Below are 57,533 nucleotides of genomic sequence, written 5' to 3' on the forward strand. Positions count from 1 at the left end.
CGCGGGCGACTCGCTTATAATCGTCGTTTAGTAAAAAATCTAACGCGCGCGAGTTTTGGCTCCCGCCGCAGTTCATCAGGAGTTATTCATGGCATCAGTCAACAAAGTCATCATCGTCGGCAATCTGGGCCGTGACCCGGAAATCCGCTACATGCCTAGCGGCGACGCGATCGCCAACATCGCCGTGGCCACTTCGTACAAATCGAAGGACCGCAACACGGGCGAACAAAAAGAATTGACAGAGTGGCACCGTATCTCGTTCTTCGGCCGCCTGGCGGAAATCGTCGGCCAATACCTGAAAAAAGGTTCGTCCGTCTACGTCGAAGGCCGTTTGCAAACCCGTAAATACACGGACAAGGACGGCGTCGAGAAGTACGCAACCGACATCATCGCGGAACAGATGCAAATGCTGGGCGGCCGTTCCGGCATGGGCGGCGACGCCGGCGGTGGCGATGACAGCTACGGCGGTGGCGGCGGCTACGAAGCCCCGGCCCCACGCCAGGCACCAGCCCCGCGTCCCGCCCCGGCACCGGCGCCACGCCCGGCACCGAAGCCAGCACCGAATTTCTCGGATATGGATGACGATATTCCGTTCTAAGTACGCCGTTCTGACGCTTGCCGTCAGGCACTGCCGATAAAAAGCCTGCTTCATCCGTGAAGCAGGCTTTTTCATCTGTACGGGTTGTAGAAGGCGATCCGGGGCGCACAGTTCCATGCCACAGCAAGAAACGGGTGGCAGCGCTGCCCCGATGCTGGTCTGATGGTGGTTTTGACGACACCGGAGAACAGCATGGATTTTCGCATCACGGGGCTGTCACCCGAGCCTTTTTTGCCCCTTTTTTCCTTGTCCGATGCCCAGTTAACGGCACTCGGCATACAACGCCATGTGGTCGACCAACATCCGGGATTTCCTGACCGTATAGGGTTGGTGGATGCCGACCTGGGCGAGACCGTGTTGTTGCTGAATCACGTCTGCCAGCCCGCCGCGACGCCTTACCGGGCTTCCCACGCCATTTTTGTCCGCGAGGGCGCCACGCACGCCTACGATGCCGTCAACCAGGTGCCGGCATCGATGCGGCGGCGTCTATTGTCGCTGCGTGCCTATTCGGCCGATGGCATGATGCTCGATGCCGAGGTGGTGGATGGCAACGCCGTGGAGGACGTCATTGCGCAGCTGTTTGATAATACGGACGTCAGTTATATTCACGCCCACAATGCCAAGCGGGGCTGTTATGCGGCCCGCATCGACCGGGTAGGCGGCTCCCTCGTCTAATCGCGCAAGCCGATATCGAGCGTGTACGCCGCCACCGCATTCCGGCGCGCCGCATTGCGCATCAGATATACCTGCACCGTGTACTCGCCATCGGCCGGCAGTTTGGCCTGGTAACTGTTGCCGCTGCTCGAGCCGGTGAACAGGGCGTCATCGTGGCCAGCCTGGCGGATGTTGAAGTAATTCGACGGCTGATTGGTTTTCAGCTTGACGCTGAGGGTCTGGCCCGCCTTGCCGGTCACCGTGTATTCGGCCGTGGCGTAGCCCTTGATCTTGCCTTTCACGCTGTGCGCGCTTGTGCCTGCGGTCAGTGCCACTGTTTCCTTGTGGACGGGGTCCGCGCTCCAGGCCGGCGTGGTGAAAATGAGTGCCGCCAGCAGCAGGCTGGCGCGCATGGGCAGGTGACGATACGGCATATGCTATTCCCCTTTATCTGTAGATCAAAACCAGTCGATGGTGCTGCCATCCATCTTACGCCAGCTGCTGCCATGGGCCTGTACGGCAGCGTGCGCAGGGCCAGTATTGCCCACGCTTCAACACGCAAAAAAACAGGCCGCGCACTCCTGGAATGCGCGGCCTGTTTGCGTTAACTCAAGGTTTAATTGATCGTGATTTCCTTGCGGTTATCGCGCGGGACGCGGTCGATCATCTTGTTGTAGGGGTCGACGCCCACTTCAAACGGTTTTTCCTTCACCGTCATCGTCACCACCGGGTCGTTGCCGGACAACACGCGCTTGTCCGTGAACAGGACTTTTTCGTCTTTCTCCTTGGCGCCCGGCGCGCGTGCGAAGATGGCGATCTCCACCGGCTCGTCATAGGCGCGCGGGCTTTCCTTGCCCTTGCCGTCGGATTCCAGCTTGGCCAGGTGCAGTTGCATGGTGACATCCCATTGCCCATCCTTGCGCTGCACGGCCGTCGCCTGCGTCACGCGGTTGTCGTAGAAAACGATCTTCTCGAACAGATCCGTGATCAGCGCCTGCTTGTCCTGCGGCGTTTCGGCGCGGATGTAGGCCAGCAGTTCCTGCGAGGTGGTAAACGGCGCCTGCTGGTAGCCCTTGTCCTGCAGATAGCGTTTCAGGGCACGGTTCAGCGCTTGCTCGCCGATCTCGTCGCGCAGGCGGTAGAACACCAGGCTGCCCTTGTTGTAGTGGATGTATTGCTGTCCTTCCACGCGCGCCAGCGGCAATTCCTCGATGGCTTCGCCGCCGCGCCCGCTCAGGTAGCGGTCCAGTTCATAGCGCAGGAAGCGGCGCATCTTGTCGCGGCCGTATTCCTTTTCCATCACCATCAAGGCCGAATATTGCGCCAGCGATTCCATCAGCATGGTGGCACCCTGCACATTGGCGCCGATGACCTGGTGGCCCCACCATTGGTGCGCCATTTCATGGGCCGTGACGTAAAACACATAGTCGATGTCATCCTTGTTGCGCAGGTCGGCGATGAAGCCGATGCCTTCCGAATACGGAATCGTATTCGCAAACGACTGCGCGAAGCTCTGGTAGGCGGGAAACTCCAGGATGCGCACCTGCTTGTGCTGGTAGGGCGTGAACTCGGTGCTGTAGTAGTCGAGCGACTTTTGCACGGAAGTGATCATGCGGTCCGTGTTGTAGCCATGCTTTTTGTCGAAATAAACTTCGATCGGCAAGCCATGCCACTCGCCCTTTTTGACTTCCCAGCGCGCCGACAGATACGCAAAAAACGGCAGCATCGGCTGGTCCATCTTGTAGCGGTAGTAGCGGCGGCCATCCTTTTCCCAGCTGCTCTGCAGATAGCCGGGCGCCAGGGCGATCTGCTCGCCGCTGGTGGACACGGTGGTGTCGAAATGGATCCAGTCCGCATCGCCGCCCAGCACCGTGTTGTCATACGCGGAGCGGTCTTCCAACTTGGCCATGCGCTGCGGCTCGCCCAGGCCCCGCTTGCGGCGCTCATTGCGATCCAGTAACTCCATTTCCTTTGCATAGCCGAAGTGGGGGAAAAAGGCCTGGTTGTTGAAGAAGCTGCCGTTCAGGTTGACCTGGTCCGGCGTGCCGCTGTTGGTAAAGCCCTGATGCGTGACGGCCACCGTGAAATCGAGCGGCAGGGTGGCACCGGGCGCCAGCGCTTGCGCCAGCTTGAGGATGCTGAAGCCCAGTTCCTTGTCGTCCAGCGTCACCTTGTGCTCGGGCAAGTTCAACCAGCGTGTTTCCAGGTCCGGGTTGCGCTGGATGCGCAGGGTATCGAGCGGCTGCTGCGTCTTGTTTTGCAGCACGTAGTGACCCTTGATCAACACTTTGCGTTGCTCAGGATAGATATCCACATCGGCCTGGACGTCCGTGATTTTTAATTGCGGCAAGTGCTGGTACTGCTTGTACAACTTTTCGTAGCGCGCCTGCTTGTCCATGCCGATGTTCGCCGTTTCGTACTGGTTCAGCACGTTCGTGTTGTAGAAGATCCAGCCGCCCGTGCCTGCCCAGCACAGCAGGACCAGGGCCAGCGCGGCGCCCGCACGGCCGCGCAGGCGTTGTCCTGCCAGGCGCAGGCGCGCACGCCAGTCGGCGGACAGGCCGCGCACCCAGAACGCCTGCGCCAGCATGACGAGGGCCACGGTGAACAGGCTCCAGTACAGCGCGAACCAGGCCCAGCCGGTCAGGAAGTGGCCATAGCCATTCATGTCCGAATACTTGATGGCCGGCGTGCCGCCGAAGGCGTACAGATTGTGCTCGAAGTGCAGCATGCCCAATACCATTTGCGCCACCATCAGCAGGATCACCAGCAGGTAGCCGATGAATTTGCTGTTGGACAGCACTTGCAGGGTGAGCGCGCACAAGGCCATCAGCACGAAGAAGAGGGAACCCAGCAGGGTGCCTTTCAGGTACAGGCCCAGTTCCACGGGCGCGCCGCCCTTGACGAGCTGGAAGCCGATGGCCGCGACGATGCCCACCAGCAGATAGCCGGCGATGACGCCGATCAGGGCCGTGCACTTGGCCAGCAGGGGAACCCAGTCGGGCACGGGCATGGCATCGCTGACGTCGGCGATCCTGGCCTGGCGTTCCTTGAAGATCAGTTCGCCCGCATAAAACGTGACGATGATGATGAGCATGAAACTGAAGCTGTTGTTGATCTGCTGCAACAGCAAATGCGTCATCGGATACACGGCCGTACCATACATGTTCTTGCCGACATTGGCGCTGGTGATCAGGTTGATCACGGCAAACAGCAGCATGACGAGGAAGGGCACGCTCTTGAAGACGCCGGCCGCATCGAAGCGCAGGATTTGCCACCACTGGCGCCAGGCTGTTGCCGGGGTAAAAGCGGGCATGCTGCGCGGCAGGTGCAGCGGCGCCGCCACGGCGGGCGCGATGGTCTCTGCCTTGTGCTTGCCGAACAGGCGTTTTCCCGTCCCCGTGCGCTGCGGCTTGAACAGGATCACGGTGGCGGCGAACAGCACCACCGTGATGCCTAGCCACAGCAAACGGTTGGCCAGCAGGAAGCCGGACAGGGACGGCAGGCCCGCATTCGCTTCGGCGGACGTGAAATAGCGCGTCATGCGGCCAAGGGAGCGCATGCCGAACGGGTCGAGCAGGACGGCGATCCATTCGTTATTGATGTCGCGCGTAAAGGCGCCAGCCATGCCCCACAGCACGAAAAAGCCCAGCACACCCACGTAGACGAGCAACATCGAGCGCGTGGTGGCCGCCAGCAGCATCAGCAGGGCGCCAATGAAGAGCAGGTTCGGGATCACCATCACGCCGAAGCTCCACGCATATGCATGCAGCGAGAATGCGCCCACGCGCTGCGGGTCGACCCAGGGCATGAGGGGGCCGAGCATGATGGCCAGGGCGATGGCGGCAAAGATCACCAGACAGGCGACGAAGCCGGCGGCGAAGCGCCCGAACAGGTAATCCCATTTGCGCATGGGCGTGGCGAACAGCATGTCGGCCATGCCCACTTCGCTGTCGCGCAGCACGGCGCCGGCGATGAAGATGGTGATGAGCAACATCGACAGCAGGCTGAACATTGTCAGCAGCTGCGCCACCACGGTGGGCGCGTTGCGGTTGATGTTGCCGATGGCGCCGCCCACCTGGATCGAATCGCTGCTGCTGGCGCCAAACGCCAGCAAGGCCAGGATGACGGCAAATATCCACAGCAGCGGCTGTTTCAGCTGGTAGCCGAGGTCAAACTTGAAAAATTCCTTCCACATGGCGGCCCCTTACGCTGCAACGGCGGCTGGCGCGGCGGCGGATGCGGCGGCGCCGCTGCGGGCAGCGTTGCGCACGTGCAGGAAGTACACGTCTTCCAGGTCCGGGGCAATCTGCACGAAGCCGCTGTCAGGCTGGCTGTCGGCATACACATTGATCTGCGGCTTGCCGCCCACCAGGCGCGTCGACAGCACATTGTGCGATTGCTGGTAGTGCGCCAGCTCGTCCATGCTGACGCTGCGGCGCCAGACTTTGTTGTGCAGGGTGTCGATGGCCGCTTGCGGTTCGCCCTGTACCAGCACCTGTCCCTTGACGATCATGGCCATGCGCGGGCACAGGTCCGTCACGTCGTCGACGATGTGCGTCGACAGGATCACCACCACCTGCTCGCCGATCTTCGCCAGCAGGTTGAGGAAACGGTTGCGCTCGTCGGGGTCCAGGCCGGCCGTCGGTTCATCGACGATCACCAGGCGCGGCGCGCCCAGCAGGGCCTGGGCGATGCCGAAGCGCTGGCGCATGCCGCCCGAATACGTGCCCAGGTTGCGTTTGCGCGCTTCCCACAGATTGGTTTGCTGCAGCAAGGCTTCCACGGCTTCCTTGCGCGGGCCCTTCTCCGTCAAGCCCTTCAGGACGGCAAAGTGGTTGAGCAGGGTTTCCGCGCTCACTTTCGGATACACGCCGAAATCCTGCGGCAAATAGCCGAGCTGGCGGCGCAGGCTGGCCTTGTCCTGCAGCACATCGAGACCATCGAAATGGATGCTGCCGCTATCGGGATCCTGCAAGGTGGCGATGGTGCGCATCAGCGAGGACTTGCCCGCACCATTCGGCCCCAGCAAGCCGAACATTCCGTTGGGAATTTCCAGGCTGACATTGTTGATGGCCTTGACGCCATTGGCATACGTTTTGTTCAGCTGTTTGATCGATAGCATGTGCAGCACTCTCCAGAGCTTGGGTATGAAAGCCGGCAGATACATGTCTGCCGGTCTGTGGAAGGGGATCACCCTTGTTTTTTTCAGCCGCGATGGCGGATGTTACTTAAAAACAATAATATATAGCCAATTGGAAGGAAATTAATATTTTTGCGACCAACAGTGGAATGACAGGGCTGAAATGCAGGAGGGAGGGATGAATGACGTGGTGCTACACTCGCCTTTTTCAGCGACGCCAGGTGGCGGAAGGACGGGACCATGCCGATAGCGCAGCACATGACATTACGCGCCGTTGCGTCCGGCGAAGCACGGGCGCTGGCGCAGCTGTTCCAGCTGTACTGTTACGACAATAGCGCCTGGAGCGGCGAAGACGTGCTGGCCGATGGCCGCTATGACGTGTGCGACGGGGGACTGGCCGAGTATGTGCATGCGCCGGGCCACACGGCGCACTGGATCGAGGTCGATGGCGCGCTGGCAGGTTTTTACCTCACGGAGCCGGCCATGGCGGGCACGCTTGCCGTGCAGGAGTTCAGCGACTTTTTTATTTTGCGCAAATACCGGCGCCGGGGGCTGGCGCTGGAAGTGGTGCGGCGCGTGCTGCTGGGCAGCGCGCAGGCGTGGCTGGTGGCGACATTCCGCGACGATGCCGCTGCCTGCGCGTTCTGGCAGCAGGCGTTTGCGCGCCTGCCGTTTGCCAGTGTCGAGGCGTACGACGATCCGGCCTTGCCGCAGTTTCAGCTGACGGTGCTGAAACCGGCGGCCTGAACTGCCTTAAAAGCGGACCTTGACGTAGGCGGAGGGGCCCGTCAGGCGGATGTTCAGGTCGGCATCGCGTTCGCTATCGCGGTGCAGCTTGATTTTCGAGATGCCATAGTCGGCCACGAAACCGATGTTCTTGAACGGAAACCATTCCACGCCGACATTGCCGCCGTAGATGTGGCCGTTGATGCGCCCGCCGTTTTTCTTGATGCCCGACGCTTCCGCATACATGCGCAAGTCCGGTGTGAACGCGTGGCGCCAGCCCACTTCCAGCAGCGGCGCAAACGCGTGCTCGCCGATGGAATCGCGCGCCGTGGCTGTCTCGCCATTGACGATGCCCGTGGCCGTGCCGTTCAGGTTGGCGTGATAGTAGGCGGCGCCCAGGCCGATGCCGAAGGTGTCGTTGCCGCTGCCCAACCACCATTTATAGGCGAGCTTGGCCAGGTCCAGCTTCAGGTCCGCATTTGCCGTGGCCGTGCCCGTGACGGGCTGGCCATTGATGATGGTTTCACCAGTCAGGCTTGGCGTGTAGGATTTGTCGTAGCGGTAGTAGTCGAATGCCAGGCCGTGGCGGTCGCCGATCAGCAAGTCCGCTTTGACGCGGGGAATGGTGGTGTGGCTCTGCTTGGATTCGGGCGCGTCGATGCGGCCAAACTGCGTGTCGGCACCGATATTGATGCGCGGATCGGCGGAAAATGCCCCCACCGAGATGCTGACGCGATCCAGCGTGGGCGACGGTTCCGCCCGCGCGGTGGCGGCGGCCGTGGCGACGCCCAGTACGCCCAGCATCATGGCGCTGCGCAAGGCAAGATGGCGCAAGCGTGGTGGGGACAGGCGGGCGGGGACGGGCGTGGCAAACATGGGGCTACTCCTCAAAATAAAGTGAACGGGCCGCGACGTCGGGGCGGCTGGCCTTATGCGGTAATGCAATGAGGAAATGGTAGCAATTGTTACTTTTGAATTACGTAGCCGCACGACGCAACTGGTCGTCGGACTTGTCCTACCCAATGTCACCGCCAGTCAAGAGAGGAAAAACATGCAACAGATCATCGAACTGACGACGCCGCGCTTGCTGCTGCGCCAATGGCGCGACAGCGACCTGCTGCCTTTTGCCGAGCTGAATGGGGATCACCGCGTGATGGCCTGCTTTCCCGCTACCCTGTCGCGCGAGGCCAGCGACGCCATGGCGCAGCGTTGCCGCAGCCTCATCGCCGAGCGGGGCTGGGGATTGTGGGCCGTGTCCTTGCGCGACAACGATGCCTTCATCGGCATGACGGGACTGCATATTCCCACCGTGCAACTGCCGTGCTCGCCGTGCGTGGAAATCGGCTGGCGCCTGGCCTTCGAGCACTGGGGCAAGGGTTACGCGCAGGAAGCGGCGCAGGCCGCCTTGCAGGCGGGGTTTGTACGCTGGCACCTGCCGGAAATCGTCTCGTTTACGGCCTTGCCCAACGTGCGCTCGAGTGCGCTGATGGCGCGCCTGGGCATGCATCGCGATGCGGCCACGTTCGAGCATCCGGCCCTGCCGCCGGGTCACCGTTTGCGCACGCATTGCCTGTATCGGTTGACGCGCGCAGAATGGTGCGCACGGGAGGGAATCACACCATGAAAATTGCCGCCATTTCCGATATCCACGGCAACCTCGATGCGCTCGATGCCGTGCTGGCCGACATCGCCCTGCGTGGCGTGGACGTGATCGTCAATCTCGGCGATATCGTCTCGGGCCATCTGCAGCCGCGCGCCACGGCGGCGCGCCTGATGGCGCTGGACTTGCCCACCATCCGCGGCAACCATGAGCGGCAATTGTTCGGCGACCCCGTCCGCATGGGTGTATCGGACGCCTTTGCGCGCGCGCAACTGTTACCTGAACAACTCGCGTGGATAGCGGCGCTGCCTGCCACCTTGCGTCTGAGCAAGGATGTGCTGCTCGTGCATGGCACGCCGCAAAGCGACCTCGTATATTTTCTCGACAGCGTCACGCCGCAAGGCAGCCGCGCCGCCACGCCGGATGAAGTGGCCGAACGCGCGGGCACGGCCGATGCGGCCCTGATACTGTGCGGCCACACGCACATGCCGCGCCAGGTGCGCCTGCCCGATGGACGGCTGATCGTCAACCCGGGCAGCGTGGGCTTGCAAGCGTACGACGACGACCATGGTTATCCGCACGTGATGGAAAACGGCACGCCCCACGCGCGTTATGCCATCGTGGAACGGGGCGCGGACGGCGCCTGGGCGGCGCAGTTGCATGCGGTGGCGTATGACTGGGAACAGGCGGCCCGGCTGGCGCTGGCGAACGGCCGGCCCGACTGGGTCGTGCCCTTGCGCACGGGCCGCGTGGGACCGCCTGAAGTTGCTTAGCAGCTCGAGGCGCGGGTGACGGGCACGGGTACCAGCGTTGTCTTGCCTTCCTTGGCGATCACCTGGTTGATACTGATGCTGCAGCGCTTGCCTTCCCACGAGAACGCCGCTTCGTAGTCCTCGCCGGCGCGCGGCGTGAAGGTGATGTCGCCATGGCAGCTGGGCGACACACTGTCAAAGCGCACGCCGTTGGCCACGTAAAACGGCGAAACGTCCTGGAAACCCAGGCGCAGGCTGCTGGGCTTGCCGGCGGGAATCTCATATTCGCGGAAATATGCTTTCGAGAAAAAGCCATCCTTGCGCGCCAGATTCTGCGACGTTTCCGTTTCCGGGATGCCCAGGCTGACATTGCTGACACTGCCGATCAGGGAGCCGAAGGCGGAACTCATGCCGCCGCTGGCTTTTTCCACGCCATCGCTGAACATGCCGCGGATGCAGCTGCTGTCGCGGTACAGGAAAGCCGTGGCGCCATTCTGGCCGAACAGGCGCAGGCGGCTGATGGTGGATGCCGGCGAGACGGCCGGCGTGCTGGCCGCGTCGGCGGCAACAGGCGCGGGCGCCTCGGTGGTGACGGCATCCTGGGCAAAACTGGCGGTACTGAGCAACAGGGAAAAGAGGAAGACAGGTTTTTTCATTGCGAATCAATAAATTATCAAAAAGAAACAATATATACCATAGGGAATATTTTGATATTCTTTTCATTATTCTTTTGGATATGTTTCTCTGTTCGCCTGCCTAGCGGAACTCTTCGGCCACCAGGTTGTATTTCTGCATTTTGTGATACAAGGTCTGTTTCGGCAAGCCGAGCACTGCGCTCACTTCGCTGACGTTGCCCGAATATGCACGCAGTTCCTGTTCGATCAGCGCGCGTTCGAAGCCATTGACCTGTTCCGCCAGCGACAGCGGACTGGCCTGGCCGCCGGCCAGCAGGCTCGACGCGCCACCGGCGATGCCGAGCACGAAGCGGTCGGCGATATTGCGCAGTTCGCGCACATTGCCGGGCCAGGAATGGGCCATCAGGTTGCGCATCTGCGCGCTGGAGACGACGGGCGCGGCGCGGTTGTAGCGGGCTGCGGCGGCCAGCACGAAGTGCTCGAACAGGATGGGGATATCCTCGCGCCGTTCGCGCAGGGGCGGCAAATGCAGCACGATCAGATTCAGGCGGTAGTACAGGTCGCTGCGGAATTTCTGCTGCTGCGACAAGTCTTCCAGGTCCAGTTTGGCCGCCGCGATCACGCGCACATCGACGGGCGTGGGCACGTTCGAGCCGAGCCGTTCGATGTAGCGTTCCTGCAGCACGCGCAGCAGTTTCACCTGCAGCGACAGGGGTAGCGATTCGATCTCGTCAAGGAAGAACGTGCCCTGGTCCGCATGCTCGATCTTGCCCACCTGGCGCTTGGCCGCGCCCGTAAACGCGCCCGGTTCATGACCGAAGACTTCGCTTTCGAAAATGCTTTCGGGAATCGCGCCGCAGTTGACGGCGACGAAGTTGTGCTTGCGGCGATGGCTGAAGTCGTGCAGGCAGCGGGCCACCATTTCCTTGCCCGTGCCCGTATCGCCATAGATGAGGACGTCGGCGGGTTCGTTGGCAACGTCGAGGATCAATCGCCGTATGTCGCGCATCGCCACGGAATTGCCCAGCAAACGCGCTTCGATGCCGCCGCCGTCCTCGAGCTGGCGGCGCAGGCTGTGCACTTCCAGGGTGAGGCGCCGCGTTTCCAGCGCGCGCAGGATGACGTCGACCAGCTGCTCGGACGAATAGGGCTTTTCGATGAAGTCGTAGGCACCCGTGCGCATGGCGTGCACGGCCATGGTGATGTCGCCGTGGCCCGTGACGAGGATCACGGGCAGGTTGGCATCGAGCGTCTTGACCGCCTGCAGCAATTCCAGGCCGCTCATGCCGGGCAGGCGCACGTCGCTGACCACGATGCCGGGAAAATCCGGCGTCAGCAGTTTATAGGCCAGTTCGGCCGAGTGGAAGGCCAGCACGTCCAGGCCGGCCAGCTGCAGTGCCTGCTCGCTGCCTTCGCGTACGGTGGGGTCGTCCTCGACCAGCAAGACCTTCAAGCCGTCAAACATGTTTTTCCTCCTGCGTTGCAATCTGTAGTTCGATGGTGAAGACGGCGCCGCCGCCGGGCGCGTTTTCGGCCCGCAGCACGCCGCCGAACTGGCGCGTGATCTGTTCGGAAATGGCCAGTCCCAAACCCAGTCCCAGGCCTTGCGGCTTGGTGGTGAAGAATGGTTCGAACAGGTGTTCGTACACTTCCGTCGACAGGCCCGGTCCCGTGTCGGCCACGTGGATGAGGACGTGCTCCGGCGTGCATTCGACGGCCACGCGCAGGCTGCGCACGTCGCTGCCGTTCATGGCGTCGAGCGCGTTGGCGTACAGGTTCACCAGCACCTGCTCCAGGCGGTTGCTTTCGCACATGGCGAAGATGTCTTCGGGCGGCAATTGCAGGGTGAAACGCACATTTTCAACCTGCAGGCGCCGTTCGACCAGGAACAGGGCGTTGCTGATCGCCGTGGGAATCGACACGGAGGTCAGGCTGGTTGTCGATTTGCGCGCAAAAATCTTCAATTGGCCCGTAATGGTCCCCATCCTGGCTGCAATTTGCGAGATCTTCGCCAGGTTGCGCCGCGCGTCGTCGAGCCGGCCCCGTTCCAGCAGGATGACGGCATTGTCGGACATGGTGCGCAGCGCCGTCAGCGGCTGGTTTAGTTCATGCGTGATGCTGGCCGACATTTGCCCCAGCACGGCCATCTTGCCCGCTTGGAACAGTTCATTTTGCGTGATGTGGAGTTTTTGCTCGGCCTTGCTGCGCACGTCGATTTCCTGGCTCAGGCTTTGCGTCATGGCATTGAGTTCCGACGTGCGTTCCTCGACCATGGCTTCCAGGTTGTCGTACGCATGCTGCAGATCTTCGCGGGCGCGCAATTTTTGCGCCACGGCCGCGCGGCGCTGGCGCAGATAAAAGAACAGCAGCATGAAAAAGCCCAGCAGCACGCAGGAGAAGGCGGCTGCCGCGCGCGCGCTGGCCTTCGCTTGCGCCAGGTCGGACAAATAAATGAAGGTCCAGCCTTGCGGCGACTTCAGCTTGATCTGCGTCATCACGCTGGAGCTGGTCTTCGGTGGCGTATCGGGGTGCTCCTGCTCGCGCACGCTGATCACGCGCGCGCCATTGCCCAGCTGGCGGTCGGAAACGAAGGGGATCGGTTCAAGCTGCTTCGAGTAATACTGGCGCGTGCGGTTGAGTTCTTCGACGATGGCGGGTGACAGCGGGGCCAGGGTGCGGTATTTCCAATCGGGCATGGAGCTCAGGAAGATCACGCCGTGTTCATCGGCCAGCATCACCTTGTCGGCGCCCTGCACCCAGCGTTTTTCCAGGTTTTCCAGGTTCACCTTCACCGTTGCCAGGCCCAGCATGTGGCCATTCTGGTAGATGCCATGGGCAAAGAAATAGCCGGGTTCCAGCCGCGTCGTGCCCACGCCATAGAAGCGGCCCGGCGTGCCGCGCAGGGCGTCCTGGGCATACGGGCGGAACGAGATATTGTCGCCAATAAAACTGTCCGGTCCTTGCCAGTTGCTGGCGGCCCGCGTGTTGCCGTCGAGGTTGCTGATGAAGATGGTCGAGGATTTCGCCTGGGCATTCATCTGTTCCAGGTAATGGTTGACCGTATCGACCAGCACAGGGTCTTCCGGATGCTGCAGCAGGCGGATCACGTCGCGGTTCAGCTCCAGGGTCTTGGGCAGGAAGTCGTATTTCTCCAGCGCATTTTCCAGGCTGCTGACGTACACCTCGAGGCGCTGGGCGCCGCTGGCCTGCAGCTTGCCGATGGCGATGCGCTCGGTCCAGAAATACACGAGCCAGACGGTGGCCAGGCAGGCGGCCAGCACCACGCCCCAGGCCAGCGTTTCGCGGCCCGACCGTTGCGACAGGCGCTGGCGCCAGGAAAGAGGTGGTTTGCTGCTGCTATTCATAAAATCAGGTGCCAACTTGCAAGAACCCACAGTATCGCATTTAAGTAATCGCGGAAATAAAAAAGCCGCCGGATGTGCATCCGGCGGCCTGCGCTGTCATTAGCCGCGATCAGAAGGTGTGGCGCATGCCCAGGTTAAAGCCGCTGTTGCCGGTGCCATTGTCCGTGGCATTGCCGACGACGAAGGTGGCGCCGTTCTTGTTGCTGATGTGGCCGTAACCGGTGTACAGGTCGCTGCGCTTGGACAGGGAGTAAAAGGCGCCGATGGCCCATTGCTGGGCGTCACGGTTCAAGTTGCTCTTGTCGTTGTGGCGGATGTAGGACGCGACCAGCTTGGTGGCGCCGAACGGGGCGCTCAGGCCGACCAGCAAGTCGTTGCTCTTGCTGTTGTCGAGGGCGCGGTTGTCGGCATAGCCGAAGTTGCCTTGCAGTACGCCAAAGTCGTAGCGTGCGGCCAGCAGGGTGTTGCGCGTCTGCTGGGTGGCCAGCGCATTTTCCTTGCGGTGATGCGTCAGGGTCACGTTCAGGGGACCGTCGATGTAGTGCACGGCGCCGCCCAGGCTGCGGTTTTTCGCATTGTCATCTGCCACTTCGCCAAAGCCATAAGCGAAGTCGGCCGACAGGTGGCTATAGGTCGGTGTCGTGTATTGCACCATGTTGTCGACGCGGATATTCGTCACCATCAGGTTCGAGGCCGTGCCGGCCAGGCCGATGACGAACGGGTCGGCCACGTCGCGCAGGGCCAGGTAGTACGGCGAGTACTGGCGGCCCAGGGTGATGGCGCCGGCGCTGCCGGACAGGCCCACATACGCCTGGCGGCCGAACAGCAAGCCGCCCTGGCCCGAGGTGCCCGTGTCGATATTGAAACCGCTTTCCAGCACGAAGTTGGCGTACATGCCGCCGCCGAGGTCTTCCTTGCCCTTGAAGCCGATGCGCGAGCCGGAGGCCACGCCCGAGGCGACGCGATTGACGCGCTCGCCTGCCGCATCCTTGTCGAGCACCAGGCCGGCATCGGCCACGCCATAGATGGTCACGCTGGATTGGGCCAGCGCGCCGCCGGAAGCTGCGCCAAGGGCCAGCAGGGTAAACAGGACTTTTTTCATGAGAATCTCTCTAGTAAGGGGGATAACTACTGATCGCACTACCTGACTGCTTGTTACTCAACAATGAAAACAAATAAATGGCCCGCTTGTGGCGGGCCATGGCGCCTTAGGCCTTGCTAGCGTGGTCCGCTTCGCCCCAGTGGCTTTCCGTGTTCTGGCTGGCCGCGTTGGCCGCGGCTGCTTCTTCTTCGGTGGCCAGGCCGCCTTCCCACTTGGCGACGACTGCCGTGGCGACGGCATTGCCGACCGCGTTGGTAGCCGAACGGCCCATGTCGAGGAATTGGTCGACACCCATCAGCAGCAGCAGGCCCGCTTCTGGAATATTGAATTGGTTCAATGTAGCGGCAATCACCACCAGCGAGGCGCGCGGTACGCCGGCCATGCCTTTCGACGTCAGCATCAGCAGCAGCAGCATGGTGATCTGCGTGCCGATCGACAGGTCGATGCCGTAGGCTTGCGCGATGAACAGCACGGCAAAGGTGCAGTACATCATCGAGCCATCGAGGTTGAAGGAGTAGCCCATTGGCAGCACAAAACTGGAAATCTTGCGGTCCACGCCGAACTGGTCGAGCGCCGTCAGCAGTTTTGGATACGCCGCTTCCGAGCTGGCCGTCGAGAATGCCAGCAGGAACGGTTCGCGGATCAGGCCGACCAGCTTGAAGACGCGGGGGCCGATGACGACGAAACCGGCGGCGATCAGCAGGGCCCACAGGCACATCAGGCCCAGGTAGAAGCCACCCATGAACTTGGCAAACGTGACCAGCACGCCCAGGCCATGCGTGGTGATGACGGAAGCCATCGCGGCAAACACGGCCAGTGGGGCCAGGTTCATGATGGTGCCCGTGATGCGCAGCATGACTTGTGCCAGCTGGTCGACGACGGCCGTCAGGGTCTTGCCCGATTCGCCCAGGCCGGCCAGTGCGCCGCCGAAGAAGATCGAGAACACCAGCACTTGCAGGATTTCATTGTTGGCCATGGCCTCGATCGGCGATTTCGGCACCAGGTGCGTGAAGAAATCTTTCAAGGTGAAGGCGGCCGTTTTCAAATTGGTCGACGCGTGTACGTCCGGCAATGGCAAGCCCAGGTTGGTGCCCAGCTGCATCAGGTTCGACAGCACCATGCCCAGCGCCAGCGACACCAGCGAGGCGACGACGAACCAGCACATGGCTTTCAGGCCGATGCGGCCCGCCGTCTTGCCGTCGCCCATGTGGGCGATGCCGACCGTCAGGGTGGAGAACACCAGCAGCGCAATGATCATCTTGATCAGGCGCAGGAAGACGTCAGTAACGATGGAAATATTGCCAGCGATCTGAGCGCTAAGCTTGGCATCCGGGAAGGCGGTGTTGCATCCATAGCCGACGGCAATGCCGAGGATCATGGCAATCAGGATGTACAGGGTTAATGGCCGTTTCTTTTTCATTTTGACTCCTCCAAATGAAGCGCCGCTGTGAGCGGATTATTGATAGCGAGCAACTCAAGCTTGGAGTCAATATTTCTCAAAAACAAGCCCTTGCGTGCTGGCGATTATTTGCAGCAAAACCTGTACATAGCAAAGGATATGCCTGAAATGGAAATTTGGTACGTAACTTCTTAAGTTGTTGATTTAAGGAAGCTTTTTTTGTTGTTAAGAAGTCGCAACCAGGCCTGCTTGCGCGAAATATTGGACGCGGCAGGCCATCGCTGTATGACTTTTCATACGCTAGTCACGGCAGGGGCGCGGTGCGCCAAAAAGACAAGATTATCAGGACAATAAAAAAGCCCCTCCGAAGAGGGGCTTGATATTGCGCAATACCTGTTTTCTTGACGTCAGAACTTGATATTTGCCGTCAGGCTGAACGAACGGGGCTGGCCCGGGGTGTAGCGGAAGCCGGACTTGTTGATGGCCGCCACATAGGTCTTGTCGGCCAGGTTGTAGGCGTTCAGCTGCAAGTCGAGGTTCTTGTTGACGGGATACGTTGCCATGGCGTCGAAGACCCAGTAGGCATCCACGCGGGCCGGCGTGCCGACGGCGCCGTCGGTGCCGCGCAGCATTTCACCCACGTAACGCGCGCCGCCGCCGATCTTCAGGCCAAATGGCAGCGTGTACGAGGTCCAGCTGGTGAACGCCTGTTTCGGCGTGTAGCTGAGGTTATTGATGCCGCTGGCCGTGACCACCTTGCCCGACTCGACCTTGGTATTCATGCGCGTGTAGCCGGCGCTGACCAGCCAGTTCGGCATGATCTCGCCCACCACGCCCAGTTCCAGGCCTTCCACGCGCTTCTTGCCGGTCTGATAGTAAATGGTGGGGATGACGGGATCCTGTTCCACTTCATTCTTGACGGTGGTCTGGTAGACGGCGGCCGACAGCGACAGTTTTTGCTTCAGGAAGTCCCACTTGGTGCCGATTTCCTTGGTGAGGGTTTCTTGCGGGTCATAGTTCGGGTTTTGCGCGCTGCTGGCGCCGCTGCTCAGGGCGAAGTTGACGCCAGGCGGCGCTTTCGACGTGGCCAGCAAGGCATACACGCTGCTGTCCGGCGTCGGCTTGTACATGGCCGAGATCTTGCCGTTGGCCAAGGTGTCGCTCAGGGTCAGGTGGGTGGGAATCGGCGTGCCCACTGGCAATGGCTGTACCGCTGGCGGCGTCACGGCCGCTTGCAGGGCGACGGCGTCATACGTGGTGTTGAAGTGGTCGAAACGCACGCCGCCGTTGAAGATCCACTTGTCGCCGAATTTGACGGTGTCGAATACATACAGGCTTTGCGTGTTGACTTCGCCTTCGGTGTAGGCGCCGCTGCGCACGGGGTTGTGGCCGGTGACGGGGTCGCGCGGGTTCGGCCGGTACAGATTGGCGTCCGGCAAGGTACCCAGGCTGGCGGGCACATAGCTGTAGTTGGTCTGCTTTTCGCTGGTGAACTCGGCGCCGGCCACCAGCGAGTGCTTGAGCACGCCCGTGTCGAATTGCGCGCTGACCACGGTCTGGTTGGTCAGGATCGTGTTTTCCTGGTCCTTGACGGTGCGCAGCGAGCGCGCCAGGGTCCAGGTCGACGGATCGGTGGCGACCGGCGTCTTCAGGTTGGCGGTGCTGCCCATGAAGGCCGTCAGCAGGTAGTCCTGCTTGGTCTTGCCGTAGCGCGTGGTGTTTTGCAGCTGCACATTGGGCGAGAAATCATGGTCGATGCGCAAGGTGCCCATGTCGGCCTTGATTTTGTCGTAGTCCGCAGTGGAGCCGTAGAAATTCTTCGGGTTGACCTTGGCTGCGCTATTCAGGTAGGTACGGATGACCTTGTTCGTTTGCGTGATGGTGTCCGGCGTCGAGTAGTCGGGCAATCCGATGGTGGGCACGCCGCCGTCGGGTACGTTGTCCTGGTCTACGTGCAGGTAGCTGGCCGTGATGCGTGTTGGTTTACCGATGCCGAAGGTGACGGTGGGCGCGAAGGCCCAGCGCTTGTTCTTGACTTCATCGCGCGCCGGGTTGCCGCTGTCCTGCGTCATCAGGTTCAGGCGCAAGGCTGTGCCCGAGTCGGTGTCGAGGATGCGGTTCCAGTCGGCCGTGGCGCGCTTCTGCTTGCCGCTGCCCGCCGTCAGCAGGGAATTGAATTTGTTTTCCATGGTGGCCGTCTTGCTGACCAGGTTGATCGAGCCCGTGGGCGAACCGCGGCCGCTGTCCGTGCCCGCCGGGCCCTTCAGCACGTCGATCTGTTCGATGTTGAAGACGTCGCGCGAGATGGAGCCCACGTCGCGCACGCCATCGACATAGATGCTGCCCGACGAGTCGAAGCCGCGCATGTAGACGGCGTCGCCCGTGTTCGTGTTGCCGTTTTCACCGAGGAAAAAAGTGCCGACGCCTGGCGTGTTGCGCAGCGCGTCCGTCAGGGTCAGCGCGCCTTGCTGTTCGATCAATTCCTTCTTGATCACGACGATGGTTTGCGGCGTATTGACCAGCTCTTCCGTGTATTTCGGCGACGACGCTTTTTCGGCCTTGAAATCATTTTCCTTGGAGCCCACGACCTTGATTTCGTTCAGGGTTTGCTGCGATGCGGGGGCGCTTTGGCCGGCCGGATCGGCCGCTTGGGCGGCGACGGGCAGCAGCATCACGGCCAGGGCGGCGCCGATGTGCTGGTTGAAACGGTTGGGGGCGTGTTTGCGGCTCTTGATTGCCATCTTGCTCTCTCGATAAGGTCAGGGTAGTGGTTCCTGGCTGGCGCTGCGCGGTGCAATGGCACGCGGACAAGTGGCTGGCGGTGGAGACGGGGTGTGGGACATTGTAATAATTGGGCGCTATTCCGTAAATGAGAATCGTTATCAGTCTCGTTTACACAACGGATTACAGGTATCGGAAAAAAAACACTGTGATGCCGCATGAATGCTTGCTTTGCCGGCGGGCCGCTGCTACGCGCGCAAGCGTCCGGCAGCGGGAGTATGATGAGCAACCTTTACAATTGACTGCCAGCATGCTCCACACTCCCGATGCCTTTGTTCCCCTGATCGATGCGCCCGAACCGGCCCCGGCCTTTGACCTGACGCTCACGTTTGTGTTTCACCGGGGGCGGCTGCTGTTGCGTACGCCCCAGTTGCTCTTGCCCACAGCCGTCGAGGTGGTGGCGCTCGGCATCGACTTGAGCCGCGCCCAGCCCGTGGGCCTTTGGCAGGGCCGCTATTGCCAGACCGTCTGGGCCGATGAGGAAGCGTTGCCCGCCGATGGCGGCCTGGCCTGGCATGGCATGCGCAGTTTGTTCAATGCCGTCGACGACGGTTTCCTGGGCTTGGCCAGCCGCGCCGTGCAGCTGGCCGAATGGGCGCGCACGCACCGCCATTGCGGCGTGTGCGCCACGCCCATGCAGCGCATGCGCGGCGAGCGCTGCTTTACGTGCGCCGCTTGCGGCATGCTCGCGTACCCGCGCATTTCGCCCGCCATGATGGTGTTGATACGCAAGGGCGACCAGGTGCTGCTGGCCATGCACAAGCACTCGCCGTCGCAACGCTTCAGTCCGCTGGCCGGTTTCCTGGAAGCGGGCGAATCGATCGAGGAAGCCGTGCACCGCGAAGTGATGGAAGAGGTGGGCTTGCGCGTGCACAATCTACAGTACTTCATGAGCCAGTCCTGGCCGTTTCCCCATTCGCTGATGATCGCGTTTACGGCCGACTACCTCGATGGCGACATCCGCCTGGACGAGAACGAGATCGCCGAGGCGCGCTGGTTCGGCCCCGGCGACGCGTGGCCGGAAGCGACGTCCAGCGTGTCGATTTCCGCGCTGCTGGTGCAGGCGCACCGTCCGCCGGCGCAGTAGGAAAGCAGCGGCTGCTCAGGCAGCCTGCCACATTTTCTATATACTGGCGGCAATTGCAAATTTTAGGGTGTTTTAGCATGTCTCAAGAAGAATTCTCCGAAAACGACTGGCGCCGGCTGATCAGCAGCTTTGGCGAAGACCCGCAGCGTCCTGGCTTGCTGGAAACGCCGGCGCGCGTGGCCAAGGCCTGGAAGCACTGGACGTCGGGCTATGGCCAGGATCCGGTCGATTTGCTGAAAGCCTTCGAAGACGGCGCGGAGCAGTACAACGAGCTGATCGTGGTGCGCGGCATCCCCGTCTACAGCCATTGCGAACACCACCTGGCGCCGTTCTTCGGCAAGGCCACCATCGGCTACGTGCCCAATGGCAAGATCGTCGGCCTGTCGAAGCTGACGCGCCTGGTCGACTGCTTCTCCAAGCGCCTGCAAGTGCAGGAACGCATGACGATGCAGATCGCCAATGCGCTGATGGAAGTGCTGGAACCGAAGTCGGTGGGCGTGGTCGTGCGCTGCCGCCACCTGTGCATGGAAAGCCGCGGCATCCGTACGCCGGGCGAAGAAACCATCACCTCGGCCATGCTGGGTGAGATGCAGCCGAACCTGGCGCTGCGCACGGAATTCCTGGCCCTGGCGCGCGAAAGCTGATTTTCGGCGACGATGCAGGACGAAGGCGGCTGATGCCGCCTTTTTTTATGGCTTGCCCGATTCCCGTTCCGCCAGGTAACGGGCGGGCGGCTTGCCCACGGCCTTGCGGAACATGGTGACAAAGCCACTGGTGTTTTCGTAGCCGAGTTCCAGCGCCACCGCTTTCACGCTGTGGCCTTGCGCCAGCCGCTGCAAGGCCAGGATGACGTGCAATTGCCGGCGCCAGCGGCCCACGCTCATGCCCATTTCCTCCAGGGATTGCCGGGTCATGCTGCGCTCGCTCATGCCGATGCGGCTGGCCCATTCGGCCAAGGTGCTTTTATCGGCCGGCTGCGCCAGCAGCAGGGAAGCGAGGCGGCGCAGGCGCGCATCGCGCGGTATCGGCAAATGCAAGTCTTCCACGGGCGCGGCCGCCAGCTCATCGAGCAGAGTCGCCACCAGGCGTTCCTGCGCGCCGTGCAGCGCATACAGGGTGGGGAAACTGGCCGCCTTGGCGATCAGTTCGCGCAGCAGGGGCGAGACGGCCACGGTGCAGCAGACGGCCGGCAGGGCCGGCGCCATGGCTGGCTCGACAAACAGGCAATAGCATTCGGCTTCGCCCACGCCCTGCGCCGCATGCATCAGGCCGCCCGGTATCCACACGGCGCACTGGGGCGGCACGATCCACACGCCGCTTTCTACCTCGCAATGAATCACGCCCCGCGTGGCATACAGCAGCTGTCCCTTGCGGTGCTGGTGCGGCGCCTGCTCCGCGTCTTCGCGCACACTGGCCAGGCCCACGGCCAGCAGCGGGCGCAGCACGCCATCGACGTCGAAATCGAAGATGGAGGCGGCGGCGTCCAGGCCCAGGTGGGCCGTCAGCATGCTGGGCAACAATGGATGGGGCATGCGGTGTTGGCTGGATTGAATAATATTGTGGCTATTTTATGCAATGACGCGCAACGCCGCCAACGGTATCGTGTGGCTATCCGCAGCCCCGCTTCAACGGCAACCGCCGCCGCCAGTGTTCTGATGAAGGTGAGGAGGAACGGCAACCCCTTGAAGGAGTCATCCCATGCAACTCGATTTTTCCACATTTCCCCTCGTCTGGATGCGCCGCGACAGCGCGTCCAGCCTCCAGGCCGATGCCTTGTTCGCGCAATTCGACGCGCTGCTGGCGCGCCGGCAGGCGTTTGTCATCCTCAGCGAGGAAGGCTTTGACGAAGACGGGCATGAGCACCCGCAGGAAGAGCGCAAGCGGGCTTCACTGTGGATGAAGCAGAACAAGGCTGCCATCCGCGCCTATATCCAGGGCATGGTGCTGGTCGAACCGAGCGCCGCCAAGCGCCTGGCCGGCAAGGCCTTTGCCGTTTTATTCGGCAAGTTCTGGGGCTATCCCCTGCATTTCGGCACCAGCCGCGACGACGCGCTCGACATCGCCCAGCATTTGCTCAAGGCGTGGCTGCCCCCGCAACTGCCGCCGGGCGACGGCAGCACGGCCGCGCATCAGTAGCGGTATTCGCTGACCAGATGCTTGGTGAAGTTGTACTTGCTGCCGCCGTCGAGCAGGTCGACCAGGCGTTTCGGTGCCGAGGCCGACATGAAGGCGTCGGCTGCGCCGCCCGTGCTGCGGAACTTCATGCCGGGGCTGAGGATCTGGTTGGCGCCGATCTTCAGGTGCTGGAAGCTCTTGGTCTTTTCATTGTTGAGGATGAAGTGCAATTCCTGCTTGAAGGTCAGGAAGGGAATCTTCAGCCACCAGCCTTCGTCCGTGCCATAGCTGGCGACGCTGGCAAAGTGCGTGTTCTTGTCCGTCAGCGTGGGTTTGCCCAGGCGGTCGTTGATGCGTTTCATGGCTTCATTCTTGGTCATGCTGTTCTTTCGTGTGTCGATCTATGCGGCGTGCATTCTGACACAGGCGCGCCGCCGCGTGCCGGGGAATGCATCACAGTAGCAAAATCAGCGAGCCGAGCACGATCAGGCCGCCACCGAGGGCCCCTTTCAGGGTGAACGGCTCGCCCAGCACCAGCCAGCCGGCCAGCATCACCAGCGCCACGCTGAGCTTGTCGACGGGCGCCACCAGCGAGACGGGTCCCAGTTGCAGCGCGCGGAAATAACATAGCCACGACAGCCCCGTGGCCACGCCCGAGGCGATCAGGCAGGTCCAGCCCACCCAGTTGCCGCCGCTGGGGCGCTGCCACTCCGCGCGCAGCGAGATGATGGCGGCCGTCACCAGCAGGATGACGCCCGTGCGTATCAAGGTGGCCATATTGCTGTTCAGGTGGGCGACGCCCAGCTTGCCCAGGATGGCCGTCAGGGCCGCAAACACGGCCGACAGGATGGCAAAGCCTTGCCAGCTCATGGTGGTCGACATGGCACTCCTTGCGCGGTGGGGAATGGCAATGACTGTAGCGTAAAAGAACGGCGGCCGCTGGCCCATTTTTATTGCAACGCAACACCAATTCTCATCAATTGTCGCAACGCATTAACAACACCGGGAAAAATTCATTGCTTCCCGGCATTGTAAATATTGGTCGTTCGAGCGTATGCTGGAGCAGTCTGAACGGTGCCGCCAGAGCACCGTCGCCGCCGCATTCCTGGCCTGCAGAGCTGGAAGCGGGCCACGCCCCATCGCCGCAAATAGATAGTTGGAGACACAGCATGAAGAAATTGACGTTCCAGCAGAAGTTATGGATTCCCCTGATTTGCAGCCTGTTGTGCATCACCGTTATTTTTGTCTATAACGCCCTGGAAATTCGCAAGATCCGCATCGAAGAGCGCAGCGCCGACCTGAGCAATGCCGCCGACCTGGGCCTGGGCGCCGTCAAGATGTTCGGCGACCTGGCCGCCAGCGGCGCCCTGACGAAGGAAGAGGCGCAAAAGCAGGCCACGGCCGTCATCAAGAGCATGCGCTTTGGCGAGACCGGTTATTTGTCCATCATCAACCTCGATGCCGTCGTCGTGATGAATCCCGCCGCGCCGCAAACCAACGGCAAGAACATGTCGGATTTCAAAGATGCCAACGGTACCTATCTGTACCGCGACATCGTTACCGTCGGCAAGAGCGATGCGGGCAAGGGTTTCGTCCACTATTATTTCCCCCGTCCGGGCCAGAAGAATCCGGAACCGAAGATGAGCCGCGTGGTGGCCTACAAGCCGTGGGCCTGGACCCTCGTCGTGGGCGTGTACATGGACGATATCGACGCGGCCTTCCGCCAGTCGCTGATCACTTCGCTGGGCGTGCTGCTGCTGGTGTGCGCCTTGCTGGCCGCCGTCGTCGTGGCCATCAACCGCAGCCTGCGCCATGCGCTGGGCGGCGACCCCGAGTATGCGGCCGACGTGGCCGAAAAGATCGCCAACAACGATTTGAGCGGCGCCGTGCGCACGCATGCCAACGACCGCCACAGCGTGCTGTATGCGATGAAAACCATGCAGGCCAACCTGGTCGACGCGATCAGCGAAATCCGCCACAGCGCCGAGACGATTGCCACGGCATCGAGCGAGATTGCCAGCGGCAATATGGACTTGTCGGCGCGCACGGAAATGCAGGCCAGTTCGCTGGAAGAAACGGCCGCCTCGATGGAGGAACTGACCTCGACCGTGACGCAAAACGCGGGCAACGCCGTGCAGGCAAATGAGCTGGCGCAGTCCGCTTCCGCCGTGGCCCGCCAGGGCGGCGCCGTGGTGGCGCAAGTGATCGGCACCATGGACACCATCAACGCTTCGTCGCGCAAGATCGTCGACATCATCGGCGTCATCGATGGCATCGCGTTCCAGACGAATATCCTGGCCTTGAACGCGGCCGTGGAAGCGGCGCGCGCGGGCGAGCAGGGACGCGGCTTTGCCGTCGTGGCGTCGGAAGTGCGCAATCTGGCCCAGCGGTCCGCTGGCGCGGCAAAGGAAATCAAGGAACTGATCGGCGCTTCCGTCGACAGCATCGCGGCCGGCAGCACCCTCGTTGCACAGGCGGGCACGACGATGGATCAGGTGGTCGCGTCCGTCTCGCGCGTGACCGACATCATGGCCGACATCACGGCTGCCTCGCACGAGCAAAGCACGGGCATCGGCCATGTGAACCAGGCCATCACGGAAATGGATAGCGTGACGCAGCAAAATGCGGCCCTGGTGGAAGAGGCGGCGGCAGCGGCGTCCAGCATGCAGGACCAGGCGGCCGTGCTGGCGCAGCTGGTGGCGCGCTTCAAGCTGTCGGCGCAGGAGCCGGGGACGGCGCCGCGCCTGGCGGCCGCTTCGGCTGCCGCGCCGCGCGCCGTGGCAAGAAAGCCGCTGCGCAGCCTGGCGGCGCGCTAGAAGTTTCGCCCAGGACTTATTGGGCGGGTGCCGCCGCTGGCGGCGCCGGCTCGAATTCCAGCTTGTCATCGACGACCACGAATTGCCCGACTGGCTGGCCCAGGTCGGCTTTCGGGTCGTTTTCCATTTCCGTCAGCTCATTGCAGGTATTCGTTTCCGCCTGCCACAGCTGCTTGCCCATGCGGATATTCCACACACCCTCGCCGGCCGCAAACAGCTCGACCTTGATGTCGGCTGGCGCATCCGTCGACAGCGTATGCAGGCGCTGGCATTGCGGCAGATTGGTGGCCATCAGCTGCACTTCCACGGTATCTTGCCAAAAATAACGTTGCTGGCGGCGCACGGTCAGCGAGTGGTCCTGGCCGTCGAACAGGTAGATGGCGAAGTCCTGGACACAGCCTGACAGCAGGACGGACAGCATGACGATCAGGAGTTTGCGCATGGTCGGCTTTCTTTGTTTGTGCTCTGGAATGTCGGGATGCCTGCGTGAGGCTGCGAGTGGGCGCTTGCCTCGCTTGGGCGCCGTCTTGTTTTTCGCTTACGTGGCATTATATCCATGCACACCAGTTGCGGCGCGACAATAGTTTTGCAGAGTCCGCCCGCTTTACTTATCTACCTGGAAAGACCACGATGATCGACCTCTATTACTGGACCACGCCCAACGGGCACAAAGTGACGATGTTCCTGGAAGAAGCGGGCATCCCGTACACGCTCATTCCCGTGCATATCGGCAAGGGCGAGCAGTTCACGCCCGAATTTCTCGCCATTGCGCCGAACAACCGCATCCCCGCCATCGTCGACCAGGCGCCGGAAGATGGCGGCGCGCCCCTGTCCCTGTTCGAGTCGGGCGCCATTCTGCAATACCTGGCCGAGAAAAGCGGGCAATTCCTGCCGGCCGATGTGCGCGGCCGCGCCGAGGTGATGCAATGGCTGTTCTGGCAAATGGGCGGACTGGGTCCCATGGCCGGGCAAAACCACCATTTCGTGCAATATGCGCCCGAGCCCATCGAGTATGCGATCACGCGCTACGTGAACGAAACGAACCGGCTATACGGCGTGCTGAACAAGCGCCTGGCGGACCGTGCATTCGTGGCCGGCGACAGCTATTCCATCGCCGATATGGCGATCTACCCGTGGATCGTGCCGCATGCGCGCCAGCGCCAGAAGCTGGAAGATTTCCCGCACCTGGCGCGCTGGTTCGCGGCCATTGCCGCCCGTCCCGCCACCGTGCGTGCGTATGCGCGGGCGGCCGAGATCAATGTGCAGCCCACCGTCAGCGAGGATGCGAAAAGCGTGCTGTTCGGCCAGACGGCGAAGACGGTGGCGTGATCGACGGTCAGTTTCCTCGGTAAGTGGAAAAACCGAAAGGACTGAGCAGCAGGGGAATGTGATAGTGCTGGTCGGTCTTTTCCACGTGAAATTGCACGGGGATTTCCGGGAAGAAGGTTTCCTGTTTCAGCCGCGCATAGTGCTCGCCGGTTTTAAACACGATGCGATAGTCGCCCGCCTGCATGGGCGTATCAACGGGATACATGGCTGCGATGCGCCCCTGCGCATTCGTCACGGCGCGGCTCAATTGCTTCCAGTCATCTCCCTTCTTTTGCTCCAGGGTCACCGTCACGCCCGGCGTCGGCTGGCCGCTTTGCAAGTCGAGGATGTGCACGCTCAAGGGATTGGCGGCGGCCAGGGCCGTGCTGGACAGGCTGGCGAAAGCCAGGGCGGCGGTGATTTTTTTCAGACAGGTCATCGTTGTATCCTTCAAAGGGTGGGGGAATCGAGTTCGGGGAGGGCGGCCAGCGCCGCCTGGGCGCAGGCGCGGTCTTGCAGGGCGCCACCGCCACCGGCAACGCCGATGGCGCCGACCACGTGCCCCAGCGCCATCAATGGCAATCCGCCGCCCAGCAGCAACAGTTCCGGCACGGTGCTCAGGTTGGCCATGTCGGGATGGGTGCGGGCTGCCACGGCCAGCGCATAGGTATCGCTTTTGGTGGACAAGGCCGTGTACGCCTTGCGCCGGCTGGCTTCCGTGTTGTGCGGCCCGACGCCATCGGCGCGCTGCACGGCGACGACATTGCCGCCATGGTCCAGTATGGTGACGACGATGTGCCGGCCTTGCGTCTGGCACGCGGCCATGGCCGCGTTGGCCAGCTTGTTGGCCGCCGCCAGCGACAGGTCATTGATACTGCGCAATTGCGCGTGGGCGGGACTGGCCAGCAGGCACAGCAGGGTACTGCCGAGTAACAGGGTTTTCATGTGGCGTCCAGAGAATCAAGTGACGCCAGTATGGCCAGGCCTGCCCTACGGGAAGATGATCGCCGCATGACATTTTTATCATCCGCGGCGGCGTGCGTGCGGCGTAAAATGGGCTCATCTTCCCATTAGAAAGCCGCCATGCGCATCCTGGTCATTGAAGACGAACCGAAGACGGGCGACTATCTGCTGCGCGGCCTGGCCGAGTCCGGTTTCACGGTGAGCCTGGCGCGCAACGGCCGCGACGGCCTGCACATGGCCGGTAGCGAGGCGCCCGATTTGATCGTGCTCGACGTCATGCTGCCCATCATGGATGGCTGGCAAGTCTTGCGCGCGCTGCGCCTGCAGGAGGGCGGCGCGGATGTGCCCGTCATCTTCCTCACGGCGCGCGACGAGGTGCAGGACCGCGTCAAAGGGCTGGAACTGGGCGCCGACGATTACCTGGTGAAACCGTTTGCGTTTGCCGAACTGGTGGCGCGCATCCGCACCCTGCTGCGCCGGGGACCACCCCGCGAAGACGACGTGATCCGCATCGGCGACATGGAAATCGATGTGATGAAACGCAAGGTCAGCCGGCAAGGCCAGCGCATCACCCTGACGGCCAAGGAATTCGGCTTGCTGCATTTATTGGCGCGGCGCCAGGGCGAAGTGCTGTCGCGCTCCATCATCGCCTCGCAAGTGTGGGACATCAATTTCGAGAGCGATACCAACGTCATCGACGCGGCCATCCGCCGCCTGCGCAGCAAGCTCGACGATCCGTTCGAACCCAAGCTGATCCACACCTTGCGGGGCATGGGCTATGTGTGCGAATTGCGCGCGCCCACTGCTCCCGACAGCGGCGCGGCCGCATGAAGCTGGCGCAACTCCGCCGCTCGCTGACCCTGCGCGTCACGCTCGTGTTCGTGCTGATCGTGGCGCTCGTGTCGGCCGGGCTGGGCATGCATCTGTACCGCTCGTTCGTCGCGGAAATCGAACGCCGCGACGATATCTTGTTGCTGGGTAAATTGCGGCAGATCCAGCAGCTATTGGGCAATGCCGGCACCCTGGACATCATCCGCGAGCGGCCCCAGTATTTCCGCGACACCATGAGCGGGCAAGAAAATTCCCTGGTCCGCATCGTGCGCGCCGATGGCACGCGATTGATCGATGTCAATCCGCACGGCGAGGCGGTGGCGCATCCTGTGCCCGTGGCCGTCGATGCCCCCGTCACGGCTGGCGACATCGTCAGCTGGACCAGCCGCGACGGCTATCCTGCCCGGGTCGTGGCGGCCAGCGCGCGCATTGGCGACCCCGCGCAGATGGCCGATATTTCCGTCGCCCGGGTCTACGGCGACCGTACGGCCATGTTTGCCGCCTACCGCTGGCAGATCGTCGTGTCGGTGGCCGTCAGCGCGCTGGTGGCGGCGCTGCTGGCCAGCGTGATGCTGTTGCGGGGACTGGGGCCGCTGCGCAATATTGCCGCCCATGCGGCCTTGGTGCGGCCGGGCAAGCTAGGCCAGCAGCTGGAGGCACGTGGCGCGCCCACGGAACTCCTGCCCCTGATTCAGGCGCTCAATGCCATGCTGGCGCGGCTGCAGGAAGGGTATGCGCGGCTGTCGCAGTTTTCCGCCGACCTCGCGCATGAATTCCGCACGCCCGTGACCAATCTGCTGGGACAAAGCCAGGTCATGCTGGCCCGTCCCCGCAGCGCGCACGAGTATGAACAGCTGGTGTCGTCGAATGTGGAAGAGCTGGAACGGCTGTCGCGCATGATCGACAGCATGCTGTTTCTGGCGCGTGCGCAGCAAGATGAAATGGTGCTCGTCAAGCAAGTCTTGCCCGTGCAGGACGAGTTTGTGCGCCTGGCCGATTTCTTTGAAGGCTTGACCGAAGAGCGGGGGCTGGCGCTGGCCTGCCACGGCAGCGGCGAGGTCACGGCGGAACCGCAACTGCTGCGCCGCGCGCTGGGCAATTTGCTGTCGAACGCGATCCGCCACGCGGCGCCGGGCAGCACCATCCTGCTGCGTTCGCACGCGACGAACGAGGGCGTGGAATTGAGCGTGAGCAACCTCGGTCCCGCCATTCCCGCGCGCCACTTGCCGCACCTGTTCGACCGTTTCTACCGCGCCGACCCCGCCCGCAGCGATTCGGCCGCTTCCACGGGCCTGGGCCTGGCCATCGTCACGGCCATCATGCAATTGCACGGCGGCAGTGCGACGGTGGCGTCCGACGCGGCCGCCACGACGTTTACCTTGATGTTTCCGCTCCAGCAGCGCGGCGCGTAGGCCGGATTAGGCGGGGCCGCCGAGGCCAAGGGCCGTAATCCGACGCAGTGTTGGCGGCAGCGTAGATGTCGGATGACGCACGGCGTTGCCGCACCAATCCGACCTGCGCAGTAACGCATTGCCGTCAGCCCATCTCCACCAAAAACTCATGCATGCCCGTATGCGGCAATTGCGCGCACGCGGATGTAAAGTGCGGCAGCTGTCCCCACAGCAGCGGGTTGCCGACGACGTACACATGATGCTGGGCGCGCGTGAGGGCCACGTTGAGCAGGTTCGGCGTGGCGGCTGCCCATTGCGCGGCGCCGGCCGTGCTGTCGTCGGCGCCGAGGACCAGCATCACCACGCTTTGTTCCTTGCCCTGGAAGGTGTGCACGGTGCCTACCATCTGGATGCTCCACTGGCGCAATTCGCGCGCCGTCGGCGCCTTGCCATAGCCGAGGCGGCGGTCCCAGTCCATATCGATGATGCGCGAACGCAATTCGTTGCGCACAGCCTTGAAGGGCGTGATCACGTACATGTCCGGCAACTTGCCGTCGCGGCGGTACAGTTTCAGCAGCACTTCCAGCACGAAATCGAGCTGCACGGGCACCACCTGCTTGTAGCTGACGGGGCCAGCGGCGTCGATCCAGCGGCTCGGGCCCCGCGTGAGCCCACGCGCGCCGGCCGGCGGCGTGCGCTCAGCCAGCCCGTAGACCATCTTGTCTTCGTAGGCGATGCTGTTGGCCAGCGAAAACATCGGTTCCACGCAGCGGCGGTGCACGCGCAGGGGGCTGCCTATCCACAAGGGTTTTTCGCTGCTGGCGCCGACGACGGCGCCATAGCGGTTGGCCTTGTCGGCCAGGGTCTGCACGGAAACGGCCGTTGGCGCGTAACTGCCATCGCGCGTGTGCGGCGACAGGGCGGACAAGGTTTGCACGAGGCGGCCCGGCACCGTGAACACGGGTTCGATCTGCAGCGGGTCGCCCACGACGACGGCGCGCTTGGCGCGCCACAGGCTGCCCAGCGCCGTTTGCGGTGGTGCCTGGCCCGCTTCATCGATGAACAGCCAGCCCAGCGATTCGGGACCCATGCCCTGGAACTGGCGCGCGAACGAGGCGAACGTGGTCGACACGACGGGCACCACCATGAACAGGCTGTGCCACACCATGGCGATGTGCGACTGGTCGTAGGCGCGCTTGTTTTTCAGCAACTTGGAGACGGCCAGCAAGTTGCCGCCAAATCCAGGTCCGCCTTTTTTTGCCACCTCGGCCAGCCAGGCTTCGTGCAGGGCCAGGGCCTTGGAAAACAGGCGCGAGCGCAGGCGGGCCAGCGCCGGTTCATGCCACAGGCCGCCAATTTGCAGGGCATCGCCGTCCAGCTCGTCCAGGGTGGCCGGCGCGATGATAGTGGGAAAGCGCATGCGCGCGCGGCGCAGCAGTTCCGTGCTGTCATCCCATTCGCGCTGGCGCGACTGCGCCGTGCGCAGGGCAATGTGCAGGCTGTTGCGGGCGCGCTCGCAGCGCGGTTCCAGTTCGCCCTTCAGCAGCAGCTTGATGGCGGAGACGTCGCGCGCAGCCTGGCGTTGCGCTTCGGCATTGGCCACGACGGCGTCCTTGTAGGCACGCGCCGGGGCCGTGCGGAACAATCGGGCAAAGAAGCCGGGTTGCGTCAGCGCCACCAGGCGTTCTTCTTCCAGCAGTTCCTTCTTGCTGGCAAGCAGGGTGTCCTGCTGCGCCAGCGCGCCGGCCAGGGCGCCGTTGGCTGCATCCATTTCGTGCTCGGCGGCAATCAGCGCGTGCTGGCTGGCCTCGATGAAATCGGCTTCCGTGCACGTGCCCACGGCTTGCCACAGGGCAGCGTACTGGGCATGCTCGGCCAGGGCCTTTTCCACCACGTGTTCCGTTTCGCGAAACTCGCGGGCCGCCTGGGCAAAGCTGACGCCCTGGTAGCTGGCCAGCCATTGGCGGATATTCTGCGCGTTTGGCGTCTTGCGTGGCGTGTTTTTGTCCCAGTCGTCGTCATAGAAATTGCTGACGAAGCGGCGGCGGTTCGCGTTGTTGCCCAACGCGCAGGACATCAAGCCCCATGGCGCTTCCTGTTCGGCCAGGGCGCGGTTGGCGCCATTGCCGTCGGCCACGACCCGGCGCGCCACGCTTTCGAAATAGCGCGTGCGTGCCCATTCCTTGCCCAGTTGCTTGGGTTTAGGTAAATCGCCAGAAATATTTTCCACCGCCGCATTGTTCGACGAGGCGACGACCATTTCAAAGCCCGTCAGTTCCGGGCGCAAGCGGGCGATGGTGATGGGGTCGCGCACGCCTTCGAAAGCCACGGCCACCTTGCCGATGAAGGCGTCGGCAGCGCGGTCCAGGCAGGACAGCACGGCGGCGCGGCGCACGATGTTGTCGGCGAACAATTCACGCAATAACGTCGTCTTGCCCGTGCCCGGCGGGCCGTTGACGGAAAAAATGCCCCGCTCGTGCAAGCCCGTGCGCGCGCCGTGGATGGCGAACTGCTGCATCAGGCTCATGGCGTAGCTGGCGTCTTCCAGCCAGTGTCCACGGTTCATGTTGGCGGGATTGAGCATGGCGGCCAGCGCCTGGCGTCCGGCCGGGCTGTACAGGTCGATGCGCTCATCCTGCGCCAGCGGCGTCAGATAGGCGGCCACGGTGGCTGGCAGCTTGCCGCCGCGCAAGGCGCGGATGATCTGCTCCAGGTCATCGAGGTAAAAACTGTTGAGGATATCGATGCGTGGTTCCACCGCGTCGCCAAAGTCCAGGGTGCGGTTCTGGCTCGTTTCCGCCAGGTCGGCTTCCGTCACGGCCGCGCGTTTCTTGCGCGTGCGCAATTCCAGTACGGCCAGCGGCTGGCCTGCCGACGGGTGGAAGCCGGCCCAGTCGCGCAGCAGGTCGGCCAGCGCGGCGATCTCCATGCCGGACAGGGGAGACGAGACATTGCCGGCTTCGTCTGTTATCTGCTGCGCCGCGCGGCTTGCCGCGAAGTTGCGCAGGCTGTCTTGCAGCGCCAGCTGGCTGCCGCTGAAGGCGTCCAGGCTCAGGCCCGACCAGTCCGGCGTGCGGGCGCGGCCCAGCGCCCACGGCAAGGTCGACACGGATACGGGATCGAACTGCGGCTCGCCCAGCGCATTGAGGGACAGGCGGGCAAAGCACGAGCGTCCCAGCAATTCTGTTTTTTCTGTTTCGGCAATGTTTTCCGGGCCGATGGGGGCGGGACAGGCCTTGTTGATTTCAGCCTTGTCGAACACGCCGAGGAACAGGCTAAAGCCGTCGATTTCGCGGTCGGACGGGACTTGCCATTGCGTGGCGAACTGCGGCGGCAAGTGCGCCAGCTGTTCGCGGTGGAGGAGACGCACGGTGGACTGGTCTTCAACGTCCGTGATTTGATTCAGGTCAAACGGGATAAAGAATTCGATCTTGTGCCAATACTCCAGGATAGCCAGGAGGCGCTGCTGTTCTGCCTGATTCATGATGACCAATATTTTGTAAAGCGAGCGAGGATTGTAAAGCGTATGCGCGGTGCACGTTTTGCACTTTTGTCTATTGCGCGGCCTTTGCCGCAAAAAAAGTGCGGTTTGCAGACGAAAAAAAGCCAGGCAGCAACTTCCTGCCTGGCCTGCGCGTCGAGGGGACGTGCTTATTGCTTAAAACTCTTCCCATTCGCTCTCGGCGCCGGCAGTGTTGCGGCGCGCCGGTGCGGCGGCCACGGCCTGGCGCACGGGCGCCTTGCGGGCCACGGGACGCGCCGGCGCGGCGATACGGCTGCGGGCGGCGGCCAGTTTGACGGCGGGTTGATGTGCTGCAACGGCGTTGCCCGTCTTGAAGAAGCCCACCACATGCGCCAGCTCGCCCGCCTGTTCCTGCATGCTTTGCGAGGCGGCTGCCGCTTCTTCCACGAGGGCCGCGTTTTGCTGCGTCACTTCATCCATCTGGGCAATGGCCATGTTGATCTGTTCGATGCCGATGGTCTGCTCGTGCGTGGCGGACGTGATTTCGCCCATGATGTCGGTGACGCGCACGATGCTGTCGACGATGTCGCCCATGGTCTGGCCCGCTTCATTGACGAGGCGCGAACCCGTGTCCACGTTGGCGACGGAGGCGGCGATCAGCTCCTTGATTTCCTTGGCGGCCGAGGCCGAGCGGTGCGCCAGGTTGCGCACTTCCGTGGCCACGACGGCAAAGCCACGGCCCTGTTCGCCTGCGCGCGCCGCTTCCACGGCCGCGTTCAAGGCAAGGATGTTGGTCTGGAAGGCGATGCCGTCAATGACGCCGATGATGTCGACGATCTTGCGCGACGATTCATTGATGGTGCCCATGGTGTCGACCACTTGCGAGACGATGCTGCCGCCGCGTACGGCCACTTCCGACGCGCTTTTCGCCAGCTGGTTTGCCTGGCGTGCATTGTCCGCATTCTGTTTCACGGTCGACGTCAGTTCTTCCATCGACGATGCCGTTTCTTCCAGCGAACTGGCTTGCTCTTCCGTGCGCGACGACAGGTCGAGGTTGCCGGCGGCAATTTCGCTCGACGCCGTGGCGATGGCATCCGTGCCGTGACGCACTTGCGCCACCACGCCCAACAGGCTGTCGTTCATGGCTTTCAGGGCGCCCAGCAGGCGGCCCGTTTCATCGCTGGAATTGACGACGATGTGCGAGGACAAGTCGCCCGACGCCACGGTTTCGGCCACGCTGACTGCCGCATTGATGGGGCGGGTGATCGAGCGCGTGATGATCCACGCCACGAAGGCGCCCAGCAGCACGGCCAGGCTGCCCAGGGTAAGCATGAAGGCGCGCGCGCTGGCGCTCAGCGTCTCGGCGTCCGTTGCCGCCTGCGCCGCCTGCTCGCCCTCATACGCGACCAGGCTGTCGAGCGCGCCCAGTACGCGTTTCAGGCTCGGTGCCGCCTGCTGCGTCAAAAAGGCGATCGCTTCTTCCGTCTGGCCCGCATTGCGCAGCTCGATGACCTTGTTGTTCAGCGGCGCGCCCGATTTCAGGGCCGCGTCCAGTTCGGCCATCAGCGCCGTTTCCTTGTCCGTCGAGATTTTCTTTTGCAAGGTTTCCTTGGCGGCGCCGTATTTCTTGCGCGCTTCGCCGATCTTTGCCAGTTCCGCCTGCACCAGCGCTTCCGTCGGCGCCACCACCACGCTGGTGATCGCCAGGGTAATGTTGCGCACGTTGTCGCTCATGGTGTTGGCGGCCGCCATCTTGACGTTCTTGTCGGCCACGATGTCGTGGGTACGTGCGCTCAGTTGTCCCATGGAATACAGGCCGACGAGCAAGACGGCCACCAGCAGGCCGAGGACGACAGCAAATCCGATCCCGAGCCGGGTGCCGATTTTGAATTGTGTGAGTGACATGATTGCTTTCGTGTTACGGAAGTGAGGGAAAACGTCGACAGGCCAGGGCTACGGGTTTATACGTAAGGGCGGCCAGCCTGTAATTGTTCCTCAAAATTCCGCACTGCAATACAAATACTTGTATCAAGTCCCCGAAAAGTTAAAAAATTGGTAGCAAATGAAATAAGTTGTCGTGTGGAAACAACGAGCGCGGCGCCAGCCGGAAAAATCAGCGCTGGGGAAACACGTGGCTGGCCAGGAAATCGATGAAGGCGCGCAGTTTTGGCGTCAGGTGACGGACCGGTCGGCACGCCAGCCGGGGCTGGCACTGGCGGTGTTTGGCGCTGGGCGTGATCGCGCTGAAAGCGTGGTGCTACCGCCGGCCGTCAGCTTTCGATATGGTTGGGGATGCAAAACAGTAGATCCGTATCGCCGAGGTCTACGCCCGCTTGCGACAGCAGGGTGCTGGCCTGGCCCCGGTGGTGCGTCTGGTGGTTGAAGAAATGCATGAGCAGGCTGAAAAACTCGCGCCGGTTCGGGCCCTTGCTGTTGCGGTAATCGAGCAAATGGTCGAGGTCGGTTTCCGTGATGGAAGCGGCCCAGTCCACGATGACCTGGTCCAGCCACAACCGGTGCGCATGCATGGCGGCAAAGTCCTCGGCCGCGAACAGCGGGTGCGTGAGCGAGGAGGGCGGCGTGATGGCGCGGATGGGATCGAGCAGGGGAAAGCCGGCCGGGTGTTTCGCGTAGCGCTGCAGCCACAGGGTATCGCCCACCATCACGTGGTTCAGGGTGGCCAGCAGCGAGCCAAAGAAGGCGCCCCGCTCGCGCCGCAGTTCTTCCAGCGGCAGGCCGGCGGCCGCCGCGTAGACCTTGGCATTCATCCACTGGTTGTAATCGGCCATCAGGCAAATGTGGGCGCAACGGCTCATGGTGATTCCTCCAGTGGTTGTCTGTCGTATGTTAAACGGATTTCAGGAACGCGCGTATGCCAGCGAGCAACATTTCAATGGCCATCGCCGTCAGGATCAAGCCCATCAGGCGTTCAAACGCCGTCATGACTCTTGGACCCAGCGCCCGCTGCAAGCGTTCGGCGCACAGGAAGACGGCCAGCCAGACAGCGGCCACGGCCGTCAAGCCCGCCACGTGGGCGATGACGTCGTTCATTTCATGCGAGGAAAACAGCAAGACGGTCGCCAGGGCCGACGGGCCGGCCAGCGCGGGGATGGCCAGCGGCACGATGAACGGTTCGCCGCCCATCTCGTGGTCGCTATTGCCGGCGCTGGGCTGCGGAAACACCATGCGCATGGCGATCAGGAACAGGATCACGCCGCCGCCGATGCGCAGCGCGACTTCCGACAACTGCAAGGCGTTCAGGAAGTGGCGGCCGAAGAACATAAACAGCAGCAAGATACCGAAGGCGATCATGCATTCGCGCACCACGACTTTCCAGCGCCGCTCGACCGGTACCCGTTTCAGGGCATTGACGAACAGGGAAACGTTGCCGAACGGGTCGGTGACAAGCAAGAGCAGGATAAAAGTCTGGAAAAAATTCTGTGTCATGGTGATGTGATTGAGGTCAGCACCGCTGCCAGGATGGGCGCGCTGCGATAAGGCTTGCGATGATAACAAGAGCGGCGACTATCGCCCATGATTATTGATGCATAGCAGCATTTTTTTTACGCGGCGATGACTTTTGCCTGGTAAAACGCCGTCGGCGTGGTGCCGAAATGCTTTTTGAACATGGCCGCAAACGCGCTCTGGCTCGTGTAGCCGTTGTCCATGGCCACGTCGATGACCTTGCTGCCGTGCGCCAATTGTTCCAGCGCCCGCAGCAGGCGGGCCTGCTGGCGCCACTGGCCGAAGCGCATGCCCGTCTGTTTCTGGAACAGCCGGTGCAGGCTGCGCTCGGTGATCGCCAGTTCCTGCGCCCAGTGCGCCACCGTCTGCTGTTCGCCGGGCTGTTCCATGAGCCGCGCGCAAATGCCGCGCAGGCGCGCGTCAAAGGGCAAGGGCAGATACAGGGGCAGCACGGGCAGGCTGTCGAGCTCATGCAGCAGCAATTGCAGCAAATGCCAGTCGCGGCTGCCTTCCGTGAAATCGGGCGCGATGTCGACGGCCGCCACGATCAATTGCCGCAGCAGGGGACTGATGTCGAGCACGCAACTGTGGCGCGGCAACAGCGGTGAGCTGGCGCAATCGATGAAGACCGTGCGCATCTTCACGGCGCCGCTCATGCGTACCTGGTGCGCGATGCCGGGCTGCAGCCACACGCCGCGCGTGGGCGGCACTACCCAGCGCCCGCCCTGCGCCTCGATGGTCATCACGCCCTCGATGGCATACAGCAATTGCGCATGCGTGTGGCGGTGCACGGAAATCACATGGCCGTGCGCATAGTCGATGGCCAGCGCCATGGCGCGCGCCGTGACGGGCAGCAATTCCTGAAACGCGGGAGCGGTGCAATCCATGAAAATAAGGTCAGTTTTGCGATAGGTGTGGACATCTTAGCGCGAGAAGGCGCGGCGCGCTTGCGGCATGATGGTTTCCCGCAATGATTTATGGAGCTACGCATGCCTGTGCGCGCCTATCTGTATCCGTTTTTGGCCATGCTGCTGTGGGCCGGCAACGTCGTCGTTTCGAAGCTGGCCGCGTCCAGCATCGCCCCCACGGCCATCACCTTTTACCGCCTGGTGCTGGTCTTGCTGGTGATGACGCCGTTTATTGCCCGCCCCCTGTGGCGCAACCGTGCCGCCCTTCGCCGCCAGTGGTGGCAGCTGGCCCTGTGCGGCGTGATGTCGATGGCGCTGTTCCAGAGCCTGTCCTACCGCGCCGCGGAAAGCACGACGGCCACCAACATGGCTATCGTCACGGCGCTGGCGCCCCTGATGACGGCCTTGCTCAGCGTGTTGCTGCTGGGCGAGCGATTGACACTGGGCATGGCGGCCGGCGGCGTGCTGTCGTTTGGCGGCCTGCTGTACCTGGTGGGGCGCGGCGACGTGCTGGCCTTGCTGCACCAGGGCGTGCATGCGGGCGACGCCTTGATGCTGCTGGCCTGCCTGGTATTTGCCCTGTATGGCGTGCTGCTGCGCCGCTGGCGCTTATCGATTCCCGCCTGGCAAGCCATCTATTGCCAGGCGCTGGCGGCCCTGGCCTGCATGCTGCCGCTGTTCCTGCTGTTGCCGCCCGGCAGCGCCAAGCTCGACGCCACCACCTTGCCCCTGATCGGCTATGCGGGTATCGGCTCGTCCATCGTGCTGTCCTACCTGTGGATCGAAGGGGTAAAACTGCTGGGACCGAACCGCTGCAGCATCTACGTCAACCTGCTGCCTTTGCTGACGGCCTTGCTGGCGATACTCTGGCTGCATGAAAGCATGCATGCGTACCACCTGGTCGGCGGCGGCATCTCGCTGCTGGGCGTGCTTCTGGCGCAGACGGTACAGCGGCCCCTGTGGCGCCAGCGTCCTGGCGTGTCCGGGCTTGCCTGAACGGCCATGCATAATGGCGGTTTTTCGGCAGTGGAGTTGGCATGCGGCAAACATTTTGGATGAGTACGATGACGGCGCTGCTGGCGCTGGGCGCCCTGGTGCCGGCACAGGCGGCGCGTTTCTACGAAGGCGCTCCCATGGCCTATTCCAGCGTTGTCGAGCGCCGCGACGGCGGCGTGGTGCTGGCCTTCCTGCGGGAAAATGGCGAAGTCAACGGTTACTATTGCCAGTGCAATGGCCTCAGCGACAAGCGCATGAACCTGGACAAGTATGGCAAGGCTAGCATCGCCGCCGTGTTCCAGCTTGACCTCGACAGCGAAGGCGAAACCACGTTCGTGCTCAGTCATAGTGGCGGGCGCAGTGATACCCCCTATGGCTTGCACGCCTATCGCTACGAATCCAGCGGCGGCAAAATGTTCAAGGTCGCCGCCCTGCAGCCCACCTTGGACGCCATCGTGCGCGGCGCCACATCGATGGACGAGGCGCGGGTGCGCGCCGCGCTGGCTTCGCTGCAGCTGATCGATTACAGCATCGATTACGCGCCCACGGGCGTGGCCGAGTTCGACGCCATCGAGCATGGCCACGGTACCCTGGTCGGCTATTTCAATATCGATGGCGAGTTATTGTCCAGCAAGCCGGCCGATGCACCGGCGTTTGCCTATAAAAAAACGTTCGAGGAAAAAGACGGCCATTTTCTGACCGTTACCTATCTGCTGGGCAAGGGTTGGCAGGGAGGGCACGCGTCCAGTTATCACATCAAGTGGATTACCTGGGAAACGCAGCCGCAGCGCTTTGCCGCCAGCCAGGATGGCTACTTTATCGAATATGACGTGAATTGCTGCGTGGGCAGCGTGTTTGCCCGGGGCCAGTATGCGCAGGGCAAGCGCACCGGCGTATGGTATTACGAAGAACCGCTGACCATCCGCTCGGTGGGCGCCTTTGTCGACAGCAAGGCGGAAGGACCGTGGACGTACGAAAGCGGCGAGGAAACGACGACGGGCCTGATGCGCAACGGCCAGCGCACGGGGCGCTGGGAAGTGAGCCCGGGCGTGGCAGAGTGGCGCGAGGCAGGCCAGGGCAACTACCAGGGTTTCGATACCTTTGTCCGGGACCGCCTGGACGGCCCCAGCGAGCGGCGCATCGGCACGGTGGTGCACTGGCAGGGCAACTATGTAAATGGCAAGAAGCAGGGCCCGTGGATCGAACCTGGCGGTGGCGGCAACTACGTCGATGACGTGCCGCAGGGGCCGTGGAAGAAGGCGACGCCGGACGGCGGCTGGCAAGTGTTGACCATGCGCGATGGCAAACCGGAAGGCAAGCTCGAGCAATACGGGGCCGGTGGCCAGCTGGAACTGGTCGAGCATTACCGCCTGGGCGTGCTCGAGGGGCCGATGCAGAGTTTTTATCCGGATGGCAAGCGGCGTTACCAGGGCACGTTTGTCGATGGCAAGCGCGATGGCGGGGAAACCCTGTTTTATGCCAATGGCGAACTGCCGCAATTTCACCGCAACTGGTACCAGGGCGTGCTGCATGGCGCCAGCATCGAACATTTCCAGAACGGTAAACCTAAGCAGATAGGCAATTATTACATGGGCAAGAAAACGGGCCGCTTCCAGTATTTCCGCGACGATGGCCAGCTGATCGAAGAAACCATGTATTAACTTGTTGACTAGCATAAATGGCATTCCGCCGCGACCGCGCACGTCAGCGGAATGCCAGTTCTGCGCAAAAAACATCATCCGCTTGTTACAAAGCGTGAAAATCCATGCTGGATGTTGCTACTGGTAATCTTTCCCTGTATCTTGCAGTCAGGAAATTAAAAATACGGAAAACCTCAACCCTGTTGACCTGTATTTCACTCCTGACGATATGCGCGGGCCGCCTTCCCCCCTGCCGCCGCACACGCCGTATCGACCTGTCCTGAACAATTCACGTGACCCGCCCATCTGGCGTTTGCCGCTATCTCGTCCGGCATGCGCAGGCATGGTTGCGCCCTTACCAAGGAAACTGCATGTTGTCGAACATAACAATAAAAATGCGCCTGATCGCCACCATGAGCGTGCTGGGCTTGCTGATCGCCGTACTGGGCGCCATGAGCATGATCGGGCTGAAATCGGCCAACAACAGCCTCAACGAGGTCTACAGCAATCAGCTGGCATCGACGCAAGCGATTGGCGAATCGCAAATTGCCCTGGGCCGTGCCCGTTTCACGATGGACCGCGTGATGGTGCACCCCGATGCGCCCGATGCCAAGGATACCCTGGCCCGCGCCGAACAATTCCTGGAAGCGTCGAACAAGGCCTGGAAGGTGTACCTGGCCTTGCCGCAGAGCGCGGAAGAAAAGCGCCTGTCCGACGACATGGACAAGAAGCGCAGCGATTACATGAACAATGGCGTGCTGACCATGAGCAAGGCTTTGCGTGAAGGAAATATCGCGCAAGCCGATGGCTTGATGATGAAGGGCCTCACGCCCCTGTACCGCAGCCTGGACCAGGCCGCCGAAACCTTGACGCAATACCAGGCCAGCTCGGCCGCCAAGATGTATGCGGAAAGCCAGGCCAGCTACCACACGCAAGTGACGATGGCCATTATCGGCATGGTGGTGGGCGCCTTGCTGACCATTATTTCCAGCGTCTTGCTGCTGCGCGCCATCTTCGGTCCGCTGGACCAGGCCCTGCGCCATTTCGGCGCCATTTCGGACGGTAACCTGGCCAATCACATCGTCATCACGCGCAACGATGAAATGGGCGCCTTGCTGACGGGCTTGCAGAAGATGCAGGAACGCCTGTCGACCACGGTGCGCGGCGTGCGTGACGGCAGCGGCGCCATCGCCACGGCCAGCAATGAAATCGCCTCGGGCAACCTGGATTTGTCGAGCCGTACGGAGCAGCAAGCGTCCAGCCTGGAAGAAACGGCTTCTTCGCTGGAAGAGCTGACCTCGACCGTCAAGCAGAATTCCGACAATGCGCGCCAGGCAAACCAGCTGGCCGTCTCCGCCTCGGACGTGGCCGTCAAAGGCGGCGCGCTGGTGGCGCAAGTGGTCGATACCATGGGCAGCATCAGCGAATCGTCGAAAAAGATCGCCGACATCATCGGCGTGATCGACGGCATCGCTTTCCAGACGAACATCCTGGCCTTGAACGCGGCCGTGGAAGCGGCGCGCGCCGGCGAGCAGGGGCGCGGCTTTGCCGTCGTTGCCACGGAAGTGCGCAACCTGGCGCACCGCTCGGCCAGCGCCGCCAAGGACATCAAGGTGCTGATCGAAGCGTCGGTGCAGAACGTGGGCGCGGGCAGCGCATTGGTCAGCCAGACGGGCACGACGATGGACGAAATCGTTTCCAGCATCCGCCGCGTGACGGACATCATGGGCGAAATCAGCGCCGCCGGCCGCGAACAGGAACTGGGCATCGGCCAGATCAATCAAGCCGTGGCGGAAATGGATACCGTGACGCAGCAGAATGCGGCACTGGTGGAAGAAGCGGCAGCCGCGTCGGAATCCATGCAGGAGCAGGCCGCGGCGCTGGCCGAGATGGTCAGCATTTTCAAGCTCGACGCCAACCATAGCGGCCCGGCTGCCGCCAAGCCTGCCTTGCGCAAGCCTGTCGTGGCCGCCACCAGCACGGCCTTGAAACGCCCGGCGCTGCACCTGGCGCCAGCCCGCGCGGCGGCAGCACCTGCTGCCGCCAAACCGCGTCCGGCCAAGCCAGCCGCGGATAACAGCGGCGAGTGGGAAGAGTTTTAAGTTACGGCGCTTCCAGGGTAGCCTTGCTGCCCTGTTCCTGCAATCGCGCCGCCTCGGCCAGAGCCTGGGCGCGCGCTTCTTCTGCCGCCTGTTCCGCTTTCTCCAGCGCATCATGGCGTGCTTGCAAGGCCGCCCGCGCGCGCACGAAGACGATCTTGATGGCCGCCATCACGGGCACGGACAGGAAGATGCCCACCACGCCGCCCAGCTGGTCGCCGGCCAGCAAGCCCACGATCACCATCAGCGGGCTCACTTCCACGCCTTCGCTCATCAAGTACGGGTTGACCACGTAATCCTGGAACAAACGGTAGGCGGCAATAAAGCCGATCAGCCAGAACACGTGCTCGAAGCCGCTGAAGCCGGCCACGACGACGGCGATGACGGCGGCGGCCAGCGGGCCGGCAAACGGAATGAATTCCAGCAAGGCCGCGGCGCCGGCCAGCAGCAGGCTGTACGGCACGCCCATCAGGGAAAAGGCAATGCTGTAGGACACAAAAGTGGCGATCGACAACAGCAGCAGGGCGCGCACATAGCGCGACAGCAAGATGTCGAGGTCGTCGATGATGGCGCCCCAGAGTTTCTTGTTCGGACGGTTCAGCAGGGACAGCAAGCCGTCGCGCATGTCCGGTCCTTCCTTGATCAGCAAAAAGCTCAGCACGGGCACCAGCACCAGATAGATCAGGTTGCTGGCCGCATGCATGACGGTCAAGCCCAGTTCTTTCGCCAGCGGCATCGCTTGTCCCGAACCGCTGCTCAGCTGCGTCTGCATGAACGACAGCAGGCGCGCGCGCAACGGTTCCATGAATTCCGGCAAAGGAATGCGTTCGGCAAAGTTGTTGCCCTTGAGCAGGGTTGGCAACTGATCGCTGAGTTTGATCGCCTCTTCCTCGATGCGGGCGCCGAAGATGGAACCCAGTATCGCCACCAGCAAGATCACCACGAGGAAGACGATGCCGATATTGGCCGTGCGCGGCAAACGCTTCGGCCCATACCGCTCCAGCAGCCCGATCAGCGGATACACGAGGTAGCTGAAGAAAATGGCAAAGACCACCACGATCAGGGTCGACGAGACCTTGTAGGTGAGAAACAGCAGGAAGGCGATGAGGAAAGCCGTCCACACCATCTTGGCAACGCGCAAGTTAAAACCGAACATATGAATTCCTTAGGGCAGAATGCTACGCAAGCGTGGCTGGCTTGTAGGGCGGGGTGGGCAAGGCAGGGATCGGGCCGCGCCGCACGGCCGGAAATCATACCGCAAAATGCCAAAATGCCATGCTCCTGTGCGTAATGGCAATGCTTTCCCCTGTCCGCATGCTGCTTTCGCCTATTCTTTCCGCCAACTGGCCACGGTGATGAGCACGCCGTTTTCCTTGTCCGGCTCGCGCAGGGTGACCGTGTAGCGGCCGCTCGTATCGTTGCCGGTGAACACGACCTTGTCGTCATGGCCCTTCACTTGCGCGCCCTTGGCCAGCTTGGCATAAGTGTTGAGCACCCAGTGGAAATCGGCATAGCTGTGCAGGGTGATGCTGGCGTCGGGCATGGGCCCGTCCCCCGCCTCGGTCGCTTCCGTGGGCGTGCGCATGGGCAAACCCGCGAGGCCCGCCGGCGCGATGCGTTTGCCGCCGCTGGAGCTGCTATTGCGTTCCGCATTCGGCAGCAGCAAATGCAGCAAGCTGGCGGGAAAGCCGGGCGGCACGTCGCGTGGTTCCCAGCCGGGCTGGCCGGGGCGGGTAGTGATGTATTCCACCGCAGCAATGCTTTGCCGCCGCTCCGGCGCAGCCTGTGCCAGCATGGCCGGCAGCTGCCGCGCCCACACCAGCAGCGGCGCGGCCATCGCGTCCTGTGCGCCCGGCGGCAGGAACACCGTCAGTACGGCGTGCGTGCGCGGCAGGCAAGCGGGGGCGGCGTCGCCGATGGCGGCCTGGCAATGGCCGTTGACGAGGCCCAAGGCCAACAGCTTGCGTTGCGGGTCGAACAGCATGGCGGCGCGCCATGCGCCGTGCGTGCCGGCATCGATGGAGGCCAGCACGGAGCGCCCGTCGGGCAGCATGGTGCGCGTGATGTCGTCGAGCGACTGCATGCTGTCGAGCACCTGGCGCGCGATCAGGGTGTTGCCCTGCGTATAGCTGCCGCGCGCGTAGCCCAGCAGTTTAAAGACGTCGGCGCGGATTTCGGGATGCGCGCTCAAACGCAGGGGCGGCGACGGCACGGGCACGGTGGCGGCCGCGAAGGCGGCGCCCTCGGCTGCTGGCGTTTGCGCCATGGCAGGCGCGCCCAGGGCCGCGCATAGCGACAGCAGGGGCAAGATGAAACGAGTGCGGGTGTTCAATGACTGTCCTTGTCGAGACGCCATGCCGGTGCGGTTGCCGGCGTGCGCGGGCCGCGATCTTAGCATTTCAGGAATGAAACTCTTTCTGCTAAGCTTGGCTATTGAATCACCGTTCGTATTGTCATGGCCCAGATCACCGTTTCCTGCAGTATTCCCGTCGACGATGAGGTCGTGACCGAGTTCGTGCACAAGTACGTGGGCCGCTCGCGCGTCAGCGCGGCCAACATGTTGCGCATGGGAGAGAAGGGCTGTTTCTATACCGGCCCTTTGTATACGGACGAGCACGCCAAAGTGAGCCGCTTACTCCGCCGCATGCTGGCGTTTTTTGAGAGCAAGGATATTCCCTTGAGCATTCTCAAGATCGGGGCCCAGGACAGCTGGCATGAGGTCGATCCCGAGCAGCGCGATCCCTGGAAGATTTCCTCGCAAGCCTTGCTGGCGCTGCTCGATGCCAGGCTTGACGGCCATGCCTAGGCGGCATTGAGCACGTAGCGGTTCTTGCCGTTCTTCTTGGCCTGGTACAAGGATTCGTCGGCACGCCGGTAGCTGTGCGACAAGTCCGCTTCCTTGATCAGTTCCGCGATGCCGATGCTGACGGACACCTTGCGTTCCGGCACGAAGGCCGCCTCGACGCCGTCGACCAACTGCGCGGCAAAGGCGCAGGCCGCATTCTTTTCGCCCAGGTAAATGACGGCAAACTCCTCGCCGCCCAGGCGGCCGCACAGGTGCTCGCCCGACAGTCCCGCGATCACGGCGGCGATTTTTTTCAGCACCTCGTCGCCCACGTCATGGCCGTACACGTCATTGATCTGCTTGAAGTCATCGATGTCGATCATCAGGAAATACGCGGGCGTGCGCGCCGTGCGCTGCAAGGTGCGCGCGCCTTGCGTGAACATGCGGCGATTGTTCAGTCCCGTCAAGCCATCCTTGTAGGCCATCGTCGCCAGTTCGCATTGCGCGCGGTAGTTGTGGATGCGCAAGACGAGAAAATAGATATTCAGCGCCAGGCCGATGATCACGCTGATGGTGACGGCCAGCACGGGCCAATGCTGGTCGGCCTGTCCCGCATGCACGGGAAACTGCCCCAGCCCCAGGATGGCCCACACGCACAGCGACACGCCCAGGTAATACGCGATGCCGCTGAAGATGGGCGCCGTCGTCAGGGTGATCATCACGCCCAGCGGCAATACCCAGAAAGCGGGGTCTTCCGTGCCCAGCATCAGCACGCGAAAGCTGAAACCGATGAACAGCACGCTGATGGTGCCGCTGGCGATGATGGCTTGCAGCGATTTCGCATACACGGTCAGCACCAGCCCCACCAGCATGCCCGTCACGCCCAGCGCCGCATGCGCATGATTGAGCGACGCGCGCGGCAAGGTCAGGCTGAACGTGACCAGCCAGCAAGCCAGGCCAAACGTCAGGATGGCTATCGAAATGAAATGCAGTTCCTTGAAAAAGCGCTGCTGCTGCTCCGGTTCTCCCGAAAAGAACAGGTAATAGAAGGCAGGAGAGAGGCTGCGCGAAGTGAACATTGCATTTGTCCAGGCAGACAATAAGCCTTGCGGCAGGGACACCTCCCGGCAACGGCAGGCGGCATGGCGCGCGCACAAAATTAGTTGCGCTCAGGAACTAGTGTACTGGTTTCTTGGGCGCAATGGGGATAGTGGCGAGGAAAACGGCGGCCGGTGTCCTGCCGCCGCCACAGTGGCATGCGGCGGCGCGGCAGCGCGGGGCGTCACAGGTCGCGCGCCAGCACCTGGCCGACCAGGTCCTTGCCAAAGCTGTGATGCGCCTCTTCCTCGACCAGCTGGAAGCCGGCCTTGTCGTAGATGCGGCGCGCATCGGTAAGAATGCTGTTGGTCCACAACACCATTTTCGTGTAGCCCGCTTGGCGGCTGAAACGCAGACACTCGTCGACCAGCCGGCTGCCGATGCCCAGGCCGCGCGCGCAGGGATCGACATACAGCAGGCGCAGCTTGGCCGTCGTGTCGTCTTGGCGCACGATGAAGATGGAACCGATTATCTTGCCGTCCTTCTCGGCGATCCAGCAGCGTTCACGGGCGGGGTCGAATTCCCGCACGAACTTGGCGAGGATCTCGGCAACGAGCGCCTCGTACTCGTTGTTCCAGCCATATTCCTGCGCATACAGCATGGCTTGCCGGTGGATGATCCAGCCCATATCGCCCGGCTGCGGATTGCGCAGGAGATAGCTGGGCGATGGTTCCCCCAGCAAGCCCTGGATTTGTCCCATGGCATTGACCAGTTCCTGCTGTGCCGTCGGCGGCAAGCGCTCGAGCATGGCGGCCACTTCGCGCCGCGAAGCGTCAACCAGGGGCGCGAGGGTGCGCTGTCCCTGTTCGGTCAGCTGCAACTGCACGGCGCGCGCATCCGTCGGTGAGCGTGTCTTGGCGATCAGCCCCTGCTTTTCGAACCCGGCAATGACACGGCTCAGGTAGCCCGCGTTCAAGCCCAGCTCGCGGCACAGGTCTGCACTGGTCAGCTGCGCCTGGTGCGCCAATTCATACAGGATACGCACCTCCGTCAGCGAAAACGCACTGTCCAGCAAATGCTCATGCAGCACGCCAATCTGGCGCGTATAGAAACGATTGAAGCGACGCACGATCTCCGTGCGTTCGTTGAGTTGATCTGCCTGCATGCAACAACCTCCATTTACTTGCTTATGGCAGATTATTAATTGCTTTTAGCAAGTATGTCAATCTATCGGCAGGATACTGGCGTGCATAAAAAAAGCAGCCCTGAAGAGGGCCGCCTTGGCTGGTACGCAAATTAGGGAGGCTGCTTATGTCGAGTGCCACACAACTTGCAAACATGCCCATTGATTTATAAGGATTTTTTCACTTACTTTGTCACACGTAGGGGGGCTGGTGATCAGGCATCAGCTTCCTGCCGAGTAACCTGTTCCCACATATCTTGTTGCGTAGGGGGGGCAGACGCTAGCATTGGCGCCTCTCAACAAAGCATAAACAATGTCTCCAATTTTTTTCGCGAGAAGGGGGGGGACAGCATTTCCTACCTGATGGAACTGTTCGGTTCTATTCCCTTGAAAAAAATAGTTGTCCGGGAAGGTTTGCAGCCTGGCTGCTTCCCGCACAGTCAGGCTTCGGCACTGCTTTGGATCGTAATGAATGAAGTAGTGACCATCCTTGGAAATGTGACTTGTGACCGTCGTAGCTGGCCGTCCGCGCAACTGGACACGGAAGCGATCAGAGAACTTGCCCGTTTCCCAATTGTCATGGTTTGGTCTCAATCCCTGCAGTGAGAATTCGACGTGTCCCTTCGGCGACCAGCCAAACGCGTCAGCAAACGCCGCCGCATACGCATAGCGCCGCAGATCGGTGCGCATGTGTCCACGGGAATCATGGTTTAACCATACAGCAAGTTGCGGGTCGTGATACCAGCCATCGAGCAATTCCGGACTCTCTACATCCTGCGTCAGGATGCCAAGCTGCTTGCTACCTGTGCCGAGTCCTCGTTTGATCGAAACAGATGCTTCCCTGAGCACCTCCTGCAATCCAGCATCGCCATGGGCGTCTCTCACCTCACGCGCCATCTCGCTGAAATGGTTCGCCACCACGTCGCCCCAGCCTTCATCCGAGTCGGGTTCTTTGCTCAGCCGGCTGCGCAGCTTGGGAAGAGAACCAATGACTTGCTCGACTGTAACCTCACCTGCTTTCTCGATCTGCGCGGGAATACCCAAGCCGATGCCTTCGCGCACACCGATAAGAATCACGCGGTGCCGTGCCTGCGGTATTCCATGCTGCTCTGCCCTGATGACGAAATCGTGTACATCGATATTGCGTGGAGAGTCTTTGGCGGAATATTTGGTTGCACACGTAAGGGAATGGATGCGGTACCCACTTCCGGAAGCCGGCATTTCCATTGCTTTATCGGGATCCGAAAGATCTTCAAGGATCGTCTCGAAAATCTTTTTCCCACCGACAGTTGCTGTGAGAATGCCTTTTACGTTCTCCATCACGAACACTGCAGGACGGTATTTTTGAATAATTCGCAGGTATTGCTTGTAGAGGAAATGACGATGATCTTCTTCAGGACGGTATTCGACGTTGCTTCGGTTGCGAGCCCGCCCCACGATCGAGTACGCCTGACATGGAGGGCCGCCGATCAGCACCCATGGCGTGTCCGGACCAAGCTCGTGGGCGGAAATTCTTCGATCAAGCTCATCGTTATCATGAGGCTTCCCCAGCTCCAGTTGTAGCGCTTCTTCCCCAGCCTCCACCCATGCATCATGGTTGGTTTCGTCGTACGGATATTCCGATTCACCGTTGCAGAAACGATAATAAGAGTCGATGGAATTCCCACCTTGACGTTTGAGTAGGCGATAGAAAGCCCTCAGACGAAGTGTACTGTGCGCAGAGGAACTCATTTCAGCCGATACAATTATTCTGAAAGGGTCACTTTCTACTGACGAAAATCCTTCACCAAGACCTCCAGGCCCAGCAAAGAGGTCAACGATAGGAATATTTCCCGTAAAACTGGCTTTCTGTTTGATGAGCAACTTTGCCTTAAATAAAAAATCGTGTGGGCACGTAGGATACCAGGAAAAATGGACATAGTCGATTCAGCTACCCGGTCGAGAATGATGTCAGGGATTCAGTCTAAAAATACAAAACCCGAAATGCTCGTACGCCAATACCTTCATGCGCAGGGCTTCCGTTATCGGTTGCACACGCGTGAACTACCTGGGTCGCCCGATCTCGTACTGCCAAAATACCATGTAGTGATTTTCGTACACGGGTGTTTCTGGCATCGACACGCGGGCTGTCGTTTTGCGACCCAGCCTGCATCGAATACCGAACGATGGAAAGCGAAGTTTCAAGGCAACTTGGAGAGGGATGCCAAGAATGTGGCTGCGTTGCAGGTGATGGGATGGCGCGTGTTGGTGGTTTGGGAGTGTGAACTTAAGCGCGAACCCTTGGACAGACTTCAGCGGCTCGCTCGCGAAATCACGCACCAAGCCATTGATTAGCTCGCAGACGTTTCTCATTTTTTCCTGATGTTATTTCGCAGAATGGAACTCTACAGTACCCGGCCTGATTGCATGGTTAGCCCATGCAAATGCCCACTTGTTGACCAATGATTCTCGGACACGATACTCAGCCTTCCTACTCTTCGCATCCTCTCGTTCCGTCGTAAAAAAATAGCGAAGGTTTACAACTAACTTGCGTTCATCTCCATCCGTCCCAATGTAAGTCGGCGATATTTCAATAGAAGCCGGTCGATGCTTCTCTACTACCTCAGTATTCCCAAGAACTTCGCAAGCTAAGACGAAAGGTACAACGCCCTTTTTCTGCTGTGTTGAGTCGCAAAGCCCTTCGATTTGTAAATATTTAAGGGAATAAATTTCTGGCCATTTTTCCAAGGAAAATGCACTGAAACACTCAGAAATATCCAGTCCCCAAAGGACTTTGAATGAATCGGCATCATGCCAATTTAATAAAACTGCTCCACGATCACTGCCGCTAGTTACCCCATCTTTCGAGATGTGGAGCGCGTCATTAAGCAGGGCAATTTCCTTTTCAAGCGGAGGTGTCTTTTTGCCAGCAGCAGCTCGCGCCAGCGCAGAATGCCAAAGTGCATTTTGTTCTTGCGTTAAAGTAAGATGTTCCATTTCGTCAACAAGGACAGGTAATAAACCTCCATTGGCAGCGGCCCGCGGCTTTTGGCTTGCAAAGCCTTTGCTCGTCGCGGTTTGAGCAATTGAGCTGAGAACACGATCCAGCTCTTCGTCAAAAGAAACGGTTTTCTCTTTACCGCTGCGTGCAACTTCCAGCAATTTTCGAACAACGTTGTCTGCTGCTTGAATAATTTCTCGTTCCCATTCAAGTAATACGTTGACCCCACGAGACCCGCCGATCTTCTCTTGCAGATCTTTCAATAATTTCACATGATCGACACTATCACTTGGGATGTTGTAGTCTTGTTTGTTCAAGGAAAGAAGAAAACCAGGCAACTTCTCACTAGGCAGGCGCTGTTCCAGATAGTTGCCCAGCCCATCAGCATCCTGTTGGTACTGAGTCCACAAGATCAACACATAGGGAGTCCACGCGGGAAGATTAAGCTGATTTATTAGATTTGCAATTATGCCAAAGTTCGCATCCTTTCCGCGCGTTTGCGCAGCTGGGTCCAAATGCAAATCTGTAATAATCATGCGAATTTGCGCATTGTTAAACGCCATTGAGCTTAACTCCTCGGCGCTTGTATCCCGAGGATATAGCAGCGGAACACATCCGAAGCCAGCCTTCGTTGCGGCTTCTTGGATAGCCTTCAAGTGATCGTCCTCGTCGTCGACAGCCAGCGCTCGGATACGTGGAATCATTTAACTTCGCCTTTCTTTTTCTCTTCAAAAATTAATGCAACGACAGCTCCAGAAGCCTCTTGTGGCAGGCCAACATCAGCAGCTTCAGGGAATTGAATACTGCCATTTGAAAGTTCCATAACGAGATTGGCGTAATATAGCCCTAATCCCATACCTTCAGGCCTTCTAGTCACAAAGGGCTGAACCAGCGCAGCAGGTGGATCAACGAATCCTGGTCCGTTGTCTCCTATAGCGATTCCAAATCCTCCGCCCTCGGACTCAAACGTAGTGATAAAAATTTTTCGTTTGAAAGGAGGCGTTTCACCTTGACTCTCTGGATATCTGACTCGTAACCAATAGAAGGAATTGTCTAATAAGTTGTTAAGCACTCCCAAAACTAGGCTTAGCGATACAGAAATTTCACGATCTTGAGCTTTTCCGTCCAGAAGAGGGCAAACCAAGTTAATTTTATGAAATGAGAACCGAAGAAGATTTATATCTCGTGCACGCTTAACCAGCGTTGACACCTTAATTTTTTCTCGATCGTTCTTTCTCAAGAGACCGGCGAAGCCGTCAAACAATTTTGTAAGTGACTGCGTCTGTTCCTTCAGTTGCTCAATTGGAAGTTGCTTCTCCATCCCAGAGTGAAGAACTCGTACACCTCGCTCAATTTCGTGGAAAACGACCGCCAACCCAAGTCCCGAGAGTCCGGCTTGCAACATTGTCTCTTGGAAACTTGTGAACTCTGCCTCTATTCTAGCGATAACTGGTTCAAAGGTACTTGAAAGTTTGTGTGTGCTCGCAAGGCGACGCAAGTCATGGATAGGTGCATTAATTGAATAAGTAGGCTCTGGCGTATCGCTTTTAAGAATTCTACGTAAAGATTCCTTATCTGCGCGTCGCTCAATTTCAAATATTGAGATTGCACCAAGTACTACTTTTTTTAATCGTTCCAACGCATCCGAGTCGGAGAATCCTTCACGATTTGTTTTCTCTGTTAAACCATTACTCGAATGCTGATGCAAATGAACCGCACCGACAACAATGTTCCGGCTTATACGCGCCGCCGGGACATTTATTCTACGAAGGTCTAATCCCAGCCAGTCATCTCCGCGCTCACCATAGTTGTAAACGCGCACCCCATCTCGATAAACGCGAATGCCCCCACTTTCATCTAGGAATAATTTGATAAGCTGTGTCTCTGGCATTCGCGCCAGAACCTCTTTGTCCCTGTCGAAGACATAAAATTCACCTGAAATTGGGCCAATGCCATCCAAGTAGGCAGCATCGACTAAGATACGCTTATCTCTTACTGATGTGGAGTCGCCCATCAAATCCCGAGTATTGTCACGAACTAGCAATCGCGTTGCGTGGGTATCAGCCACTCGTCCATCCAGCTTTACTCCCTTTAGACGATTTTCAAATTCATATTTCCAGCTAAATTCGCCGTCCTTATTAAGCTCGAATTTGAATCGCCATATCGCACGTTCAAGGATATCTTGGTAGCTCGGAATTCCCGCAAGATCGTCTTCTCGACCAGGTACTTTCAGATCAACTTCAAAGTCGCTAGGCCCGCCGAAAGGTGAGCATATAGAGGTAACTTGACGATACATTCGTCGAACATCTCCTCTTGTCCAGTCCTTCTGGCGTAGTTTTCCGATCCAAATTCTTGTTCCGTAAGTTTTTTCTTCAAAGGTCTTTGGTGAGCGTTTTTCAATCACAACCTGAGCATCGGACAAAAAATTCTGTTTTGACAGTTCTTCCCAATCAATCTGAACAACAGACTCGTAGTCTTCTCCGCGCTTGCGAGTTATCAACTTAATAATATCGCCTAACTTATGAACTGCAAATCTTCCTAAACCTTTTTCCCCGAGTGGTAGTCGCCCAAATATTTTAGACCTCTGATTTGACTGCTTAGCTAAGAGTTTATGGTCCGCGCCTGGCACCAACCATATGTCTCGAATATCTTCAAATGACATTCCATGACCATCATCTCGAACTAAAATACTTGGATTCGCTGCCTCCAGATTTAGTGTTAGTGAAACGTGCGTAGCATCGGCGTCATACGCATTTTTGACTAACTCAAAAAGTGCAAGACGAGGGCTGCCAATCAGCTGATCTCCTAAAAGGACTAGCAAGCGTGCTTTGGGTCGGAATGAGTGGGCATTGTTAGGCATGAGTGATCCTTAGTATATGGGAAAGCCCGGGTCAAGGCAAAGGGATAAGCACCGCTGATTAACTCATCGGGGCATTGTCCCCTCCGCCGGACCGACCTGAGACAATAATTCTACTTTCATCACCGGTGAGCCCTTATAAAAAAGAGCTTGTCCGACCTTGAATACGACGCCAAAAAAATTGACGCAGCGCGATCCCTTTTTGAGCGAGATTACTGCGTGACGCCATGGGGTAAACTTAACGGGCTTGATCCGTCATGCTGGCCGGCCGGTGTATCGGAATGTATACTGACGTGCCCTAATCGCCACTTCGACTCGCTGTTACCATTCCCAGACTTTACCTGATACGCTGAACGTGCTGTACAGGTAGTGCGGCTGGCCGATTATAAAAAGGCGACACACTGTGTCGCCCAATTATCCAAAATATTGCTTACACGTCAATATTTCCCGCCCGCAAGGCGTTGTTTTCAATAAACGCGCGGCGTGGCTCCACGTCGTCGCCCATCAGGGTGGTGAAGATTTGATCCGCCGCAATGGCGTCTTCGATCTGCACTTTCAACAGGCGGCGGACGGTTGGGTCCATCGTCGTTTCCCACAGTTGATCCGGGTTCATTTCGCCCAGACCTTTGTAGCGCTGCTTCGATACCGTGCGTTCGGCTTCGTCGCGCAGCCATTGCATGGCCTGGTGGAAGTCAACCACGGCGATTTCCTTCATGCGCTCGCCTTCGCCGCGGCGGACAAACGCGCCTTCGCCGATCAAGCCTTCGAAGGTGGCGGCGCCGCTGCTCAGCACGGCGTAGTCCGGGCCTTGCACGAAGTCGGCGTCGATGGCCGTGACTTTGACGTTACCGTGGTGCATGCGCTCGATGTGCAGCTTGTGTTTTTCCGACAAGTCGTCGGAACGCACATGCACGCGCACGGCGCTGTCGTTGATGGCCGTCTGCAGGGCCAGGGCGGAGGTTTCCGCCAGGTCCAGGGTCGACAGGTCCAGCTGCACGCCCGTCATGATGGCCGTCAGGGCGGCGCGGTCGATGACGCGCGTCAGACGCGTCATGATGGTGTTCGACAGGTTGAACTTGCGCACCAGTTCCGTCAGGGTATCGCCGTAAATGCCATCCGCGCCTTCGCGCGGCACCAGCACGGCCGTGTTCAGGGCCACCGTCATCATGTAGCTCGCTTCTTCGGCGTCATCTTTCAGATAGCGCTCGTCGCGGCCCGCCTTCACCTTGTACAGCGGCGGTTGCGCGATGTAAATGTGGCCGCGCTCGACCAGTTGCGGCATCTGGCGGTAAAACAGGGTCAGCAGCAGGGTACGGATGTGGGCGCCGTCGACGTCCGCATCGGTCATGATGATGATGCGGTGGTAGCGCAGTTTCTCGACGTTGAATTCGTCCGGTCCGATCGAGGTGCCCAGCGTGGCGATCAGGGTGGTGATCTGCTCGGACGACAGCATTTTCTCGAAACGGGCTTTTTCCACGTTCAAGACCTTACCGCGCAGCGGCAGGATCGCCTGGAACTTGCGGTCGCGCCCCTGTTTTGCCGAGCCACCTGCCGAGTCACCCTCGACGATGTACAGTTCGCACAGGGCGGGGTCTTTTTCCTGGCAGTCGGCCAGCTTGGCCGACAGGCCCAGGCCGTCCATGATGCCTTTGCGGCGCGTCAAGTCGCGGGCCTTGCGGGCCGCTTCGCGCGCGCGCGCCGCTTCGACGATCTTGCCGCAAATGATCTTGGCGTCGTTCGGTTTTTCTTGCAGGTAATCGGCCAGGGTCTTGGCGACGATCTCTTCGACGGGGCCGCGCACTTCGGACGACACCAGCTTGTCTTTCGTCTGCGACGAGAATTTCGGCTCCGGCACTTTTACGGACAGCACGCAGGTCAAGCCTTCGCGCATGTCGTCGCCGTTGATTTCCACTTTCGCCTTTTTGGCGAACTCGTGTTCATCGATGTATTTGTTGATCACGCGCGTCATGGCTGCGCGCAAACCCGTCAGGTGGGTGCCGCCGTCGCGTTGCGGGATGTTGTTCGTAAAGCACAGCACCTGTTCATTGTAGGCATCGTTCCACTGCATCGACACGTCGACCGTGATGTTCGTGCCCTGGTCCGACAGGCGCTCGCCCGTGGCCTGGAAAATGGTCGGATGCAAGACCGACTTGGCCTTGTTGATGTATTCGACGAAGCCGCGCGTGCCGCCTTCGAAGGCAAACACTTCTTCCTTGCCCGTGCGCTGGTCCGACAACTTGATGTTGACGCCATTGTTCAGGAAGGACAGTTCGCGGATGCGCTTGGCCAGGATTTCGTAGTGGAATTCCACGTGCGTGAAGATTTCTTCGTCGGCCCAGAAATGCACGTCGGTGCCGCGCTTGTCCGTTTCGCCGATGACCTTGATCGGCGAGGTGGCGACGTCGCCTACCATGACGATCTGGCGGTCTTGCGGCACGCCGCGCACGAATTCCATGTGGTGAATCTTGCCATCGCGGCGGATGGTCAGTTTCAGCAATTTCGATAGGCCATTCACGCAGGACACCCCCACGCCGTGCAAGCCGCCCGAGACCTTATACGAGTTCTGGTCGAACTTGCCGCCCGCGTGCAGCTCGGTCATAACGATTTCCGCCGCCGAACGCTTCGGATCGTGCTTGTCGTCCATTTTCAGGCCGGTCGGCACGCCGCGGCCATTGTCGGTGATCGAGATGGAATTGTCGCTGTGGATGGTGACGTGGATTTCCGTGCAGTGGCCGGCCAGCGATTCATCGATGGAGTTGTCCAGCACTTCGAATACCAGATGGTGCAAGCCGGTGCCGTCCGAGGTGTCGCCAATGTACATGCCCGGGCGTTTGCGCACGGCTTCCAGGCCTTCCAGGATCTGGATGGAGGCGGCGCCGTATTCTTCCGTTTTGGCCTGGATCGGGGTGTCTTGTGGATTCTCGGACATGGACTGCTTTCTCAAATAACGATTGCTGATTGATTCGGGGCTGCTGGCTGATGACCGTAGGTCGGGTTAGCCGGAACGGCGTAACCCGACAGATGGCGCTCAGCATGTCGGATTACGCTGCGCTAATCCGACCTACGTCACTGCTGTGGTCTTTAGATGCGCATCGGCATGACGACATACTTGAAGTCGGCGTTGTCAGGGATGGAAATCAGTGCGGACGAGTTCGAATCGCCCAGCGCGATGTTGACGTATTCGCATTTCAGGTTGTTCAGCACGTCCAGCAGATACGTCACGTTGAAGCCGATGTCGACGGAGTCGCCGCCGTAGTCGATTTCCAGTTCCTCGACAGCTTCTTCCTGGTCCGCATTGGTCGAGCTGATCTTCATGCTGCCCGGGGTGATGATGCAGCGCACGCCCTTGAACTTGTCGCTGGTCATGATGGCGGCACGTTGCAGCGAACGCAGCAGCTCATCGCGGCCGATCGTGAAGTCGTTCTTGTAACCTTTAGGAATCACGCGCGTGTAGTCGGGGAACTTGCCTTCCACCAGCTTCGAGATCAGCTCGATGTCGGCAAAGGTCAGTTTCACCTGGTTGGCGGCGATGTCCAGCTGCACCGGTTCATCGTTCTCTTCCAGCAGGCGCTGCAGTTCGATGATGGTCTTGCGTGGAATAATCACTTCCTGGCGCGCAAATGTCTGCTCGGTGGCCACCTGGCAAAACGCCAGGCGGTGGCCGTCGGTGGCCACGGCGATCACATTATTGCCATCCAGAACCAGCAGCAAGCCGTTCAGGTAGTAGCGGATGTCTTGCTGCGCCATCGAGAAATGCACCATGTTGAACAGGTGCTTCAAGGTTTTCTGGGGCAGGGTGACGGACGCGTTGTAGCTTTCCGCTTGTTGCACGGTTGGAAACTCTTCCGCTGCCAGGGTTTGCAGGGCGAAGCGCGACTTGCCCGTTTGCACGGTCAGGCGCTTGTTCAGCAGGGTCATCGTGACGTCGCCCGATTCGGGCAGGGCGCGCAGAATGTCCAGCAGCTTGCGCGCGGCCACGGTGGTGCCCGTGACGTCTGCGCCGGAGCCGATTTCCGCGTGCGTGGTGATCTGCACTTCGGTGTCGGTCGACAGGAAGGAGACATTTTCACCGTCTTTGCGGATGAGGATATTGGCCAGAATCGGCATAGTGTGCCGACGCTCGACAATACCGCTCACGATCTGCAGTGGCCGGAGAAGGGTATCTCGGGTGGTTTTGACCAATTGCATATTTATCCTCAATGTATAGGTATGAAGTTTAACGTAGTAATTTAACAATCATTGCATGGGGAACCCCGGCAGACCAGCTGCGGCGCTCTCCCAGATAATAAGGGTAAAGCACGTTTTGAGCCAGTCTTGCCCAAGCGGCGCTTAACCCTTCAATGTTTGTTCCAGCACATGCAATTCATGGTTGCATTCCGGGTTCTTGGTGCGGTCCAGCGCGATCTTGCGCACGGCATGCAGCACCGTGGTGTGGTCGCGGCCGCCGAACAGCTCGCCGATTTCCGGCAGGCTCTTCTGTGTCAATTCCTTGGCCAGGTACATGGCGATCTGGCGCGGCCGGGCGATATTCGCGGGGCGGCGCTTCGAATACATGTCGGCAACCTTGATATTGAAGAAGTCGGCCACCGTCTTCTGGATGTTTTCCACGGAAATCTGGCGGTTCTGCACCGACAGCAAGTCCTTCAGGGCTTCCTTGACGATATCGATGGTGATGTCTTTGCCATGGAAACGCGAGTACGCCAGGATCTTGCGCAGTGCGCCTTCCAGCTCGCGCACGTTCGAGCGCAAGTGCTTGGCGACAAAGAACGCCACGTCATCCGAGAAAGTCACGCCTTCCTGCTTGGCTTTTTTCAACAGAATGGCCACGCGCATTTCCAGTTCCGGCGGTTCGA

The 57,533-nt window shown here is 60.6% G+C and carries 48 protein-coding genes (1 of these 48 cut by a window edge); 17 read left to right on the forward strand and 31 right to left on the reverse strand.

What is annotated here, in order from left to right:
- The first annotated feature begins 88 nt into the window (after positions 1 to 88).
- The gene (gene ssb, locus GCN75_RS09265; protein WP_034781209.1) at positions 89 to 598 is read left to right on the forward strand and encodes a single-stranded DNA-binding protein; all 510 of its coding nucleotides are present in this window, start codon (positions 89 to 91) and stop codon (positions 596 to 598) included.
- Between the two features lie 192 nt (positions 599 to 790).
- Positions 791 to 1,273 (forward strand): DUF1203 domain-containing protein, encoded by a 483-nt coding sequence (locus GCN75_RS09270; protein ID WP_152282270.1) that lies wholly within the window; start codon positions 791 to 793, stop codon positions 1,271 to 1,273.
- Here GCN75_RS09270 and GCN75_RS09275 read toward each other — a convergent pair.
- The 3 genes from GCN75_RS09275 to GCN75_RS09285 form a co-directional block, all read right to left on the reverse strand.
- Positions 1,270 to 1,686, reverse strand: a complete 417-nt coding sequence (locus tag GCN75_RS09275; protein WP_226941221.1) for a hypothetical protein — start codon at positions 1,684 to 1,686, stop codon at positions 1,270 to 1,272. The two genes, GCN75_RS09270 and GCN75_RS09275, sit on opposite strands and share 4 nt — an antisense overlap.
- A gap of 182 nt (positions 1,687 to 1,868) precedes the next feature.
- Entirely contained in the window at positions 1,869 to 5,450 is a 3,582-nt protein-coding gene (locus tag GCN75_RS09280) for an ABC transporter permease/M1 family aminopeptidase (RefSeq protein WP_152282271.1), read from the reverse strand.
- Between the two features lie 9 nt (positions 5,451 to 5,459).
- Positions 5,460 to 6,377 carry an ABC transporter ATP-binding protein gene (locus tag GCN75_RS09285; protein ID WP_152282272.1) on the reverse strand — a complete coding sequence of 306 codons (918 nt, stop codon included), beginning with the start codon at positions 6,375 to 6,377 and terminating at the stop codon, positions 5,460 to 5,462.
- Positions 6,378 to 6,653: 276 nt separating this feature from the next.
- Between GCN75_RS09285 and GCN75_RS09290 the strand changes: the two genes are divergently transcribed.
- The gene (locus GCN75_RS09290; RefSeq protein ID WP_152282273.1) at positions 6,654 to 7,142 is read left to right on the forward strand and encodes a GNAT family N-acetyltransferase; all 489 of its coding nucleotides are present in this window, start codon (positions 6,654 to 6,656) and stop codon (positions 7,140 to 7,142) included.
- 6 nt (positions 7,143 to 7,148) lie between these two features.
- On the opposite strand, the gene GCN75_RS09295 is transcribed toward GCN75_RS09290, so the two are convergent.
- Positions 7,149 to 7,997 carry a porin family protein gene (locus tag GCN75_RS09295; RefSeq protein ID WP_152282274.1) on the reverse strand — a complete coding sequence of 283 codons (849 nt, stop codon included), beginning with the start codon at positions 7,995 to 7,997 and terminating at the stop codon, positions 7,149 to 7,151.
- A 175-nt stretch (positions 7,998 to 8,172) separates the two neighbouring features.
- Here GCN75_RS09295 and GCN75_RS09300 point away from each other — a divergent pair, with 175 nt between their 5' ends.
- On the forward strand, positions 8,173 to 8,745 hold the full coding sequence (locus GCN75_RS09300; protein WP_152282275.1) for a GNAT family N-acetyltransferase: 573 nt from the start codon (positions 8,173 to 8,175) through the stop codon (positions 8,743 to 8,745).
- Entirely contained in the window at positions 8,742 to 9,494 is a 753-nt protein-coding gene (locus GCN75_RS09305) for a metallophosphoesterase family protein (protein ID WP_152282276.1), read from the forward strand. The genes GCN75_RS09300 and GCN75_RS09305 overlap by 4 nt, the downstream gene beginning before the upstream one ends.
- Here the strand turns inward: GCN75_RS09305 and GCN75_RS09310 are convergent.
- From GCN75_RS09310 to GCN75_RS09335, 6 genes are all read right to left on the reverse strand, one after another.
- Positions 9,491 to 10,129 carry a hypothetical protein gene (locus GCN75_RS09310; protein WP_152282277.1) on the reverse strand — a complete coding sequence of 213 codons (639 nt, stop codon included), beginning with the start codon at positions 10,127 to 10,129 and terminating at the stop codon, positions 9,491 to 9,493. The genes GCN75_RS09305 and GCN75_RS09310 overlap by 4 nt on opposite strands.
- A 100-nt stretch (positions 10,130 to 10,229) precedes the next feature.
- On the reverse strand, positions 10,230 to 11,573 hold the full coding sequence (locus GCN75_RS09315) for a sigma-54-dependent transcriptional regulator (RefSeq protein WP_152282278.1): 1,344 nt from the start codon (positions 11,571 to 11,573) through the stop codon (positions 10,230 to 10,232).
- Positions 11,566 to 13,473 (reverse strand): sensor histidine kinase, encoded by a 1,908-nt coding sequence (locus GCN75_RS09320; RefSeq protein ID WP_152282279.1) that lies wholly within the window; start codon positions 13,471 to 13,473, stop codon positions 11,566 to 11,568. The genes GCN75_RS09315 and GCN75_RS09320 overlap by 8 nt, the downstream gene beginning before the upstream one ends.
- 109 nt (positions 13,474 to 13,582) lie before the next feature.
- Positions 13,583 to 14,575: a porin gene (locus GCN75_RS09325; protein ID WP_152282280.1), complete on the reverse strand. Its 993-nt coding sequence runs from the start codon at positions 14,573 to 14,575 to the stop codon at positions 13,583 to 13,585.
- 106 nt (positions 14,576 to 14,681) lie between these two features.
- Positions 14,682 to 15,995, reverse strand: a complete 1,314-nt coding sequence (locus tag GCN75_RS09330) for a dicarboxylate/amino acid:cation symporter (protein WP_152282281.1) — start codon at positions 15,993 to 15,995, stop codon at positions 14,682 to 14,684.
- 386 nt (positions 15,996 to 16,381) lie between these two features.
- Positions 16,382 to 18,715, reverse strand: a complete 2,334-nt coding sequence (locus tag GCN75_RS09335; RefSeq protein WP_152282282.1) for a catecholate siderophore receptor Fiu — start codon at positions 18,713 to 18,715, stop codon at positions 16,382 to 16,384.
- A 290-nt stretch (positions 18,716 to 19,005) separates the two neighbouring features.
- On the opposite strand from GCN75_RS09335, the gene nudC reads away from it, so the two are divergent.
- Positions 19,006 to 19,842 carry an NAD(+) diphosphatase gene (nudC, locus tag GCN75_RS09340; protein WP_152282283.1) on the forward strand — a complete coding sequence of 279 codons (837 nt, stop codon included), beginning with the start codon at positions 19,006 to 19,008 and terminating at the stop codon, positions 19,840 to 19,842.
- A gap of 77 nt (positions 19,843 to 19,919) precedes the next feature.
- Positions 19,920 to 20,486, forward strand: coding sequence for a GTP cyclohydrolase I FolE (gene folE / locus GCN75_RS09345; protein WP_034754386.1), 567 nt, complete (start codon positions 19,920 to 19,922; stop codon positions 20,484 to 20,486).
- 45 nt (positions 20,487 to 20,531) lie between these two features.
- On the opposite strand, the gene GCN75_RS09350 is transcribed toward folE, so the two are convergent.
- Positions 20,532 to 21,350 carry an AraC family transcriptional regulator gene (locus GCN75_RS09350; protein WP_152282353.1) on the reverse strand — a complete coding sequence of 273 codons (819 nt, stop codon included), beginning with the start codon at positions 21,348 to 21,350 and terminating at the stop codon, positions 20,532 to 20,534.
- A 190-nt stretch (positions 21,351 to 21,540) separates the two neighbouring features.
- Between GCN75_RS09350 and GCN75_RS09355 the strand changes: the two genes are divergently transcribed.
- Complete coding sequence (locus tag GCN75_RS09355) at positions 21,541 to 21,978, forward strand: hypothetical protein (protein ID WP_152282284.1); 438 nt, start codon at positions 21,541 to 21,543, stop codon at positions 21,976 to 21,978.
- Here GCN75_RS09355 and GCN75_RS09360 read toward each other — a convergent pair.
- Complete coding sequence (locus GCN75_RS09360; protein ID WP_152255945.1) at positions 21,972 to 22,337, reverse strand: hypothetical protein; 366 nt, start codon at positions 22,335 to 22,337, stop codon at positions 21,972 to 21,974. The genes GCN75_RS09355 and GCN75_RS09360 overlap by 7 nt on opposite strands.
- A gap of 73 nt (positions 22,338 to 22,410) precedes the next feature.
- Positions 22,411 to 22,839 carry an EamA family transporter gene (locus GCN75_RS09365; RefSeq protein WP_211552158.1) on the reverse strand — a complete coding sequence of 143 codons (429 nt, stop codon included), beginning with the start codon at positions 22,837 to 22,839 and terminating at the stop codon, positions 22,411 to 22,413.
- A 287-nt stretch (positions 22,840 to 23,126) separates the two neighbouring features.
- Here GCN75_RS09365 and GCN75_RS09370 point away from each other — a divergent pair, with 287 nt between their 5' ends.
- The gene (locus GCN75_RS09370; RefSeq protein WP_152282285.1) at positions 23,127 to 24,773 is read left to right on the forward strand and encodes a methyl-accepting chemotaxis protein; all 1,647 of its coding nucleotides are present in this window, start codon (positions 23,127 to 23,129) and stop codon (positions 24,771 to 24,773) included.
- Positions 24,774 to 24,789: 16 nt separating this feature from the next.
- Here the strand turns inward: GCN75_RS09370 and GCN75_RS09375 are convergent, their stop codons facing one another.
- Positions 24,790 to 25,215 (reverse strand): YdgH/BhsA/McbA family protein, encoded by a 426-nt coding sequence (locus GCN75_RS09375; protein ID WP_152282286.1) that lies wholly within the window; start codon positions 25,213 to 25,215, stop codon positions 24,790 to 24,792.
- Positions 25,216 to 25,403: 188 nt separating this feature from the next.
- Here GCN75_RS09375 and GCN75_RS09380 point away from each other — a divergent pair, with 188 nt between their 5' ends.
- A complete protein-coding gene (locus GCN75_RS09380; RefSeq protein WP_152282287.1) occupies positions 25,404 to 26,102 on the forward strand; it encodes a glutathione binding-like protein in 699 nt (232 codons plus the stop codon).
- A 7-nt stretch (positions 26,103 to 26,109) separates the two neighbouring features.
- On the opposite strand, the gene uraH is transcribed toward GCN75_RS09380, so the two are convergent.
- Complete coding sequence (gene uraH / locus GCN75_RS09385; protein WP_152282288.1) at positions 26,110 to 26,520, reverse strand: hydroxyisourate hydrolase; 411 nt, start codon at positions 26,518 to 26,520, stop codon at positions 26,110 to 26,112.
- 11 nt (positions 26,521 to 26,531) lie between these two features.
- Entirely contained in the window at positions 26,532 to 27,026 is a 495-nt protein-coding gene (locus GCN75_RS09390; RefSeq protein ID WP_152282289.1) for a GlcG/HbpS family heme-binding protein, read from the reverse strand.
- A 138-nt stretch (positions 27,027 to 27,164) separates the two neighbouring features.
- On the opposite strand from GCN75_RS09390, the gene GCN75_RS09395 reads away from it, so the two are divergent.
- Both GCN75_RS09395 and GCN75_RS09400 read left to right on the forward strand, forming a co-directional pair.
- Positions 27,165 to 27,875, forward strand: a complete 711-nt coding sequence (locus GCN75_RS09395; RefSeq protein WP_152282290.1) for a heavy metal response regulator transcription factor — start codon at positions 27,165 to 27,167, stop codon at positions 27,873 to 27,875.
- Positions 27,872 to 29,287: a heavy metal sensor histidine kinase gene (locus tag GCN75_RS09400; protein WP_152282291.1), complete on the forward strand. Its 1,416-nt coding sequence runs from the start codon at positions 27,872 to 27,874 to the stop codon at positions 29,285 to 29,287. The genes GCN75_RS09395 and GCN75_RS09400 overlap by 4 nt, the downstream gene beginning before the upstream one ends.
- Positions 29,288 to 29,411: 124 nt before the next feature.
- On the opposite strand, the gene GCN75_RS09405 is transcribed toward GCN75_RS09400, so the two are convergent.
- The 5 genes from GCN75_RS09405 to GCN75_RS09425 all read right to left on the reverse strand — a co-directional run bounded on the left by GCN75_RS09405 (position 29,412) and on the right by GCN75_RS09425 (position 37,081).
- Entirely contained in the window at positions 29,412 to 32,750 is a 3,339-nt protein-coding gene (locus GCN75_RS09405) for a DEAD/DEAH box helicase (RefSeq protein WP_226941223.1), read from the reverse strand.
- A gap of 174 nt (positions 32,751 to 32,924) precedes the next feature.
- Complete coding sequence (locus tag GCN75_RS09410) at positions 32,925 to 34,634, reverse strand: methyl-accepting chemotaxis protein (protein ID WP_152255953.1); 1,710 nt, start codon at positions 34,632 to 34,634, stop codon at positions 32,925 to 32,927.
- Positions 34,635 to 34,999: 365 nt separating this feature from the next.
- Complete coding sequence (locus GCN75_RS09415; RefSeq protein WP_152282293.1) at positions 35,000 to 35,545, reverse strand: DinB family protein; 546 nt, start codon at positions 35,543 to 35,545, stop codon at positions 35,000 to 35,002.
- A 31-nt stretch (positions 35,546 to 35,576) separates the two neighbouring features.
- Positions 35,577 to 36,176, reverse strand: a complete 600-nt coding sequence (locus GCN75_RS09420) for a MarC family protein (protein ID WP_152282294.1) — start codon at positions 36,174 to 36,176, stop codon at positions 35,577 to 35,579.
- Between the two features lie 116 nt (positions 36,177 to 36,292).
- Positions 36,293 to 37,081 (reverse strand): AraC family transcriptional regulator, encoded by a 789-nt coding sequence (locus GCN75_RS09425; protein ID WP_152282295.1) that lies wholly within the window; start codon positions 37,079 to 37,081, stop codon positions 36,293 to 36,295.
- A gap of 102 nt (positions 37,082 to 37,183) precedes the next feature.
- Between GCN75_RS09425 and GCN75_RS09430 the strand changes: the two genes are divergently transcribed.
- The 3 genes from GCN75_RS09430 to GCN75_RS09440 all read left to right on the forward strand — a co-directional run bounded on the left by GCN75_RS09430 (position 37,184) and on the right by GCN75_RS09440 (position 41,840).
- Positions 37,184 to 38,098 carry a DMT family transporter gene (locus tag GCN75_RS09430; RefSeq protein ID WP_152282296.1) on the forward strand — a complete coding sequence of 305 codons (915 nt, stop codon included), beginning with the start codon at positions 37,184 to 37,186 and terminating at the stop codon, positions 38,096 to 38,098.
- Positions 38,099 to 38,139: 41 nt separating this feature from the next.
- Complete coding sequence (locus GCN75_RS09435; RefSeq protein ID WP_152282297.1) at positions 38,140 to 39,759, forward strand: toxin-antitoxin system YwqK family antitoxin; 1,620 nt, start codon at positions 38,140 to 38,142, stop codon at positions 39,757 to 39,759.
- A 350-nt stretch (positions 39,760 to 40,109) separates the two neighbouring features.
- Positions 40,110 to 41,840 (forward strand): methyl-accepting chemotaxis protein, encoded by a 1,731-nt coding sequence (locus tag GCN75_RS09440; protein WP_152282298.1) that lies wholly within the window; start codon positions 40,110 to 40,112, stop codon positions 41,838 to 41,840.
- A gap of 1 nt (position 41,841) precedes the next feature.
- On the opposite strand, the gene GCN75_RS09445 is transcribed toward GCN75_RS09440, so the two are convergent.
- Complete coding sequence (locus GCN75_RS09445) at positions 41,842 to 42,993, reverse strand: AI-2E family transporter (protein ID WP_152282299.1); 1,152 nt, start codon at positions 42,991 to 42,993, stop codon at positions 41,842 to 41,844.
- Between the two features lie 171 nt (positions 42,994 to 43,164).
- Positions 43,165 to 44,169 carry a hypothetical protein gene (locus GCN75_RS09450; RefSeq protein WP_152282300.1) on the reverse strand — a complete coding sequence of 335 codons (1,005 nt, stop codon included), beginning with the start codon at positions 44,167 to 44,169 and terminating at the stop codon, positions 43,165 to 43,167.
- Positions 44,170 to 44,292: 123 nt separating this feature from the next.
- On the opposite strand from GCN75_RS09450, the gene GCN75_RS09455 reads away from it, so the two are divergent.
- The gene (locus tag GCN75_RS09455; protein WP_152282301.1) at positions 44,293 to 44,643 is read left to right on the forward strand and encodes a hypothetical protein; all 351 of its coding nucleotides are present in this window, start codon (positions 44,293 to 44,295) and stop codon (positions 44,641 to 44,643) included.
- Here GCN75_RS09455 and GCN75_RS09460 read toward each other — a convergent pair.
- From GCN75_RS09460 to GCN75_RS09470, 3 genes are all read right to left on the reverse strand, one after another.
- Positions 44,640 to 45,701 carry a GGDEF domain-containing protein gene (locus GCN75_RS09460; protein WP_152282302.1) on the reverse strand — a complete coding sequence of 354 codons (1,062 nt, stop codon included), beginning with the start codon at positions 45,699 to 45,701 and terminating at the stop codon, positions 44,640 to 44,642. The two genes, GCN75_RS09455 and GCN75_RS09460, sit on opposite strands and share 4 nt — an antisense overlap.
- A gap of 203 nt (positions 45,702 to 45,904) precedes the next feature.
- Positions 45,905 to 46,825, reverse strand: coding sequence for a bifunctional helix-turn-helix transcriptional regulator/GNAT family N-acetyltransferase (locus tag GCN75_RS09465; protein ID WP_152282303.1), 921 nt, complete (start codon positions 46,823 to 46,825; stop codon positions 45,905 to 45,907).
- 240 nt (positions 46,826 to 47,065) lie between these two features.
- Positions 47,066 to 48,706: a DNA cytosine methyltransferase gene (locus GCN75_RS09470; protein WP_226941224.1), complete on the reverse strand. Its 1,641-nt coding sequence runs from the start codon at positions 48,704 to 48,706 to the stop codon at positions 47,066 to 47,068.
- 48 nt (positions 48,707 to 48,754) lie between these two features.
- On the opposite strand from GCN75_RS09470, the gene GCN75_RS09475 reads away from it, so the two are divergent.
- Entirely contained in the window at positions 48,755 to 49,177 is a 423-nt protein-coding gene (locus tag GCN75_RS09475; protein WP_152282304.1) for a very short patch repair endonuclease, read from the forward strand.
- A 30-nt stretch (positions 49,178 to 49,207) separates the two neighbouring features.
- Here GCN75_RS09475 and GCN75_RS09480 read toward each other — a convergent pair whose 3' ends face one another.
- The 5 genes from GCN75_RS09480 to dnaA all read right to left on the reverse strand — a co-directional run.
- On the reverse strand, positions 49,208 to 50,527 hold the full coding sequence (locus GCN75_RS09480) for a hypothetical protein (protein ID WP_152282305.1): 1,320 nt from the start codon (positions 50,525 to 50,527) through the stop codon (positions 49,208 to 49,210).
- Complete coding sequence (locus GCN75_RS09485; RefSeq protein WP_152282306.1) at positions 50,524 to 52,683, reverse strand: ATP-binding protein; 2,160 nt, start codon at positions 52,681 to 52,683, stop codon at positions 50,524 to 50,526. The genes GCN75_RS09480 and GCN75_RS09485 overlap by 4 nt, the downstream gene beginning before the upstream one ends.
- A 427-nt stretch (positions 52,684 to 53,110) precedes the next feature.
- Positions 53,111 to 55,609 (reverse strand): DNA topoisomerase (ATP-hydrolyzing) subunit B, encoded by a 2,499-nt coding sequence (gene gyrB / locus GCN75_RS09490; protein WP_152282307.1) that lies wholly within the window; start codon positions 55,607 to 55,609, stop codon positions 53,111 to 53,113.
- Between the two features lie 152 nt (positions 55,610 to 55,761).
- Positions 55,762 to 56,868 (reverse strand): DNA polymerase III subunit beta, encoded by a 1,107-nt coding sequence (gene dnaN, locus GCN75_RS09495; protein WP_034754341.1) that lies wholly within the window; start codon positions 56,866 to 56,868, stop codon positions 55,762 to 55,764.
- Between the two features lie 141 nt (positions 56,869 to 57,009).
- Positions 57,010 to 57,533, reverse strand: partial view of a chromosomal replication initiator protein DnaA gene (gene dnaA / locus GCN75_RS09500; RefSeq protein WP_034754339.1) — the final stretch only. It continues 871 nt past the right edge of the window; only the last 524 of its 1,395 coding nucleotides appear in the window; its start codon lies beyond the right edge, outside the window; it ends in the stop codon at positions 57,010 to 57,012.

Source organism: Janthinobacterium violaceinigrum (assembly GCF_009208555.1).
GTDB lineage: Bacteria > Pseudomonadota > Gammaproteobacteria > Burkholderiales > Burkholderiaceae_D > Janthinobacterium > Janthinobacterium violaceinigrum.

Coding starts and splice junctions, on each gene's coding strand:
- GCN75_RS09395 (WP_152282290.1), top strand. CDS start 27,165: ATGCGCATCCTGGTCATTGAAGACGAACCGAAGACGGGCGACTATCTG.
- GCN75_RS09400 (WP_152282291.1), top strand. CDS start 27,872: ATGAAGCTGGCGCAACTCCGCCGCTCGCTGACCCTGCGCGTCACGCTC.
- GCN75_RS09310 (WP_152282277.1), bottom strand. CDS start 10,129: ATGAAAAAACCTGTCTTCCTCTTTTCCCTGTTGCTCAGTACCGCCAGT.
- GCN75_RS09315 (WP_152282278.1), bottom strand. CDS start 11,573: ATGTTTGACGGCTTGAAGGTCTTGCTGGTCGAGGACGACCCCACCGTA.
- dnaN (WP_034754341.1), bottom strand. CDS start 56,868: ATGCAATTGGTCAAAACCACCCGAGATACCCTTCTCCGGCCACTGCAG.
- GCN75_RS09355 (WP_152282284.1), top strand. CDS start 21,541: ATGCAACTCGATTTTTCCACATTTCCCCTCGTCTGGATGCGCCGCGAC.
- GCN75_RS09325 (WP_152282280.1), bottom strand. CDS start 14,575: ATGAAAAAAGTCCTGTTTACCCTGCTGGCCCTTGGCGCAGCTTCCGGC.
- GCN75_RS09445 (WP_152282299.1), bottom strand. CDS start 42,993: ATGTTCGGTTTTAACTTGCGCGTTGCCAAGATGGTGTGGACGGCTTTC.
- GCN75_RS09480 (WP_152282305.1), bottom strand. CDS start 50,527: ATGATTCCACGTATCCGAGCGCTGGCTGTCGACGACGAGGACGATCAC.
- GCN75_RS09375 (WP_152282286.1), bottom strand. CDS start 25,215: ATGCGCAAACTCCTGATCGTCATGCTGTCCGTCCTGCTGTCAGGCTGT.
- GCN75_RS09485 (WP_152282306.1), bottom strand. CDS start 52,683: ATGCCTAACAATGCCCACTCATTCCGACCCAAAGCACGCTTGCTAGTC.
- GCN75_RS09295 (WP_152282274.1), bottom strand. CDS start 7,997: ATGTTTGCCACGCCCGTCCCCGCCCGCCTGTCCCCACCACGCTTGCGC.
- GCN75_RS09320 (WP_152282279.1), bottom strand. CDS start 13,473: ATGAATAGCAGCAGCAAACCACCTCTTTCCTGGCGCCAGCGCCTGTCG.
- GCN75_RS09300 (WP_152282275.1), top strand. CDS start 8,173: ATGCAACAGATCATCGAACTGACGACGCCGCGCTTGCTGCTGCGCCAA.
- GCN75_RS09365 (WP_211552158.1), bottom strand. CDS start 22,839: ATGTCGACCACCATGAGCTGGCAAGGCTTTGCCATCCTGTCGGCCGTG.
- GCN75_RS09285 (WP_152282272.1), bottom strand. CDS start 6,377: ATGCTATCGATCAAACAGCTGAACAAAACGTATGCCAATGGCGTCAAG.
- uraH (WP_152282288.1), bottom strand. CDS start 26,520: ATGACCTGTCTGAAAAAAATCACCGCCGCCCTGGCTTTCGCCAGCCTG.
- GCN75_RS09425 (WP_152282295.1), bottom strand. CDS start 37,081: ATGGATTGCACCGCTCCCGCGTTTCAGGAATTGCTGCCCGTCACGGCG.
- folE (WP_034754386.1), top strand. CDS start 19,920: ATGTCTCAAGAAGAATTCTCCGAAAACGACTGGCGCCGGCTGATCAGC.
- GCN75_RS09440 (WP_152282298.1), top strand. CDS start 40,110: ATGTTGTCGAACATAACAATAAAAATGCGCCTGATCGCCACCATGAGC.
- GCN75_RS09330 (WP_152282281.1), bottom strand. CDS start 15,995: ATGAAAAAGAAACGGCCATTAACCCTGTACATCCTGATTGCCATGATC.
- GCN75_RS09475 (WP_152282304.1), top strand. CDS start 48,755: ATGGACATAGTCGATTCAGCTACCCGGTCGAGAATGATGTCAGGGATT.
- GCN75_RS09380 (WP_152282287.1), top strand. CDS start 25,404: ATGATCGACCTCTATTACTGGACCACGCCCAACGGGCACAAAGTGACG.
- GCN75_RS09435 (WP_152282297.1), top strand. CDS start 38,140: ATGCGGCAAACATTTTGGATGAGTACGATGACGGCGCTGCTGGCGCTG.
- nudC (WP_152282283.1), top strand. CDS start 19,006: ATGCTCCACACTCCCGATGCCTTTGTTCCCCTGATCGATGCGCCCGAA.
- GCN75_RS09405 (WP_226941223.1), bottom strand. CDS start 32,750: ATGAATCAGGCAGAACAGCAGCGCCTCCTGGCTATCCTGGAGTATTGG.
- GCN75_RS09410 (WP_152255953.1), bottom strand. CDS start 34,634: ATGTCACTCACACAATTCAAAATCGGCACCCGGCTCGGGATCGGATTT.
- GCN75_RS09350 (WP_152282353.1), bottom strand. CDS start 21,350: ATGCTGACGGCCCACCTGGGCCTGGACGCCGCCGCCTCCATCTTCGAT.
- GCN75_RS09280 (WP_152282271.1), bottom strand. CDS start 5,450: ATGTGGAAGGAATTTTTCAAGTTTGACCTCGGCTACCAGCTGAAACAG.
- GCN75_RS09275 (WP_226941221.1), bottom strand. CDS start 1,686: ATGCCGTATCGTCACCTGCCCATGCGCGCCAGCCTGCTGCTGGCGGCA.
- GCN75_RS09415 (WP_152282293.1), bottom strand. CDS start 35,545: ATGAGCCGTTGCGCCCACATTTGCCTGATGGCCGATTACAACCAGTGG.
- gyrB (WP_152282307.1), bottom strand. CDS start 55,609: ATGTCCGAGAATCCACAAGACACCCCGATCCAGGCCAAAACGGAAGAA.
- GCN75_RS09430 (WP_152282296.1), top strand. CDS start 37,184: ATGCCTGTGCGCGCCTATCTGTATCCGTTTTTGGCCATGCTGCTGTGG.
- GCN75_RS09370 (WP_152282285.1), top strand. CDS start 23,127: ATGAAGAAATTGACGTTCCAGCAGAAGTTATGGATTCCCCTGATTTGC.
- GCN75_RS09305 (WP_152282276.1), top strand. CDS start 8,742: ATGAAAATTGCCGCCATTTCCGATATCCACGGCAACCTCGATGCGCTC.
- GCN75_RS09465 (WP_152282303.1), bottom strand. CDS start 46,825: ATGCAGGCAGATCAACTCAACGAACGCACGGAGATCGTGCGTCGCTTC.
- GCN75_RS09420 (WP_152282294.1), bottom strand. CDS start 36,176: ATGACACAGAATTTTTTCCAGACTTTTATCCTGCTCTTGCTTGTCACC.
- GCN75_RS09460 (WP_152282302.1), bottom strand. CDS start 45,701: ATGTTCACTTCGCGCAGCCTCTCTCCTGCCTTCTATTACCTGTTCTTT.
- GCN75_RS09290 (WP_152282273.1), top strand. CDS start 6,654: ATGACATTACGCGCCGTTGCGTCCGGCGAAGCACGGGCGCTGGCGCAG.
- GCN75_RS09270 (WP_152282270.1), top strand. CDS start 791: ATGGATTTTCGCATCACGGGGCTGTCACCCGAGCCTTTTTTGCCCCTT.
- ssb (WP_034781209.1), top strand. CDS start 89: ATGGCATCAGTCAACAAAGTCATCATCGTCGGCAATCTGGGCCGTGAC.
- GCN75_RS09360 (WP_152255945.1), bottom strand. CDS start 22,337: ATGACCAAGAATGAAGCCATGAAACGCATCAACGACCGCCTGGGCAAA.
- GCN75_RS09455 (WP_152282301.1), top strand. CDS start 44,293: ATGGCCCAGATCACCGTTTCCTGCAGTATTCCCGTCGACGATGAGGTC.
- GCN75_RS09390 (WP_152282289.1), bottom strand. CDS start 27,026: ATGAAAACCCTGTTACTCGGCAGTACCCTGCTGTGCCTGCTGGCCAGT.
- GCN75_RS09335 (WP_152282282.1), bottom strand. CDS start 18,715: ATGGCAATCAAGAGCCGCAAACACGCCCCCAACCGTTTCAACCAGCAC.